The sequence below is a fragment of the Marinomonas algarum genome (assembly GCF_020532605.1).
In the GTDB taxonomy this organism is placed as follows: domain Bacteria; phylum Pseudomonadota; class Gammaproteobacteria; order Pseudomonadales; family Marinomonadaceae; genus Marinomonas; species Marinomonas algarum.
The window spans coordinates 1-57,671 of sequence record NZ_JAJATW010000014.1; the positions used below are offsets into that span (position 1 = coordinate 1).

Annotated in this window: 55 protein-coding genes and 9 tRNA genes (1 of these 64 running past the window's edge); 26 read left to right on the forward strand and 38 right to left on the reverse strand. The window is 45.8% G+C overall.

Features of this window, described 5'->3' with window-relative positions:
- Positions 1 to 275 precede the first annotated feature (275 nt).
- From LG368_RS10025 to LG368_RS10035, 3 genes are read right to left on the reverse strand one after another with little or no spacing between them, the layout of a single operon-like run.
- On the reverse strand, positions 276 to 1,115 hold the full coding sequence (locus LG368_RS10025) for an ABC transporter substrate-binding protein (RefSeq protein ID WP_226754592.1): 840 nt from the start codon (positions 1,113 to 1,115) through the stop codon (positions 276 to 278).
- Positions 1,116 to 1,165: 50 nt separating this feature from the next.
- Positions 1,166 to 2,038 carry a phytanoyl-CoA dioxygenase family protein gene (locus tag LG368_RS10030; protein WP_226754593.1) on the reverse strand — a complete coding sequence of 291 codons (873 nt, stop codon included), beginning with the start codon at positions 2,036 to 2,038 and terminating at the stop codon, positions 1,166 to 1,168.
- A 25-nt stretch (positions 2,039 to 2,063) separates the two neighbouring features.
- Positions 2,064 to 3,563, reverse strand: a complete 1,500-nt coding sequence (locus tag LG368_RS10035) for an amino acid ABC transporter permease/ATP-binding protein (RefSeq protein ID WP_226754594.1) — start codon at positions 3,561 to 3,563, stop codon at positions 2,064 to 2,066.
- Positions 3,564 to 3,960: 397 nt separating this feature from the next.
- On the opposite strand from LG368_RS10035, the gene LG368_RS10040 reads away from it, so the two are divergent.
- The 6 genes from LG368_RS10040 (at position 3,961) to LG368_RS10065 (ending at position 9,637) form a co-directional block, all read left to right on the forward strand.
- A complete protein-coding gene (locus LG368_RS10040; RefSeq protein ID WP_226754595.1) occupies positions 3,961 to 4,887 on the forward strand; it encodes a LysR substrate-binding domain-containing protein in 927 nt (308 codons plus the stop codon).
- Between the two features lie 171 nt (positions 4,888 to 5,058).
- Positions 5,059 to 6,324: a flavin-containing monooxygenase gene (locus LG368_RS10045; RefSeq protein ID WP_226754596.1), complete on the forward strand. Its 1,266-nt coding sequence runs from the start codon at positions 5,059 to 5,061 to the stop codon at positions 6,322 to 6,324.
- 2 nt (positions 6,325 to 6,326) lie between these two features.
- The gene (locus tag LG368_RS10050; protein ID WP_226754597.1) at positions 6,327 to 6,746 is read left to right on the forward strand and encodes a RidA family protein; all 420 of its coding nucleotides are present in this window, start codon (positions 6,327 to 6,329) and stop codon (positions 6,744 to 6,746) included.
- A gap of 8 nt (positions 6,747 to 6,754) precedes the next feature.
- Complete coding sequence (locus tag LG368_RS10055) at positions 6,755 to 7,429, forward strand: DUF1028 domain-containing protein (RefSeq protein ID WP_226754598.1); 675 nt, start codon at positions 6,755 to 6,757, stop codon at positions 7,427 to 7,429.
- A complete protein-coding gene (gene argE / locus LG368_RS10060; protein WP_226754599.1) occupies positions 7,422 to 8,591 on the forward strand; it encodes an acetylornithine deacetylase in 1,170 nt (389 codons plus the stop codon). Before LG368_RS10055 ends, argE begins: the two co-directional genes overlap by 8 nt.
- Before the next feature lie 53 nt (positions 8,592 to 8,644).
- Complete coding sequence (locus LG368_RS10065) at positions 8,645 to 9,637, forward strand: C-terminal binding protein (protein WP_226754600.1); 993 nt, start codon at positions 8,645 to 8,647, stop codon at positions 9,635 to 9,637.
- 22 nt (positions 9,638 to 9,659) lie between these two features.
- On the opposite strand, the gene LG368_RS10070 is transcribed toward LG368_RS10065, so the two are convergent.
- From LG368_RS10070 to dinB, 7 genes are all read right to left on the reverse strand, one after another.
- Entirely contained in the window at positions 9,660 to 10,523 is an 864-nt protein-coding gene (locus tag LG368_RS10070; protein ID WP_226754601.1) for a DUF72 domain-containing protein, read from the reverse strand.
- Positions 10,520 to 11,029, reverse strand: a complete 510-nt coding sequence (gene greB, locus LG368_RS10075) for a transcription elongation factor GreB (protein WP_226754602.1) — start codon at positions 11,027 to 11,029, stop codon at positions 10,520 to 10,522. The genes LG368_RS10070 and greB overlap by 4 nt, the downstream gene beginning before the upstream one ends.
- Positions 11,030 to 11,155: 126 nt before the next feature.
- Positions 11,156 to 11,989: a mechanosensitive ion channel family protein gene (locus LG368_RS10080; RefSeq protein WP_226754603.1), complete on the reverse strand. Its 834-nt coding sequence runs from the start codon at positions 11,987 to 11,989 to the stop codon at positions 11,156 to 11,158.
- A 56-nt stretch (positions 11,990 to 12,045) separates the two neighbouring features.
- Entirely contained in the window at positions 12,046 to 12,315 is a 270-nt protein-coding gene (locus LG368_RS10085) for a hypothetical protein (protein WP_226754604.1), read from the reverse strand.
- Between the two features lie 105 nt (positions 12,316 to 12,420).
- Positions 12,421 to 12,876: a DUF2489 domain-containing protein gene (locus tag LG368_RS10090; RefSeq protein ID WP_226754605.1), complete on the reverse strand. Its 456-nt coding sequence runs from the start codon at positions 12,874 to 12,876 to the stop codon at positions 12,421 to 12,423.
- A 39-nt stretch (positions 12,877 to 12,915) separates the two neighbouring features.
- A complete protein-coding gene (locus tag LG368_RS10095) occupies positions 12,916 to 13,584 on the reverse strand; it encodes an alpha/beta hydrolase (protein ID WP_226754606.1) in 669 nt (222 codons plus the stop codon).
- Positions 13,585 to 13,711: 127 nt separating this feature from the next.
- Positions 13,712 to 14,770 carry a DNA polymerase IV gene (gene dinB / locus LG368_RS10100; protein WP_226754607.1) on the reverse strand — a complete coding sequence of 353 codons (1,059 nt, stop codon included), beginning with the start codon at positions 14,768 to 14,770 and terminating at the stop codon, positions 13,712 to 13,714.
- Between the two features lie 289 nt (positions 14,771 to 15,059).
- Between dinB and LG368_RS10105 the strand changes: the two genes are divergently transcribed.
- From LG368_RS10105 to LG368_RS10130, 6 genes are all read left to right on the forward strand, one after another.
- On the forward strand, positions 15,060 to 15,689 hold the full coding sequence (locus LG368_RS10105) for an LPP20 family lipoprotein (RefSeq protein ID WP_226754608.1): 630 nt from the start codon (positions 15,060 to 15,062) through the stop codon (positions 15,687 to 15,689).
- A gap of 8 nt (positions 15,690 to 15,697) precedes the next feature.
- Entirely contained in the window at positions 15,698 to 16,891 is a 1,194-nt protein-coding gene (locus LG368_RS10110) for a flagellar assembly protein T N-terminal domain-containing protein (protein WP_226754609.1), read from the forward strand.
- A 56-nt stretch (positions 16,892 to 16,947) separates the two neighbouring features.
- Positions 16,948 to 17,175: a cell division protein ZapB gene (locus LG368_RS10115; RefSeq protein ID WP_226754610.1), complete on the forward strand. Its 228-nt coding sequence runs from the start codon at positions 16,948 to 16,950 to the stop codon at positions 17,173 to 17,175.
- Complete coding sequence (locus LG368_RS10120; RefSeq protein ID WP_226754611.1) at positions 17,175 to 17,648, forward strand: hypothetical protein; 474 nt, start codon at positions 17,175 to 17,177, stop codon at positions 17,646 to 17,648. The genes LG368_RS10115 and LG368_RS10120 overlap by 1 nt, the downstream gene beginning before the upstream one ends.
- A 184-nt stretch (positions 17,649 to 17,832) precedes the next feature.
- Positions 17,833 to 18,807, forward strand: a complete 975-nt coding sequence (locus LG368_RS10125) for a ProQ/FINO family protein (protein ID WP_226754612.1) — start codon at positions 17,833 to 17,835, stop codon at positions 18,805 to 18,807.
- Between the two features lie 50 nt (positions 18,808 to 18,857).
- Positions 18,858 to 18,941 (forward strand) — tRNA-Tyr (locus LG368_RS10130).
- A 338-nt stretch (positions 18,942 to 19,279) separates the two neighbouring features.
- Here the strand turns inward: LG368_RS10130 and LG368_RS10135 are convergent.
- The 9 genes from LG368_RS10135 to LG368_RS10175 form a co-directional block, all read right to left on the reverse strand.
- Positions 19,280 to 19,355: transfer RNA gene (locus tag LG368_RS10135), tRNA-Lys, on the reverse strand.
- 37 nt (positions 19,356 to 19,392) lie between these two features.
- Positions 19,393 to 19,469: transfer RNA gene (locus tag LG368_RS10140), tRNA-Pro, on the reverse strand.
- Position 19,470: 1 nt separating this feature from the next.
- Positions 19,471 to 19,546: transfer RNA gene (locus LG368_RS10145), tRNA-Asn, on the reverse strand.
- 37 nt (positions 19,547 to 19,583) lie between these two features.
- Positions 19,584 to 19,659 (reverse strand) — tRNA-Lys (locus tag LG368_RS10150).
- A 13-nt stretch (positions 19,660 to 19,672) separates the two neighbouring features.
- Positions 19,673 to 19,748: transfer RNA gene (locus LG368_RS10155), tRNA-His, on the reverse strand.
- A gap of 26 nt (positions 19,749 to 19,774) precedes the next feature.
- Positions 19,775 to 19,851: transfer RNA gene (locus LG368_RS10160), tRNA-Pro, on the reverse strand.
- 1 nt (position 19,852) lies between these two features.
- Positions 19,853 to 19,928, reverse strand: a tRNA-Asn gene (locus LG368_RS10165).
- Between the two features lie 37 nt (positions 19,929 to 19,965).
- Positions 19,966 to 20,056, reverse strand: a tRNA-Ser gene (locus LG368_RS10170).
- A 63-nt stretch (positions 20,057 to 20,119) separates the two neighbouring features.
- Positions 20,120 to 21,184 (reverse strand): polysaccharide deacetylase family protein, encoded by a 1,065-nt coding sequence (locus tag LG368_RS10175; RefSeq protein WP_226754613.1) that lies wholly within the window; start codon positions 21,182 to 21,184, stop codon positions 20,120 to 20,122.
- A gap of 157 nt (positions 21,185 to 21,341) precedes the next feature.
- Here LG368_RS10175 and LG368_RS15580 point away from each other — a divergent pair, with 157 nt between their 5' ends.
- Complete coding sequence (locus LG368_RS15580; protein WP_226754614.1) at positions 21,342 to 21,983, forward strand: LuxR C-terminal-related transcriptional regulator; 642 nt, start codon at positions 21,342 to 21,344, stop codon at positions 21,981 to 21,983.
- 7 nt (positions 21,984 to 21,990) lie between these two features.
- Here LG368_RS15580 and LG368_RS10185 read toward each other — a convergent pair whose 3' ends face one another.
- Together LG368_RS10185 and LG368_RS10190 are read right to left on the reverse strand one after the other, a co-directional pair.
- Positions 21,991 to 23,058 carry a sensor histidine kinase gene (locus tag LG368_RS10185; RefSeq protein WP_226754615.1) on the reverse strand — a complete coding sequence of 356 codons (1,068 nt, stop codon included), beginning with the start codon at positions 23,056 to 23,058 and terminating at the stop codon, positions 21,991 to 21,993.
- A 374-nt stretch (positions 23,059 to 23,432) separates the two neighbouring features.
- Positions 23,433 to 24,524: a hypothetical protein gene (locus LG368_RS10190; RefSeq protein WP_226754616.1), complete on the reverse strand. Its 1,092-nt coding sequence runs from the start codon at positions 24,522 to 24,524 to the stop codon at positions 23,433 to 23,435.
- Positions 24,525 to 24,748: 224 nt separating this feature from the next.
- Here LG368_RS10190 and nudC point away from each other — a divergent pair, with 224 nt between their 5' ends.
- A complete protein-coding gene (gene nudC / locus LG368_RS10195; protein ID WP_226754617.1) occupies positions 24,749 to 25,570 on the forward strand; it encodes an NAD(+) diphosphatase in 822 nt (273 codons plus the stop codon).
- Positions 25,571 to 25,637: 67 nt separating this feature from the next.
- Here the strand turns inward: nudC and ppnN are convergent, their stop codons facing one another.
- The 3 genes from ppnN to LG368_RS10210 all read right to left on the reverse strand — a co-directional run bounded on the left by ppnN (position 25,638) and on the right by LG368_RS10210 (position 29,226).
- Positions 25,638 to 27,011: a nucleotide 5'-monophosphate nucleosidase PpnN gene (gene ppnN / locus LG368_RS10200; RefSeq protein ID WP_226754618.1), complete on the reverse strand. Its 1,374-nt coding sequence runs from the start codon at positions 27,009 to 27,011 to the stop codon at positions 25,638 to 25,640.
- Positions 27,012 to 27,124: 113 nt separating this feature from the next.
- Positions 27,125 to 28,282 carry a cell division protein ZapE gene (zapE, locus tag LG368_RS10205; protein WP_226754619.1) on the reverse strand — a complete coding sequence of 386 codons (1,158 nt, stop codon included), beginning with the start codon at positions 28,280 to 28,282 and terminating at the stop codon, positions 27,125 to 27,127.
- 44 nt (positions 28,283 to 28,326) lie between these two features.
- Complete coding sequence (locus LG368_RS10210; RefSeq protein WP_226754620.1) at positions 28,327 to 29,226, reverse strand: LysR family transcriptional regulator; 900 nt, start codon at positions 29,224 to 29,226, stop codon at positions 28,327 to 28,329.
- Between the two features lie 165 nt (positions 29,227 to 29,391).
- Between LG368_RS10210 and LG368_RS10215 the strand changes: the two genes are divergently transcribed.
- Positions 29,392 to 30,999, forward strand: coding sequence for an NADH-quinone oxidoreductase subunit L (locus LG368_RS10215; protein ID WP_226754621.1), 1,608 nt, complete (start codon positions 29,392 to 29,394; stop codon positions 30,997 to 30,999).
- Between the two features lie 9 nt (positions 31,000 to 31,008).
- Positions 31,009 to 33,423 carry a YbcC family protein gene (locus LG368_RS10220; protein WP_226754622.1) on the forward strand — a complete coding sequence of 805 codons (2,415 nt, stop codon included), beginning with the start codon at positions 31,009 to 31,011 and terminating at the stop codon, positions 33,421 to 33,423.
- A 100-nt stretch (positions 33,424 to 33,523) separates the two neighbouring features.
- On the opposite strand, the gene metQ is transcribed toward LG368_RS10220, so the two are convergent.
- From metQ to efp, 4 genes are all read right to left on the reverse strand, one after another.
- A complete protein-coding gene (gene metQ / locus LG368_RS10225) occupies positions 33,524 to 34,333 on the reverse strand; it encodes a methionine ABC transporter substrate-binding lipoprotein MetQ (RefSeq protein ID WP_226754623.1) in 810 nt (269 codons plus the stop codon).
- Between the two features lie 104 nt (positions 34,334 to 34,437).
- Positions 34,438 to 35,124: a methionine ABC transporter permease gene (locus LG368_RS10230; RefSeq protein WP_226754624.1), complete on the reverse strand. Its 687-nt coding sequence runs from the start codon at positions 35,122 to 35,124 to the stop codon at positions 34,438 to 34,440.
- Positions 35,114 to 36,148, reverse strand: coding sequence for a methionine ABC transporter ATP-binding protein MetN (gene metN, locus LG368_RS10235; protein ID WP_226754625.1), 1,035 nt, complete (start codon positions 36,146 to 36,148; stop codon positions 35,114 to 35,116). The genes LG368_RS10230 and metN overlap by 11 nt, the downstream gene beginning before the upstream one ends.
- 268 nt (positions 36,149 to 36,416) lie before the next feature.
- Positions 36,417 to 36,992 (reverse strand): elongation factor P, encoded by a 576-nt coding sequence (gene efp, locus LG368_RS10240; protein ID WP_226754626.1) that lies wholly within the window; start codon positions 36,990 to 36,992, stop codon positions 36,417 to 36,419.
- 183 nt (positions 36,993 to 37,175) lie between these two features.
- Between efp and epmB the strand changes: the two genes are divergently transcribed.
- Positions 37,176 to 38,210, forward strand: a complete 1,035-nt coding sequence (epmB, locus tag LG368_RS10245) for an EF-P beta-lysylation protein EpmB (RefSeq protein ID WP_226754672.1) — start codon at positions 37,176 to 37,178, stop codon at positions 38,208 to 38,210.
- Here epmB and LG368_RS10250 read toward each other — a convergent pair.
- Positions 38,207 to 39,490 (reverse strand): ribonuclease J, encoded by a 1,284-nt coding sequence (locus LG368_RS10250; RefSeq protein ID WP_226754627.1) that lies wholly within the window; start codon positions 39,488 to 39,490, stop codon positions 38,207 to 38,209. The genes epmB and LG368_RS10250 overlap by 4 nt on opposite strands.
- A 237-nt stretch (positions 39,491 to 39,727) precedes the next feature.
- On the opposite strand from LG368_RS10250, the gene LG368_RS10255 reads away from it, so the two are divergent.
- Positions 39,728 to 40,666 (forward strand): hypothetical protein, encoded by a 939-nt coding sequence (locus tag LG368_RS10255; RefSeq protein WP_226754628.1) that lies wholly within the window; start codon positions 39,728 to 39,730, stop codon positions 40,664 to 40,666.
- Positions 40,667 to 40,670: 4 nt separating this feature from the next.
- Here LG368_RS10255 and LG368_RS10260 read toward each other — a convergent pair whose 3' ends face one another.
- The gene (locus LG368_RS10260; protein ID WP_226754629.1) at positions 40,671 to 41,042 is read right to left on the reverse strand and encodes a DUF4870 family protein; all 372 of its coding nucleotides are present in this window, start codon (positions 41,040 to 41,042) and stop codon (positions 40,671 to 40,673) included.
- Between the two features lie 112 nt (positions 41,043 to 41,154).
- Between LG368_RS10260 and LG368_RS10265 the strand changes: the two genes are divergently transcribed.
- A complete protein-coding gene (locus LG368_RS10265) occupies positions 41,155 to 41,631 on the forward strand; it encodes an NYN domain-containing protein (protein WP_226754630.1) in 477 nt (158 codons plus the stop codon).
- A 77-nt stretch (positions 41,632 to 41,708) separates the two neighbouring features.
- Entirely contained in the window at positions 41,709 to 42,743 is a 1,035-nt protein-coding gene (locus LG368_RS10270) for a GGDEF domain-containing protein (RefSeq protein ID WP_226754631.1), read from the forward strand.
- Here LG368_RS10270 and LG368_RS10275 read toward each other — a convergent pair.
- Positions 42,740 to 42,958, reverse strand: a complete 219-nt coding sequence (locus LG368_RS10275; protein WP_226754632.1) for a VF530 family protein — start codon at positions 42,956 to 42,958, stop codon at positions 42,740 to 42,742. The two genes, LG368_RS10270 and LG368_RS10275, sit on opposite strands and share 4 nt — an antisense overlap.
- Positions 42,959 to 43,089: 131 nt before the next feature.
- On the opposite strand from LG368_RS10275, the gene LG368_RS10280 reads away from it, so the two are divergent.
- Positions 43,090 to 43,377, forward strand: a complete 288-nt coding sequence (locus LG368_RS10280) for an HlyU family transcriptional regulator (RefSeq protein WP_226754633.1) — start codon at positions 43,090 to 43,092, stop codon at positions 43,375 to 43,377.
- A gap of 59 nt (positions 43,378 to 43,436) precedes the next feature.
- Positions 43,437 to 44,456: an alpha/beta hydrolase gene (locus LG368_RS10285; RefSeq protein ID WP_226754634.1), complete on the forward strand. Its 1,020-nt coding sequence runs from the start codon at positions 43,437 to 43,439 to the stop codon at positions 44,454 to 44,456.
- Between the two features lie 43 nt (positions 44,457 to 44,499).
- Here LG368_RS10285 and LG368_RS10290 read toward each other — a convergent pair whose 3' ends face one another.
- Positions 44,500 to 45,333 carry an SDR family NAD(P)-dependent oxidoreductase gene (locus LG368_RS10290; RefSeq protein ID WP_226754635.1) on the reverse strand — a complete coding sequence of 278 codons (834 nt, stop codon included), beginning with the start codon at positions 45,331 to 45,333 and terminating at the stop codon, positions 44,500 to 44,502.
- A 167-nt stretch (positions 45,334 to 45,500) separates the two neighbouring features.
- Here LG368_RS10290 and LG368_RS10295 point away from each other — a divergent pair, with 167 nt between their 5' ends.
- The 4 genes from LG368_RS10295 to LG368_RS10310 all read left to right on the forward strand — a co-directional run bounded on the left by LG368_RS10295 (position 45,501) and on the right by LG368_RS10310 (position 51,718).
- The gene (locus LG368_RS10295; RefSeq protein WP_226754636.1) at positions 45,501 to 47,123 is read left to right on the forward strand and encodes a methyl-accepting chemotaxis protein; all 1,623 of its coding nucleotides are present in this window, start codon (positions 45,501 to 45,503) and stop codon (positions 47,121 to 47,123) included.
- Between the two features lie 277 nt (positions 47,124 to 47,400).
- Positions 47,401 to 48,282, forward strand: a complete 882-nt coding sequence (locus tag LG368_RS10300) for an MBL fold metallo-hydrolase (protein ID WP_226754637.1) — start codon at positions 47,401 to 47,403, stop codon at positions 48,280 to 48,282.
- 135 nt (positions 48,283 to 48,417) lie between these two features.
- The gene (locus tag LG368_RS10305) at positions 48,418 to 49,995 is read left to right on the forward strand and encodes a bifunctional protein tyrosine phosphatase family protein/NAD(P)/FAD-dependent oxidoreductase (RefSeq protein WP_226754638.1); all 1,578 of its coding nucleotides are present in this window, start codon (positions 48,418 to 48,420) and stop codon (positions 49,993 to 49,995) included.
- Positions 49,996 to 50,008: 13 nt separating this feature from the next.
- Positions 50,009 to 51,718, forward strand: a complete 1,710-nt coding sequence (locus LG368_RS10310) for a SulP family inorganic anion transporter (protein WP_226754639.1) — start codon at positions 50,009 to 50,011, stop codon at positions 51,716 to 51,718.
- A 93-nt stretch (positions 51,719 to 51,811) separates the two neighbouring features.
- Here the strand turns inward: LG368_RS10310 and LG368_RS10315 are convergent, their stop codons facing one another.
- The 6 genes from LG368_RS10315 to LG368_RS10340 all read right to left on the reverse strand — a co-directional run.
- Positions 51,812 to 52,606 carry an SHOCT domain-containing protein gene (locus LG368_RS10315; RefSeq protein WP_226754640.1) on the reverse strand — a complete coding sequence of 265 codons (795 nt, stop codon included), beginning with the start codon at positions 52,604 to 52,606 and terminating at the stop codon, positions 51,812 to 51,814.
- Positions 52,607 to 52,746: 140 nt separating this feature from the next.
- Complete coding sequence (locus LG368_RS10320; RefSeq protein ID WP_226754641.1) at positions 52,747 to 53,133, reverse strand: cupin domain-containing protein; 387 nt, start codon at positions 53,131 to 53,133, stop codon at positions 52,747 to 52,749.
- Between the two features lie 157 nt (positions 53,134 to 53,290).
- A complete protein-coding gene (locus LG368_RS10325) occupies positions 53,291 to 54,517 on the reverse strand; it encodes an allantoate amidohydrolase (RefSeq protein WP_226754642.1) in 1,227 nt (408 codons plus the stop codon).
- Positions 54,517 to 55,737, reverse strand: coding sequence for a pyridoxal-phosphate-dependent aminotransferase family protein (locus tag LG368_RS10330; RefSeq protein WP_226754643.1), 1,221 nt, complete (start codon positions 55,735 to 55,737; stop codon positions 54,517 to 54,519). The genes LG368_RS10325 and LG368_RS10330 overlap by 1 nt, the downstream gene beginning before the upstream one ends.
- Before the next feature lie 9 nt (positions 55,738 to 55,746).
- Positions 55,747 to 56,565 carry a sulfite exporter TauE/SafE family protein gene (locus LG368_RS10335; protein ID WP_226754644.1) on the reverse strand — a complete coding sequence of 273 codons (819 nt, stop codon included), beginning with the start codon at positions 56,563 to 56,565 and terminating at the stop codon, positions 55,747 to 55,749.
- Between the two features lie 48 nt (positions 56,566 to 56,613).
- Positions 56,614 to 57,671, reverse strand: the 3' portion of a protein-coding gene (locus LG368_RS10340; protein WP_226754645.1) for a gamma-glutamyltransferase family protein. The gene runs 565 nt beyond the window's last position; 1,058 of the gene's 1,623 nt are visible here — the last part of the coding sequence; the start codon falls outside the window, past its right edge; its stop codon occupies positions 56,614 to 56,616.

Below are 57,671 nucleotides of genomic sequence, written 5' to 3' on the forward strand. Positions count from 1 at the left end.
GCTTCATAAAACTCACCGATTCTGCAACTTTTTGGGCCTTACACTGTATTTACAGCAAGATTTAGACATAAACTATCTAATAAAAACACAATAAATTCAATAGGTTGAGAGTTATTCAGGGACAACTCTTTAGTTTATTGAATCGTTTTTGAATTAAGTTTCCTGTATTTACATCATGGCGGCATTGGCACTATTCCTGATAGCACCAATTCAACCTAAAAAATTCACCCAAATAAAAATGCACATGAATTACTTCTATGTGCATTTTTCGTCATTTAGATTTTTGGCATTATCGTTTTAATGTCTTCAACAGTAGGTGCTTGGAAATTATATTTTTTTAACAAAGCATCATATTCTGGTGTTTTGCTATATTCCTCTATGCCTTTTACTAAAGCATTTTTCACCTCATCGTTACCTTTTTTAATACCAAATCCATTTAACACTGGGTAAATTAAGGTGTCTGATGAGATAACGACACGACCACGAAGTTTATCAACCACACCACTAGCCACTGCAGCATCCGTCATTTGCGCTTCTACAGAGCCTGATAGCATAGCTTGGGTTGCTTGTGGGTCCGTTGGAAATTCACGAATATGCATTGGCTCTAAACCATTTGCTTCACAATACTCAACCGATACCTTTCGCAGTTCCTGCAACCAACCCGTACCTGCCATGGAGCCAATACTATGACCACAAAGTTCTTCAGGTGTTTTTGGCTGAAAACCGCTGCCTTTCACGGTTAAGATTGAATCACCCGTTTTCAAATAAGGAACCAGATCAATCACTTTCAATCGGTCAGCGGTGATGTACATCGCAGAGGCTAGGATATCAAAACGATTCCCACGTAGGCCTGGAATCAAGTTAGCCCAGCGAGTATCAATGATCTCTGCCTTTCTACCCATCACTTTGCTTAAGCCAGCTAAAAACTCAATATCAAAGCCCGCCGGTTTGTTGTTTTCCATATATTCATATGGAAAAAACGTAACGTCAGACCCGACGATAATTTTACCAGGCTCTTTAAATGCCATGACGCTCATAGAGCTTAGGGAAAACACCGCACCCACAACACCAACAGCCAGAGTACGAGTCATTAATTTCTTTGTATAATTAAACATTTTTACTCTCTTCAGTTTATTGAGTCATTTTTTAATTGAATTGCCTGTATTTACATCATGGCGGCATCGGTGCCGTCTTGCTGTACAAAGAAGGAAGCGCCTTTGGGTTTTGTCGGCAAACGCAATGTATTTGGGGTGATGCGTGTTTCGCCACTCTCTTTACCCCACACAATTTCCCCGGTATGCACACTAGGCAATGGGTTTTCGCCTAGTGGCACAGCATCTTCTGCGGCATAGACGTTGATAAAAATAGTGCGTGGCAGCTCAGTTTCATTAGGACTAGAAGCATGCAGTAAACGAGAATGCATAAAGCACACAGAACCGGCTGGGCCGTAACAAGAAACAGGATTTTGACACAGCGCTTGCTGCACTTCTTCTGTGACAGTGCCTGTAAAGCGATTGTCTTGCCAATGGGAGAAGAGCTCCCCTTTATGACTGCCAGGAACCACTTGAAGTGGTCCGTTTTCTAGTGTCACTTCCCCAACCATTAACAACGCGGTAACAAGGTCATCGTTAGTATGTGGCGTAAATGGGAAATCTTGATGCCATTTCACTTGGGTCGCCGTATGAGGCAATTTAGAGTTCACCTTACTATGATGTAAACGCGCACCATGATGACCGATCAGTTGACCTGCAATCTGCGCCACTCTTGATTTCAATGCTGTCTCTTTATAAATTTCAGAGATCTCAGTAGGTGATGTAATTCGGCGCAACGAAGGATGATCTGCACTGTGATCGCCTTCTATATCAAAGCGGGCTCGACCATCTAATGTCTCACCCCAAGGCGCTTGATGCTGACGACTTTCTTCTACCCAGCCATCAAATTCGTTCTGTAATGCTGAAATTTCCTCTGCTGTGAGTACATTTTCAATCACTAAAAAACCTTGTTCGTGATATTTATCTATTTGCCATTGCTCAATCATTTTGCTCTCCATTCTTATCTTGTCATTAGTGCAAAGTAACGTCTTTTAAGAAGGTCTCAACACGGGTGTTTTTACCCTCTCGTAACTCTTGAGGCGTGTCATCGCAAACCACCCGCCCTTTTTCCATAAATACAATTCGATCGGACACCTTGAAAGCGAAGTTCATTTCATGAGTAACAATCACCATGGTGATGCCTTCACGAGCGAGGTCTTCAATCACTTGCAGTACTTCGTTAACTTTTTCAGGGTCTAGAGCCGATGTTGGCTCATCAAACAACATAATCTGAGGACGCATCATGAGTGCTCGTGCAATCGCAACTCGTTGCTGTTGCCCACCCGATAATTGATGCGGGTATTTCCATACATGATCTAACATGCCGACTTTGTTCAGTAGTTGATAAGCTTGCATTTCTAATTCAGCTTTCGTTCCCATCTTGTGGTAGCGAGGTGCCAGCAATAAGTTTTCAAGCACTGTTAAATGAGGGAAGAGGTTAAAGCTTTGAAACACCATTCCGATCTTAGTTCTATGCTCGACGTGTTCCACTATTTGTGACTTGCTGTTGCTATGTTTCAGTAATTTCAAAAATGGCTGACCATTGATTTTGATTTCACCTTCATTCAACTCTTCAAGACCATTTAATAATCGAATTAATGTTGTTTTTCCTGAGCCGGATGGCCCAATAACAGAGATAACTTCACCGGAATGCACACTCAGATCTACGGCTCCGAGCACTTCTACATTGTTATAAGCCTTGTGTAATTTCGTTGCCTGTAAAGCAGGCCCATCAATTTCAACGGCTGGGGTGACAGGTAATGCTGGCGCAGCATTGACTTCGGCAATGAACTCGTCAGAAGGTTGACGAGTTTTGCTACCTTTAGTGACATCAAGATAGTTTTCCAACCGCTTAAGGATAAAATCAAATATGGTTACAATGGCGACGTAATACACGGCAACGGCAGCCATGGTCTCTAACACCAAAAAGTTCTGTGTATAAAGACGCTGCCCCACCATCAAGATCTCCGTCAAAGAAATAACTGAAACCAGAGAAGTCAGCTTAACAATAGCAACAAACTCATTAGAGAGTGCAGGCAGAGCAACACGTATTGCTTGAGGAATAACAATGAGCCACTGAGCGCCAACGAAACGAATACCTAATGCTTGAGCGGCCTCGCCTTGACCTTTATGTATAGACAATAATCCACCACGATGAATTTCAGCAATATAAGCACTTTCACACATCACCATGGCAATTAAGCCGGCCCAGAATGGGTCAGCCAAAAACGCTCCGGATCCTGGCAATACCACAGGCAAGTTATAAACAAAAATAAGCAATACCAATAATGGCATACTTCGAAACAACCAAATATAGAAGCTAGATGCTCCACGAAATAATACAAATTTAGATTGTTTTCCTATTGCTAAAATAAAACCGAAAATGATGCCAATTATCCAACTTGCTACACTGAGTTTAACAACCATCCAGCTCGCTACCCAAAAGTCAGATAGGCTGAATAAACTTGCCATGTAACTCCAATCAAACACCATATACTGCCACCTTAACGAAAACTAAAATATAAAATAAAAAAGTTGAATATTAAAACGCTTTTGTTCGTAAATTCTGCAATTACTATGTGTCGAGATATAGATCAGAGGCAATTATTATTTTCTTTTCTTCTAGTTTTAAAAAAACTATCTAGTTTGAATTATTAACAACATTTCGCCCCAAAAAAGGTCAGCCCTACCCAAAATGATGCATAACTCTCCTTTACCATGATATTTCTATTAAAAAAATCGAATGGCGTTCACCATAATAGGTCACTCTAAAAAGGTAACGAAAAGAAAATAGTCTATGGCACACACTTTGCTTAGTTAAAAAATAGGTGAAATAGGAAACTGACAATATTTTTTAGATAGGACGAACATGAAAAACTTCACACTCAAACAACTGCATTATTTTTCTACTGTTGTGGAAACACAAAGCATCGCCGAAGCATCAAGGAAACTGCACATCGCGCAACCTTCTATTTCTATTGCCATTAAAAATTTGGAATACACCTTTGGTCAGCAGCTATTAATTCGTCACCACGCCCAAGGCGTTTCCCTGACACCTGATGGCCGACGGTTCTATGATAAAGCGAGAGAGTTACTGCGCTTGTCTCATGAATTTGAACAAAACACCCTAGGTGACGGCGAGCAAGCCAGCGGCAAGATTTCCATTGGCAGCTTTGAATCGGTTGCCCCCTTATACATTCCAAAGCTTATCGCAGGCTTTAAAAAGATCTACCCAGATATAGAGATAGAGCTCCATGATGGGCAGCAGCATGAGATTATGGTGGGATTGCATCGGGGCCAGTTTGACCTAGCCTTTTTATACGATTTAGAGCTCGGCAACTCCATTCGTAAGGAAGCCCTTAACGCGCCTCACAAGCCTTATGCTTTATTACCGGTTGATCACCCACTGGCACAAAAAGGCACCGTCAGTTTAGTGGCGTTAAGCAGAGAGCCCATGATACTGCTGGATGTTATTCCAAGCCGAAATTACTTTTTGAGTTTATTTACAGAAAAAGGCCTGCGTCCGACGGTTGCCTATACTTCTCCCTCTATTGAAATGGTGAGATGTATGGTGGGTCAAGGCCAAGGATTTTCTTTATTAGTCACACGACCCAGCACACATATCACTTATGATGGAAAAGAAATTGCCTATGTTGAAATAGAAGACGATATGGAAGACTCGGCCTTAATTATGGCTTATTTAAAAAACAATGAACCCACTCTACCAGCACGTTTATTTATGGACTTTTGCCGAGAATATGATTTAGACATCTCTAAAAATACCTCTAAAAATTAATATAATGGGAAACAATAAAAAACAGTGGAAAACAACCTTATAAAATATTTTTCCTATTTAGTTCGTATATTTATAATAATTTACTGTGACTATTTGCTGCCATATTCTTAAATCATCTTTTAATGAACATTTTACGTTCGGCATGAACCTAGTATAAAAAGGTGTACTTACATGACAGCAAATATAATTGAAATCGATACGCTCATCGTTGGCGCTGGACAAGCCGGTATCGCCATGAGCGAACACTTAAGTAAGCTGGAAATCCCACATCTTATTCTAGAAAAGAACCGCGTAGCCGAAGCATGGCGCAGCGGTCGTTGGGACTCACTGGTCGCAAATGGCCCAGCGTGGCATGACCGTTTTCCCGGTATGCTTTTCCCAGATGCGGATCAAGACAGTTTTGTCCCCAAAGACAAGGTCGCTGATTACTTTAATGAGTATGTCAACCATTTCAATCTTCCCGTCAAAACAGGCGTTGAAGTACTCAGTGTGGTCAAAAACGATCAAACAAGTGGGTTTACTGTCACTACATCAGAAGGTGTCTACAAAATACAACACCTCGTGTCAGCAACGGGCCCCTTCCAAACACCGATCATTCCGGCTATTGTACCAACGGTAGAAGATCTTCATCAGATTCACTCAGCCGCTTACCGCAACCCTGAATCACTGCCAGAAGGCGGTATCATGGTCGTTGGCGCTGGCTCTTCTGGGGTACAAATTGCTGATGAACTACAACGTGCAGGCAGAGACGTTTACCTTTCCGTAGGGCCACACGATCGTCCACCTCGTAGCTACCGCGGCCGCGACTTCGTATGGTGGTTGGGTGTATTAGGCCTATGGGATGCTGCTGCGACAGAGCCGGGTAAAGAGCATGTTACGATTGCCGTTAGTGGTGCACATGGCGGTAAAACCATTGATTTCCGCGAATTGGCAGCACAAGGACTAAACCTAGTAGGTCGTACTGCATCGTTTGAGGGTCATACTGTGACCTTCTCTAATGACTTAGCAGACAATATTCGCGCTGGTGATGAGAACTACTTATCCCTCTTATCACGCGCTGATGACTATATTCTTGCTAATGGATTGGATTTACCTGAAGAGCCAGAAGCCCACAACCTACTACCAGATCCAGATTGCATGACGCACCCTACTTTTACGTTGGATTTGAAAGAAGCAGGCATCAACACCATCATTTGGGCAACAGGCTACGCTACGGACTACAGCTGGTTAAAAGTCGATGCCTTCGATGAAAACAACCAACCCAAGCATCATCGCGGTGTCTCTAGCGAACAAGGTATCTATTTCTTAGGCCTGCCTTGGTTATCTCGTCGCGGATCGTCGTTTATTTGGGGGGTGTGGCACGATGCAAAATACATCGCTGACCAAATCAACATTCAACGCCAATACCAACAATACGAAACGACACAGGAAGCGTAATCATGCCAACACATACTCGTATCAGAATGTTTAACACCAAAGAGACCTACCCAAATCAGTCTCTCGATAATGACCTATGCCAAGCGGTTGTAGCGGGTAATACAGTGTATGTCCGCGGTCAAATCGGCACCAACTTTGATGGTGAACTGGTCGGTCTTGGTGATCCAAGAGCACAAACTGAACAAGCAATGAAGAACATCAAACAACTGCTTGAAGAAGCGGGCAGTGATATGTCTCACATTGTGAAAACCACAACCTACATTACGGATCCACGTTTTCGTGAAGCGGTTTACCTAGAAGCGGGGCGTTGGCTAAAAGGTGTTTTTCCTATCTCTACAGGCTTGGTTGTATCAGGATTGGCACAACCAGAATGGCTGGTCGAAATCGACGTGATCGCCGTTATTCCAGACGAAAAAGACTAGGAGACGTTATGACTATTTCTATTGCGGCGTATTGCCCAGAAACGGGCCAACTGGGTATCGCTATTAGCTCATCGAGCATTGCTGTGGGCGCACGCTGCCCATGGCTTATGGCGGGCGTCGGCGCTGTATCCAGCCAAAATATTACGCTGCCGGCCTTAGGCCAAAAAGTCCTCGAAAACCTTGAGCAAGGATTGACGCCTGATAAAGCCCTTAAAACTGCGTTGTCTAATGATAAGTTCAGCGCGTATCGCCAGGTCACTGTGATAAACCCTCAAGGGGAAAGCGCTTGTTTCAGTGGTACAGAAACATTAGGCATTCACAACATGGTGCAATCAGCCCATTGTGTTGCAGCGGGTAACATGCTGGCCAAGACCGATGTAATCGACGCTATGGTCGATGCCTTCGAAGCGTCAACAGGCGAGCTCACGAGTCGTTTAATTACTGCTTTGGCCGCTGGTATTGATCATGGCGGGGAAGCGGGTCCTGTTCACTCTGCGGCGGTCAAAGTCGTCGACGATTATACTTGGCCTCTGGTTGACTTAAGAGTAGATTGGGCAGAAGAAGACCCAATCGCACAGTTATCAAGTCTGTGGAAAGATTACGAACCACAAATGCAAGCTTACGTGACTCGCGCTCTTGATCCACGTGAAGCCCCTAGCTACGGTGTGCCTGGCAATGAGTAACACGACACTTTCCACACCACTTCGTTCACTGCTCAGTCAGCTGTTGTCGCTAGACACGACCAGTCGTGAGTCGAACCTTGCACTCATTGAGTTGATTCAAGATTACTTGGGTCAGCTGGGTCTGGAGTCTACCCTCGTATTCAATGACGAACGCACCAAGGCGAATCTTTACGCACGCCTTGGGCCAGACGGTGACGGCGGTGTCATGTTGTCAGGTCATACTGACGTGGTGCCGGTGGACGGCCAAGCTTGGACTCATCCGCCTTTTGAACTCACCGAACAAGACGGAAAATGTTACGGGCGTGGCAGCGCCGACATGAAAGGATTTATTGCCTGCGTATTAGAAGCCGTACCCCAATTTCTAAGCACTGACTTACGTATGCCATTGTATCTCGCTTTTTCATACGATGAAGAAGTTGGATGCTTGGGAGTTCGTAGTTTAATCGATCATATTCGCGCTTCCGCCGAAAAGCCCGCCATGTGCATTATTGGTGAGCCAACGAGCATGAAGCCTGTGTATGGTCATAAAGGCAAGGTCGCTATGCGCTGTAATGTACAAGGTCATGCTTGCCATTCCGCTTATGCGCCGGAAGGCGTCAATGCTATCGAATACGCGGCCAAGTTGATTCACAAGCTCACTGAATTATCTGAGCCATTGAAGCAACACCTAGACAACCGTTTTGATCCGCCTTACAGCACCTTACAAACCGGCCTTATTAAAGGTGGAGCAGCGTTAAATATTGTCCCAGAACATTGCTCGTTTGATATTGAAATGCGCTACTTACCTGAGACAAACGTGACTCATACCTTTAATGAATTACAGCATTATGCAGCAAGTACCTTAGAGCCTGCTATGCAATCTGTTCATGACAAATCCAACATCCAATTTGAGTCCCTCGCGGCCTACCCGCCTCTACTAACAGACCCTCAATCTGAATTTGCACAGTGGTTATCATCATGGAGCAACAGCACAGAGTTTGAGACAGTGGCATTTGGCACCGAAGGCGGCCTCTTCGATGAAGCTGGCGTGGCCACATTAGTATGTGGGCCGGGAAGCATGGAGCAAGGTCACAAACCTGATGAATTTGTTGCCATAGAGCAACTGAATGCTTGCTCCGCGATGCTACATGAATTGTGTGACTGGATGAGTAAAAAAGGCTAAATAGCACTCAATCAATGCAATAACCCCTTAAAATATAAGGGGTTATCTTACCCATGCTGTACAAGAAAGGCTTAAAAATGTCATCGAAAAAGAAAGTTATGTATTACAACATGCCTGGCGATCTCAACTACGAGCATGAGCTTTTAGCACAATGGGGCATAACCGATTTAGAGCTAATACAAACCACGGGGCAGGATCTCGTTGCTGATGTTGAAACCGCTCATTCGCTCACCTTGGAGTATACAGAAGTAGATGAAGCCACACTCAGCCGTTTACCAAATTTAAAGATTATCGCTTTGCAAAGTGTTGGCTATAACGAAATAGACGTGATGGCTGCCAGGAAAAAATCCATCTATGTCACCAACACACCCAACTTTTGTGCCTATGAAGTAGCAAGCCATGCTATGGCACTGCTGTTGAATTTGAGTCGTCATATTCGATTTTATAACCAGCAAGTGACTAATCAAGACTGGCACAGCAAACCAGAAAAACCCATGACTCAATTACAAGGCAAAACATGTGGACTGGTTTCCTTAGGAGCTATTCCTCAAGCGCTTATTCCTATGCTAAAAGGCTTTGGAGTCAACGTTGTTTGCTTTAGCAAAACAAAAGAGCACGCCGAGATACGTTCAATGGGTATCACACCCTGCCATTCATTGGATGAATTATTGTCTGTATCGGACATCGTGTCTTTGCATACACCACTGACTGAGTCCAGCAGACATATGATGAATGCTGACACCTTTGCCAAAATGAAGGAAGGGGCGATACTGTTAAACACGGCTCGTGGAGAGCTAATAGAAGAAAACGCCTTAATCGATTGCCTCAAAACAGGGAAAATATCTGCTGCAGGTCTGGACGTATTAACAGACGAAGTGAACTACAGCAGTGAACTGGTCAATATGAACAATGTCATTGTAACCCCTCATATCGGTTACTTATCAGAAGAGTCGATATTGACCGCAAAAAGAATTTGCCTTGAGCAAATCGTCATGTGTTTATCAAAAAATACGATTCCGACACATACGGTTAACCCTCCCCTTTAACGCCGTAATAAGTGGTCGCTCATTACCACAAACTCACTTGCTCTTGGCTGTTCGGTAAGATCAGTTCAGGCTGATAACCAGGTCGATGTTGTTGTACTTTTTGATCCAGTGAGCGCGCCAAGGTAGGCGCCGCTATGTTATCCGATGAATGTACAAAAACGAACGGTGATAATCCCTGATCCAACCACTGTGCTAATTTTTCCGCCCATTGATCTAACCAAGAGTCATTGCGTGGCAAATCGGGATGGCCAATAAAGCGGACAACAGGATGTTGCGCGGTTGCAACAGGGTGACAAGGTACGCGGGGCTTTTTAGCCTGAGCATCAACCAAACTGTCACAATAAGCCTCTGTAGAAAAAACAGGGCGTGAATCCATGATGACTCGATTAACGCCCTTCCCTGCCAACCCCGTTAGCAGTGTTTTTTCCACCTCGGCTTTGTCAAAATAAGAGAGGTGGCGAACTTCAACCGATAAGGATGTCGGTAAGCACCATCGATCACAAAGCGCAAACACAAAATCTAGGCTCTTCTCATCCAACTGAGCAGGGAATTGCAGCATGGTCGGACCGAGCTTACTGGAGAGTGGCTCGAGTGACGCCATAAAAACCAGCCAGTCTTGTTCAATGTCTCTCCAAGATCGATCAAGTAATCGATGAGTGACCGTCTGCGGTGCTTTGAAGCAAAACTGAAAATCATCCGTAACCACGTCAAACCAACGTCGTAATTGTGCTGACTCGACTTGAGTATAAAAGGTACTGCCGACTTCAACACTGGAGAAAAATTCAGAATATCGACCAATACGCTGAGAAGAGGAAAGCGAACTCGGATACAACCAATTTACCCAAGCAGGATGCTGCCATTGCGCCATACCATAGCGAATGGTCATACCGCCACATTTCGATAAACCACCGCCTCAATGTAATACACCTTCTCACCCTCCGCACGGCGAATCACAACGTCTTCCCCTTCTTGCTTTTTTAGCAAAGCCCGCGCGACGGGTGAATCAATACTAATATAGCTTGCATGATGATCTAACTCATCCGGCCCAACTATACGGTATTCCTTGGTATCACCCTCTTCGTCTTCTAGCGTCACCCAAGCACCAAAGAATACGCGGGACTGGTCACTTGGAAAGCGGTCCACCACGGTACAAGCCTCTAGACGCTTTTCAAGATAACGAACACGGCGATCAATTTCCCGCAATTGGCGCTTACCATATTGATATTCTGCATTTTCAGAGCGATCGCCTTGCGCGGCGGCCTCGCGAACGGTCTCAGTGACAGCGGGACGTTTTTCTTTCCAGAGATATTTTAACTCTGCCAACAGACGCTGCGCTCCTTCCTCGGTGATATAGGCAGATTTGGGTGGAGACGGAGGACGATATCGACTCATAACACATCACTTTTTAAATTAACGACAGTGAAACAAAAATGCCGCCAGATTCACCTCCGGCGGCATTCACTTTCAAAAGCTATTATAAAAAGCTTTTGACTAGAAACACGCGATCAACACTCGCCCTTAAGACTCTTGCTTATGAACGTGCACATCCATTTGTGGGTAAGGAATACCCACACCTTGCTCATCAAAGGTGTATTTGATTTTTTCTAGCAAATCGGCTCGTACTGTCCAGTAATCAGCAGACGCGACCCAAGGACGTAAGAAGAAATTCACCGAACTGTCTGCCAATTCAGACACCGCAATCAAACATTTTGGGTCTTTCAGAATACGCTCATCCGCGTTCACAATGTCTTCCATCAGTTTTTTCGCCAGACGAATATCAGCGTCGTAACTGATACCAATAACAAGATCTAAACGGCGCGTCGACTCACGAGAAAAGTTTACGATAGACCCGTCCATGACTGACGAATTTGGTACGATAATCACTCGATTGTCCGGTGTTTTCAAGTAAGTATGAAATAACTCGATACGATTCACCGTGCCCATTTGACCGCCAGCATCAATGAAATCACCTGAACGGAACGGGCGTAATAAAATGATCAACACGCCTGATGCGAAATTTGACAATGAGCCTTGTAACGCAAGACCAACAGCCAAACCCGCTGCACCCAAAATAGCAATAAAAGAAGTGGTCTCAACACCAATTTGCCCTAAAGCCATTAGTGCAATACCCGCGAACATCAAGGCATATAGGATACTAGACGCAAAGCCTGCAACCGCTTTGTCCACAGAAGCTTTTAATAACCGTTTTTCACACCACTGAGCAACTTTACCTGCAATGTATTTGCCGATAAAAAACACTACCAAGCCAATGCCTAGATTGATAGCGCTGTCCACAAGTACAGGAAGCCATTCTACCCCCTGGTCGAACAACGCTGTTATTTCTTCATTCATAATATTCAAGCCTTATGCTTAGTTAGTGGTTAAAAATGTTTGTGGTTAAAAACTCATCAGATCAAATAGTCTGTTTTATGCTGCCATTCATCAAGCAGTACGCTTAGTTGCACTCTTCCTTGTTGATTAAACAACAAGCAGGCCTGCCCCTTAACCTTATGCGTTCCTTTAATGCCTTCCTCGTCAATTGCAATGCACTGCATTCTTAACGTTTCTAGGGCAGGATTACCCCGAATACTCATGCCGATAAAGGCATGCCATTCATATTCTGGCAAAATCTCTTCAGTGGCTCTCTCTAATAGCGACACACACTGATCTTGTGTCATTCTATAGTAAGGCACTTTTGATTGGTGGCGAATAAAAAATACCATCAACGACAGTAACAACACAAAGCAGACGGTAACAGAAACAAACAGTGCCAACACAAGCGATTAAAAACGATGCGCAAGCAATGCAGATTGCGCGCGCTTTAGGTGCTCGACATGTTCCGTCTCATACCGATCCATTTCGAGACGAAATTTAATTCGCGCCGGTTTTGGCAACTCGCTCCACTGTTCATGGGTCGGGATGTGCAACGTTTTCTCAGTTAAAATGTAGAATGCTGAAATGTCTTCATGGTCAGACAAATCCACACTCAATTGATCTAATAAGTGTTTGATACGAATGCTGGCCTCAATCCATCCTAACTCATCCGTTCCAACGACTTTTAACAAGACTTGAATACTGTCGATCCTCTTTTGACGCTCTTCATGAAAACGCGCCTCACCGGCTTTAATACGTTCTTCTCGCACTTTATTTTGCTTCAACTGGCGCACAATAAACCACACCGACACAGCCATCACGGCAACAGAACTCAATAAAAGTATTAAAATTGCTGTAGTAGACATATCACATCCCATTTATAACCAATAAAAATGACAAAAACATTATGCCAACACGGTGTTCAACCATTGAGAAATATCGTCCACCTGCTCAGGGCAAACAGAATGAGGAATAGGGTACGTCTTGTACTCCACTAAAAAGCCTTTTTCGCTCAACATATCCTTTGCCTTCACCGCTAACGTTGGCATCACCACAGGATCTTGTGTGCCATGGTGGATCAAAAAAGGGGTATGACCGTTAACACAATCTTTCGCAGAAGGTATCTGTTCACCCGCAACAAGGTAAGTCGACAAGGCCATCACACCGGCCAAAATATGCTGCGTTCTTAACGCGACCTGGTAAGCAATCACGCCCCCCTGAGAAAAACCTGCCAGCACGATACGATTTGCTGGAATCCCTTGATCGAGTTGCACTTGAATAAGCTGTTCGATCTGCTGACAAGATTCATCAATATTCGCCATGTCCACTTTACGATCTAAAGTCATTTCATAAATATCATACCAAGCCCGCATCGCCATTCCCCCATTCACTGTTACTGGGCGGCGTGGCGCATGAGGAAAAACAAAACGAATCGCAGCGTTCGGTGACAAAGACAAAGCGGGCACCAAAGATTCGAAATCGTGTCCGTCCGATCCCAAACCATGTAACCATATTACCGCGGCATCAGGCTGATCGCTGGTCTCAACGGACACAAAAGGGAGTAAATCAGTCATTTTTGCTCTCCAATATATAAAATCTAAAAATAGTTATTAGCCTAGCACATTGGCATTACTTGCTCGACATATGGGCCAATATAAAAAAAGACAAACAGCAGGCAGGTTATGATTCGAAAAACAAGCGCTAAAAGGGCAATGGAATTTGCTGAGTAGACACAGGGGTAAGGCGAAAACCCACTCCAATCAGTCGGACAGGACGGTCCCCTCTCATAAAAGCCTCTCTTAATAATTCGCCAAACACATCGTCGGATAGTTTGCTCTTAATCGGCCTCTCAACCGTTGTCTGCTTAAAATCGTTAAATTTTACCTTTAAATAGTACTTACTCAATTGAGCTTCGTACGATTTGCCCGCCATGCGCTTTTTCAACTCGACCAACAACAGGGGTAATACCGAATGGCAAGCCGTTAAGTTCGGTAGATCTTGGGGGTAGGTATGCTCAACCGATACACTTTTACGCTCTCTAGACACACTAACAGGACGATCATCTATCCCCAATGCAAACTGAGACAACCGAAAAGCCATACTCCCGAATTGTTTTTGCAAAACATGGAAATCAACTGACTGTAGATCTCTACAGGTAAAAACATGCAGCTTAGCTAGCTTTTCTTGTGCCACCTGGCCTATCCCTGAAATACACTTCACCGGCACATCCAATACAAACTCCGCCTGTTTTTCTGGTGGAATCACCGTTAAACCATCAGGTTTATCCCAATCGCTGGCCACTTTTGCCAAGAACTTATTGGTCGCCACACCGGCCGACACCGTAATACCAACCTCTTGCTGTATACGAAGACGAATTTCTTTCGCAATACGCGTTGCACTGCCTTGAAAGTGGCTTGAGTTTGTAACGTCTAGGTACGCCTCATCCAAAGACAAAGGCTCAATCCATTCCGTAAAATCACGAAAAATGGCCTGCATCTGTTCGGACGCCAAACGGTATTTCGCCATATTACCTGGAATGACCAATAAATCGGGACATAACCTTTTTGCTGTCGCAGTTGGCATAGCCGAACGTACGCCAAACTCACGAGCGCAATAATTCGCCGTCGCCAGCACGCCCCTATTGGTTGATGAGCCACCGATCGCGATAGGAATTGTACGGAGGTCTGAGTTATCACGCATTTCTATCGACGCGTAAAAGCAATCTGCATCAATATGAATGATTTTTCTATGACTCAACATACGCGTTATAAAACCGTAACAAACACATCAGCAACACTCTATTGAAAAATACACACCGAAGAATAAGAAAAAGCCTTTTTTATATCGCCAATCATGGACGTCTAGGCGTCAAATAGTTTACATTTTGTACATTAAGACATCACATTAAACACACAAGATCAAAACATGACAAAAAGCCATGGCACAATGATATTATCCACGATAAAAGGCGCTTGAGTCACTCGGCTTACTCCGTTTAAACATGCATACTGTGATTTCCAACGACTGGATCTCCAAGATTAAGGGCACAATGATGACATCATCACTTCACATTTTTCTTATTGCCATTGGCGCACTCATTCTAAGTGGCTGTCAGAATTTGGCTCAGTATAACGAGAACGGAGAGCCTTGTACGTCTGTTGCGCCCTGTAATGGTAATGTTGTTGGCGGCAATACAGCAACAAACTACGCACAGCCAACCACAGCTAAAGTCAATACGGTTGCAGTGATCAAACAAGAGCCTATCATCGTCACAGCAACCGGATACGCTGCGCTTATTACCAGTAAACGCCTTTCTCAATCACAGGCACGCATCATGACACTTCGTAGCTCCATGTTGGACGCTTACCGAAACCTGTCAGAACGAGTATATGGTTTGAAAATTGATGGCTCCAGTTCATTGAGCAACATGGTGTTGCAAAACGATGAATTAAGAACCTACGTTGATGCGTATTTAATCGGCGCAAAAGTGGTATCACAAAGAGAACACGAAGACGGCACTTTTGAAACCGTTGTGGAAATGGCACTGCAAGAAAACTTTCGACAGTGTTTAAATTCCTCTAGCCTACAAAATGACCCAAATTGTCAGGTATCGCCAGCGTATAGAACGGTTAACGCTCAAAGTTCCACACCCACCACTAATTTTTATAGCATTGAATAAAAATAACCATGTTGATGCCTTTTCACGCGTTATTTCTGACCCTACTTTTGCTGTTCCCCGTTACCACTTTTGCAAAAAGTGTTGATGCGGAAGGTCAAGCCATTATTTATGATGGTGACCTAGTGGATGCACGTTACCGGGCAACACAGCAAGCAATAAAGCAAGCCGTGCTTGAATCTGGCTCCAGAGTCAATGTAAAAGATGAAATCCTTAATGGCGAACTCGAATCCAGCCTCGACATTCGCAGTTCTGGGTATGTTCAAAAAGCCCGCATTCTCTCTGAAGAGCAAGAAGGGGATTTTTTACGTGTATTAGCCCGCGTTGAAGTCACCCCCGACTCTCAATGCAGCACCGGACCGACCAGCTATTATAAAAAAACCGTTGGTGTCACTGGCTTTGAATTACAGTCACCACAACAGGCAAGGCTAGGTGGACTCAACAACATCTCCCGCGAACTTCCCAAAAAATTGGCTGAGGCCATTAATCGACAGGGCTATTTAAGAGCTCTGACCGCCACTAATATTGCGATTTACCCTGACCTTATTAACGCACCTTCTTCAACCAACATTAATGGCTCTTTGACCAATGTAACCCGTATTAGTGAACAGCTTGGCGTACAGTATATTGTCAGTGGGGTTATTCGTGATATCGGCGAGCTGTACTTACGTTTCCCAGACGATAAATACAATGCTCTCGACAGTGATACGGAAATAGATAAAGAACGTAACTTTGTTGTTGATATTTATATTTACGACGGATTCAGTGGTGCATTGCTCTTTGAGCACCGCTACAGTGAAATCGGCAATTGGGATATTTCTGACCATGCTAGAGTTGGCTTTGGCAGCGCAAAGTTCTGGACTGTTCACTATGGTAAAGTGGTTGCTCAAGCCTTAAAAGAAAGTGCTCTCGACACCAGTGACCAGTTACGCTGCCAACCTTTTATCGCCAATATCTTTCGCACTGAAGGTAATCGTATTCATATTTCAGCGGGATCTTTGGCTGGCGTCAAACAAGGCGATAAATTTAATGTTTATCGTCGATATGAGGTCTTTAATCAACTTCAATCGGCGCAAACTCAGCTGAATAATGCCAATATCAGTGTTACAATCAAGCAAGTTCAACCAAACTTTTCAGTGGGTGAACTGGTTGTTGATTCACATATATTAAATGTTCAGCAACAAGATGTCGTAATCGCTTGGTAACTTAACATAAGACGTCGACTTATTAACGGCCATTTTTATTTTTTAGGATTAATACAATGAACAATGAATTATTACATCACCTAGAACAACGCATCAACGAAGCCGTTGACGAAATCAGCTCCCTTCGCACTCGTATTTCTGAATTAGAAATGCAAAACTACGAGCTAAGTGAAGAGAAAAACGACATGCAAACTAGCTTAAATCAAACAAAAGAGCAGCAATCAAATTGGGAATCTTCTCTTTCTCAAATGCTGAACCGCTTAAACGAGATGGATAATAAATAATGAAACCACTTTTACTTGCAGCTTTAGTTTTACTCAGTGCGAATGCGTCTGCTGAAGGACAAATTGCGAGTTTAGTGAGCTTTCAGTCCGCTGCTGCTCGTCCTGATACGGCAGACGGACAAAAAAATGTCACCTCGATTCTTGATGCCTCAATGGAATATACCCTACCAGAAAATATCTCATTTTATGGTGGGTTTTCTTTTGTTATCGGTGAAACATTCGAAAGCTCTGTTTCTTTAGGGTCTCGCTTTTACAGTGCTACACCGGCCTTTCAAATATTCCCAGGCATCCCTATGTGGTCTTTTCTCGGCGGTGGCGTTTCATTTTTAGACGATACTGTCTTCTATCCAGAAGCGGGCTTTCGTGTAGCCACCTCTGATGCATCACGTTTAGATGTCTTCGTAAGAATATTAAACAGCAGCAGTGAAACCTACGATAGACACGTTATGATTGGCGCCGGACTGACTTTTTAAAAAATGAACTTTTTTCCTATTTTTGTTGCCAGCACTCTAATCACAATAACCTTTGTTTGGTGGCCAAACGGTAATGCTATCTCCGTCACTCTGCCAAATGATGATCAGCGCAGAGAAATGCTTGGTACCAGCAACACACCCAGTATTCCGCTGACACCATTAAAAAATTGAGCTTTGTGTTTTTATGGAACAACTTATTGCCAAACTCGAAGCAAAGATTGACTGGCTAACCCAGCAGCTAAGAGATGCCCACGAGGAAATACAAGAATTAAAGGGCTCTGCCCCCTCTACCATTGAAAGCAGCACCTCAATGGACTTATTGCAACAAATGGCCGATCAGTCCAATCAAGATCAATTGCAGCTTTATATAGAAGACTCTCTTGATCTACTGGACATCACGTCGACCACTGAGCAAGCAGTACCATCAGACACCGTTGAACAACACCGTCATGATGTATTGCACGAGCATGCTGATAGCAGCACCACTACCACGACAACAGAACAGATTGATTACATGACTACACAACAACCTGAGCTTAACGGCTTGCAAGAAGACGGCAAACTTGTCGAGACCCAAGACACTAGTGCGCAGGAGCCAAGTGATACAGCAGTAGCGACAGAGACGGCAACGGTGACTTTGACACCAGAACAAAGAAAACGTCAAAAGAACCAGAAGAACAACCGTCGTCTTATTAAAATGCTTGAAGACCGTTATCCGAAAGCGTTTGATTGGAATCAACCTAAGCCGCTGAAGGTAGGCATTGATAAGGACATGGTGCTCGATGATGATTTCAATGCCAGCAAGCAAAAACGTGCACTAGCAGCTTACACACGCTCAGATCGTTATAAAAAATGCCTTTTGACTGGGCAACCACGAGTCGATCTAGAGGGAGTTGCTGTTAACAACGAACCGGCCTTACCTGAATCCATGTTGCCTAAAAAAGCGAAGACTACAATGTCTCGTCCATGGAAAGATAAGCCCACTCAACAACGCTCAGCAAAACCTAAGCAACGCACTTCAGAGCAGTCGAATGACAAAGCCAAAGCGAGCAAACCAAAAGTCGCTAAGCAAGCGCCTCAGCAAGACACTCAATATGACAACCTTTCACCAGAAGAGCGTATGAAAGCGAAGCTAGAAAAATTATTAAATAAATCATAAAAACTATTTACATAGTCATACGCGACGTATACTATACGTCGCGTTGCTGTGGAGGGGTTCCCGAGTGGCCAAAGGGAGCAGATTGTAAATCTGCCACGAAAGTTTCGGTGGTTCGAATCCACCTCCCTCCACCATTAATTTTTATCTAAAATTAATGTTAAACATCTTCTAATATATTGTTAAAACCTCACCCATAAAATATTTCAAAAGATATAAACGCTGTATTTTTTGGATAAAACCACACCTTAAGCACAGACTTATCCACATTTTCTAAATCTAATCCCATCACAACACCTCGCTCACCTCCACACCACTCAATCCAGCCACTATCACCTCAAATATCGTAGGTAATCAAATCAATAGCAGATAGCAGATAGCAGATAGCAGATAGCAGATAGCAGATAGCAGATAGCAGATTTTATTAATAAGAGAAAATCAAATAAAAAGGAAGGAAATAACAGGGAGGATAAGATGGTGGGTCGTACTGGATTCGAACCAGTGACCAATTGATTAAAAGTCAACTGCTCTACCAACTGAGCTAACGACCCGCTCATGAATTGCTTAAATTTTTATACTCTAAACTAATGGTCGGAGTAGAGGGATTCGAACCCCCGACATCCTGCTCCCAAAGCAGGCGCGCTACCAGACTGCGCTATACTCCGATGGCTCCTCGAACTGGACTCGAACCAGTGACCCAATGATTAACAGTCATTTGCTCTACCAACTGAGCTATCGAGGAATTAATCAGGTTAGTGCAGGATATAACAAGAGATAGTTGGTGGGTCGTACTGGATTCGAACCAGTGACCAATTGATTAAAAGTCAACTGCTCTACCAACTGAGCTAACGACCCAACTATCTAGTAATGGGGTGGACGATGGGGCTTGAACCCACGACCGCCGGAATCACAATCCGGAGCTCTACCAACTGAGCTACGCCCACCATTACTAATGGTGATGATAAAATAATGGTCGGAGTAGAGGGATTCGAACCCCCGACATCCTGCTCCCAAAGCAGGCGCGCTACCAGACTGCGCTATACTCCGATGGCTCCTCGAACTGGACTCGAACCAGTGACCCAATGATTAACAGTCATTTGCTCTACCAACTGAGCTATCGAGGAACTAATTTTATCTTACTTACAACAACCATTTAATAAATGGCGGAGGAGGAGAGATTCGAACTCTCGGTAGGCTATTAACCTACGCCAGTTTTCAAGACTGGTGCATTAAACCGCTCTGCCACCCCTCCGTTGCGAGCGAGATGTATAATACTGATTTGAAATTTCAGTGCAACATTTTTTTCAAAAAAAGCTTAACTTTTTTCGCTCATATAGACCTGTTCTGCACCTGGACGGATCCAGACATTTGAATACCAATAATACTGGCGTCCTGTTTGATCAGGCATGGTACAGTTAATACGCCCACGACCTACATTAAACGCTTCACTGGCCGTTGCAACAACCTCTTTATCAGAGACCCAATCCAGCGTCGCTTTACCCTGTCCAGAGACATAACACGCCAGGTCTTTTAGACGATACTGTCCGTCTTTAAACGCCAACCGAATAGAAACAGGCTGACTTGTTGCATAGTCACCACCCGCCTCTTCGGCTAACAAAGGCATTGGCTTTGAGTTTAGCTTCGTTTTTAACGTGGACAAGCGAGCATAGGGGCCTGAAGCAGGGAATCTAGGCAGGTTCTGAAAGTCTGACTCTGCACTGATTACTCCCGATTGTTGGCCGAATGCTATTAACCCTTTGCCTTTCACCATATCACGAATCTGCTGGATGGATTCACCATAAGGATAAGCCAACATCTTCGGTGATTCGCCAAGTTGCTTGATCAGCGCCGTTTCGACTACATCTAACTCTTCAGACATACGCACCAACCACGCATCATCGCTCTCATCAGCCGCTTTACGAAGCATATAGGGGTGGTTCTCCGTATGATTAGCAAACACTCCGCCGACGGCTTGCATTTCTCTCATCTGCTCCCAGCTCAAAAAGCTACGACTGTTACGTTCCACAGGACCTGAATTAACAAACACCGTAAATGGAAAGTTATTGGCCTTTAGCACAGGAAAACCTGATTGATAAATGTTTCTATAAGCATCATCAAACGTAATCGCAACCGCTTTGCTGGGTAATGGTGTATTGGCTTTCAGGTCATCTAACGCTTTTCGCAAATCAACCACCTGAAAGCCTGCACTTTGTAGGTAATTCATGTGCTCGGCAAACTCCTCCGGTGTCACAGAGGTAGACCTCGGTGTGGTATCACTCACATGGTGATATTGCAGAACTGGCAGGTAGTCTTGCGCTTGTGTAGATGCGCTTAACATCACGCCTCCTATGAGGGCTGCAAGATAAGATTTAGACGACATGTTACTTCCTTGAGTATTGTGTTGGTTAATATTCTACGCGATGCATTTAAAGGATGCACAGTGACATTTGAAAAGACAAACTGGCGTCTCACTCTAATTACCGCTAATATCTTATTTTTCGCTGCAATGATTAACTTCCGTAAAGGTCTATGAAAAAGTGAACGCTCTTCATTCTGAACGTATCAGATGGCTTTTAATAGACGATCACGCTATGTTTGCTGACGCTCTATCCATCGTATTATCTCTTCTACGCCCTTCACTCAAAATAGACACAGCAACAACAACCGACCAAGCGATAAAACGCCTACAGCACACTCACTACTCTCTTATTATTCTTGATTTACAGATGCCTGAATGCATCAACGAAGAGTTGTACATGCAGATAAAGCAAGCAGAAATAGATAACGTGATGATATGCTCAGCCACTTTTCAACCCCAAAAAGCATTAGCTTTGCGTAAGCTCGGTCTTCGGGGCTACATAACCAAAGACGCTGACGCAGCCGACATTCTCGCATTCGCTGATCGCATTACCGATGGTGAGTCTTGGGTATGCTCTCCACATCATCAACAACAGCTTGAGCATTACGAAAGCAGCCGAACCTTATTGACCGAGCGCCAGATTCACATTCTGCAACTGCTTGAATCAGGCGCTACCACTAAGCAAGTTGCCCATCAGCTTTGCTTAAGTGAAAACACCATAAAAACCCATGTTCGCCTCATGCTTGACAAGCTCAATGTGAGTAATCGCTCCCAATGCATTACCCGCGCTCGTGGACTGAATCTGCTGTCCAGACACTAAACTCTCGTCAGTTAGATTCATGCAGAGGTAAGGATAAAGTAAATACTGTGCCCCATGAATCGTCTGCTTCATTGCCACCATTTTTTTCACAACAAGATGAAACCGACAGTGCGATGCCTTGCAATGCACACAAACGCTTTACAATTGATAACCCAAGCCCCTGACCTTCCCCTTCTGTCTGTACTTGAAAGAACTCATCAAAAATACGCTTTTGATCTGTATTAGAAATACCAATTCCTGTGTCTTTTATGGACACTATAAGGTGCTGCTCAATTTGCTCTGCATAAATAGAAATACCACCTTGCTCTGTGTATTTAATGGCATTAGACACAAGATTTTGCAAAATTTGTTGCAAAAACAACTCGTCAAAATACGCACTCACCTCCATATTTTCTACGTTTAACAACAGCCCTTTTTGCTGGGCAAATGGTAGACACTGATCCACCACTTTTTCTATTACAGGCCGTAACGGTGAAAGGCTCATACTTGCTGTCATCCCCTTTCCATCTAAGGCAGACAGATTTAATAGTTTATCAAGCAAATGATTAGTATCGACTGAGGCTAATTTGGCTTTCTTAATTAAGGCTTCCGCTTGAGCCGACAATGGCAAAGTCAATACCCCTTGTAAATACATCTGAGTGGCTTGTAAAGGCTGGCGTAAATCATGGCTCGCTGCAGCCAAAAAACGCGTTTTATCAAGGGTCGCTTCCACTGCTTTTAGCTCTGCTTCTTTATAGAGAATACGCAATACCGTATGCTCCATCTGCTCTTTATGTGTCATCACACTAAACACAATCAAGCAAACACAAGCGACTGGCAGCATAATAGTAAGCAGCCAATATTGCTCTATTTCCAAATAGTCAATTTGCCAGGTAAAGCAAGCAAAAACAGGCGCAACAAAAAGGATGTATATCCAAGGGTCGTTGCCCTTGGTTAAAGAAGGAATAGACGCATTCAAGATTAAAACAATCACCACCGTAATAATTTCAATCTCATTTGCGTTAGGGAAAAACACCAGCGCGACAGAACTGTATAACCCCCCCAAAGCAAAGCAATAAAGTAAACCACTAAGCACCAGCGTTGATATTGAGCATACGAATAATCGTCACTGCGCTTTAATACCTGACGATGAAGACTCAACACAAAGAATGAAAAAAGACCGGTGATAGCAGCAGCGCTATACCAGCACCACATCAATGTCAACGAGTTAGCCTTGCTAAAGAAAAACGCGATTGCTACCAGAACGACTAGAGAAAAGGGCATCCGCGAGGTCATCTCCTTTATAAAGGTTTGATGAAGCTCGCGGCGCAAAGACTCAGCTAGTGGGTGCTCTCGAAGAAAGTGGGAAGATGGTGTCATCAAATAAGCAGCTCTTAAGGCATGATAAAATTGACATTCTTTTTTATCAGCTACCCTTTATCGAGACAAGCCTCTCACTGAAAACAATGTTTAGAAAAGTCCTGTCTGCTGAAAAAGTGGAACACAGCTTTTTGTATCCGCTTGTATCATTGCTGCGTCTTGCTGGCTGGCAATCTGATTCAAATGATATTCGGCTAAGTTGTAAAGTCGAGTCGCTTGATCAATGCCCTCATCACCTGGAATGAGCACACCTTTGGTCGCGCTCCATTGGCTTATTCGAGCCGTGGTTATATTGAGTACCTCTTCAATTTCATCCACTGTCGCCTCTGTTCCCCTCATCAAACCAAACATAGCAGACGTACAACGCATGCTAGTCGCTAGAATCTCTTCCGAATTACCTGACACCATGTCCCCTAAAGGCGTTTCCTGCATAAAGAGCGCCTCACTGGCTGCTAGATTACTGGTGTCAATGCTCACTTCTTTTGGTCGATAAGAAACATAAGTACCGTCGAGCTTTTTCAGCGGCTGGGCATGTGAATACTCCATCGGAATAATCACCTTGTACAGCGCCTCACCCTGTTGATTGGTCAGGGCACACATTGCTCTATCTCCTACTTTACCACCGGTAAAGTAGCGTGGTTCACGAATATAGCCAGCACAAACTGACTCCATTTCTAGATTATTTGCCTTTAACACTTGCGCGCGAAAATCATTGCCTCGTTTGCTATTCGAGTCATTACTGCATTCAGAAATATCCGTACCGTGTGGACAACGCATTTTGATCATGCGCTCTTGCACGCCATTTTGATACGCCAAGTCTCCCGCAGGAATGGCCTCTCCTGTACGCAAATTCACACAACTAAACGTACCTGAGTTTGTGCCGAACTTATCTTCCCAATTTTCATCCATAAGCATGGTCAAACACTGATGCTGACTAAGCTCTACCTGACAGGCATTACGACCACTTGGAGACAAGGTTTCTACATTAAAGAACCCCGTGCTTTGAGATATTTGCGCTAAGCCTTTCTTCCATTCATAGTTGCCTTTCTCGCCTATATACATTTTTTTAAAGTCACTCGCCTCTAAGGCACAAGACACGCTAGCAGGGTCAAACACCTCATCGGCGGCATACAAGCAGGAAGAAGACAGACCCAAAGACACAATAAATAAAGAACGCAGCATCGTATAAATCCTTTAATAATTCACAAAGAGCACAAATAAGAACAGATTGAGCAAAGATTAAAGCGCTTTCTTTTTGAAGACTTCACCTTAAAGGGTGAAATTCTCTAGCAACTGCCTAATAATTCTATCTGTCGACGATTGTCTTCCAGTTACCACTTTTCAGTTATTGCGTATTACAGGCGATCGCGTTAGCGTAATTCTTTTCGTTGTAACCGAGCAGTAACATGTTAAACATTGGCACGCAGACGCACCCTCTTCCTCACCAAGACGCACTCTACATCCTTTTACATCGCAATCAGGTACTGGTCGAAGCAGAAGATCAATTCTTGATTCCTTTTACACACTTTCAACCTAATGCCAAGATGAACGCCGTTTATTGCGGTGAATGGCAAACACAGGAAGATGAGATAAAAGATATATTTGTTTGTCGTTTTGAGTCGGTGCCAAAAGGATTTACTGAAACGAGTTTACGCGAGTTGCTGTTCGAACAAGATCAAGCTCATTACCTGCTGCTAAGCCGTGCTCATCAATTGTCAACGTGGGACAGAGACCATCAATTCTGCGGTCGATGCGGCACGGCTATGCCAGAAAAGCACCCTAAAGAACACGCTAAGATCTGCCCATCGTGTCAATTAAGACATTACCCAAGGATTTCCCCTTGCATCATTGTGTCTATTCGCAAGGACAATCAGATACTGCTGGCACGGGGCATCAACGCTCCAAAAGGCAAATTCAGTAACATTGCGGGGTTTGTTGAAGCCGGCGAAACACTGGAGCAAGCCGTTGCCCGTGAAATTCGTGAAGAGGTCGGATTAGAAGTCTCTAACATTCGTTATGTGGACAGCCAGCCTTGGTCTTTCCCTCATCAGCTCATGGTCGGCTTCTTTGCGGATTACGACAGCGGAGAAATCACCCCCGCGCCGGGTGAAATCGATGAAGCAGACTGGTATCCGATAGACGATCTACCCCATACACCCAATCTGGCCACTATTTCAGGGCAACTGATTCATCGTCATGTGGAGCATATGAAAACCAACGATGTCTAAAAAAGCGCTACACAGTACAAAAAAGGGCTTCAGATGAAGCCCTTTTCAATGTTTATTACCACACTTTCTATTCACTAATGACCTTATAACAAGGCACATAGGCACTGCCTGGCAGCTTCATTCGTTGCTGATCAACAAACGCTTGCAAAAGTGCGTCTAATTTCGCCAGTAACGCCTTATCACCGTGAATTTCAAACGGGCCAAATTCTTTGATATGCGCCACGCCTTGTACTTTTACATTCCCTGCCACGATGGACGAAAACGCACGTCGTAAATCCGCTGCTAACAAATGGGTATCTTGATCAAAATTCAGATTTAACTTACGCACATTGTCATGGGTTGGCTCGAATGGGTGTTGGAACTCTTCGGGAATATACAATTTCCAATTGTAATAAAACGCATCTTGGTGCGCTTTACGGTATTGTCGAACGTCTTCCATGCCTTGCTTCATGACCCGAGCCACTTCCACTTCGTCTTCAATAATAATGCGATATTTACTTTGTGCCTCCGTACCCAGCACATCACCAATAAAGGCATGTATTTGCTCGAAGTAGGCCGCGCTCTCTTTGGGGCCGGTGAACACCAGAGGAAACGGCAAATCCGTATTTTTAGGGTGCAGTAAAATCCCTAAAATATAGAGGATTTCTTCCGCTGTGCCCGCGCCACCAGGGAAAACCACAATACCATGACCAGCACGCACAAAGGCTTCAAGGCGCTTCTCTATGTCTGGCATGATCACCAGTTGATTCACAATTGGATTAGGTGATTCCGCCGCGATAATGCCAGGCTCTGTTAAGCCAAGGTAAACACCGTCTTTGGTGCGCTGTTTCGCATGGGCGATTGTCGCACCCTTCATTGGCCCTTTCATTGCACCGGGACCACAGCCGGTACAAATATTCAATTCACGCAACCCAAGCTCATGGCCAACACGCTTGGTGTAATCGTATTCATAACGAGCAATGGAATGGCCGCCCCAACAAACAATCATGTCTGGCGATTGAATACGACGAAACACATCGGCGTTACGCAACAGTTCAAACACCAAGTTGGTCAACTTCGCTGAGCTCGCACCTTGTAAACCACTGTCTAAACTGTATTCGTGCTGGGTAAAAATGATGTCTCGCAGCACACTGAACAGCATTTCTCGTACACTGCTAATCATCTTACCGTCGACAAATGCACTGCCTGGGGCGTTTTTCAGCTGCAATTTCACACCGCGCTCTTGTTGCACAATGCGTATTTCAAAATCGTTGAACTCATCTGCTACGGCTTGTGGGTCATCAGAGTCACTGCCACAATTTAAAATAGCCAACGCACAACGGTGAAATAAGTCATGAAATGGGCCGGACTCTTCTGACAAGCGCGCCATTTCATCTTGCGATAACATTTCTAAAGCACCTCTAGGTGCAACTAACGCATCTACGCGATCTTCATTCTGCATGATCGCCCTCCTCTTTTTATTGGGGCTGTTGTTAATGTTCTATTATCAATAGGTTTTGCCGTTATGGCCCTTCACTTCATAGTGATCGTACCTTGTTGTTTTATCAAGCATTCTTAATACTTTTCACGCTGACGACGCTTTGCTCTCAAACCTTGATAATAGTGCGACGTCATTTCAATTAGACGACTGTAGGTTCGGCGAAACTCAAACAACAAGATGCCATTTGTATAAAGCTGCTCTAATTCAACGTCCGCTTCTAACACCAGCACAACCTGATGGTCGTAACACTCGTCCACCAAGCTGATAAAACGCCGCACGGCATCATCATTTACACTTAACATTACCGCACGCTCACCTGTTTCTCCTGAGCCGACCGCACCATCTTCTGTTCCCCGCGCTTTAATGTGCTCATAAGGCTCACTGCTGAGTTCAGGGATATTGCTGATCATTATCATGGGGTATTGTTGCGCTAACTCTATGTAATCCAAAGAAGATCTTGGACCATAGCACAACGCAGAAAAATCAAACCAAGCCATGTTTTCTGCCACTCGAATCACGTCAATCGAGCGACGGCAAACACGCAAGGGCTCAGTGGAAAACACTCCCTCAGCGTATTCTGTGAAGCGTTTTAAACATCCTGATTCATCTGCTTTACACTTAATAAAGTAAATGGGCGAGGTGTCAGTATGGCGTAATCGATGATCCGCTTCGCCTGTCAGGTGAAGGCACTCAAGGTGAGACGTTAACAAGGCAATCGTAGGGGTAAAGCGAGCCTTTTGCAGCTGTGTCTGAAACAAGTTTTCTACAGCGATATTTGACGTCGCCACCAGCACCACTCCCTCCTCAAATAAGGCGTCAACTAGCCCACTTAGCAGCATAGCGTCACCAATATCAGAGACAAAAAATTCATCAAAACACAATACTCGACACTCTGATGCTAGACGCTTTGCAATGCTTTTCAACGGGTTTTTCTGACCAAATGCCAAGTTTAGCTCACGGTGTAATCGCGCCATAAAGTGATGAAAGTGCAAACGTAAGGCAACACCATCAGGAAGACCGCTGTAAAAAGCATCCATCAGAAAGGTTTTACCACGTCCTACGTCTCCCCATAAATACACACCTTTGATTGGCTCATGGTCATGACGGTTTTTCTCCGTCACAATATCTTGATAAAGACGATTGAGCGCTTGTAAAGCAGGCTGTTGAGACGGGTCGTAGGTTACCTCATGACGGGCTAAACACGCTTGATAATATGCTAATGGTGATGACATCAGTGCCTCTTAGATTCATTACTTTGTGGGTCTTTATCGTGATTTTATGGCTCAACCGAGTAGGTTGTCATGGCCGTATTGATAAGGTCTAACACGGACTGAGCGGCAAATTTACGAGGGACGGTAATGGCATAAAAACTTTCAAACGCCTGGGGTATAGGTTCATAGTCTTCTAGCTGTTTGGATTCAATTTCATCTTTAACCACAACGGCCGGAAGCACTGACAAATAGCCGCTGTCCCGCGCCAAAAGACGCAACATCGCCATATCATCCACTTCCGCTTTAATATCTGGATAGTACTGATGCGTGGCGCAAAAAGACTCAAACGCCGAACGAATGTCGGTATTTTTCCCTGGTACAATCCATTTTTTATCCGAATACCCTTGGGGAAACGGTAACGGCGGCTTTTCACCATAGGGACCAATGATTGCCACGGCTTGACGCGCCACCAGTTGATTCTGCCAAGTGGTTTCTTTGCTTTCACTTAAAATAGGGCGATTTGTTAACGCTAAGTCTAACTCATGATTCACCAGTCCATTAAGTAAGTCAGTGATCCCTCGTGATGAAAGGGAAAAGCTGACATTATCACTTTGCAATAAAGGGGCAATAAAGCTTTCAATAAAATTTCTCGACAAATTACTCTGCACGCCCAGCGTAATATGTTGATTGGTGCTTGCCGTCCCTTTTTGTAGAAAGTTTTCCAGTTCTTCCCCTGTATTAAAGATGTCTTGCGCATAGGCTAGGACTCGACGTCCCACATCGGTTAAAACAAGCTTTCTCCCCTGACGAATAAACAGAGCCACACCAAGATTGTGTTCTAGCTGCTTAATTTGCGCCGACAAGGCGGATTGGGAAATATGCAACTTTTCAGCGGCTTCCGTCAGGCTTGGACTTTTTGACACCTGCCAAAAATAATACAAATGATGGTAATTTAATCGACTCACTGCGCACCTTATACAAGCCTAAACCGAACTTTTCCGTTACGGATTATTAAAACAAATTTTTACATAAATAAAACAGAACAATAACTTTCAATATATGTATTTTTATTAACAAAATACAAGGGTCATAATGCTTTTTTCTTTTATCCCTCTTCTTGGAGACAATGCGTGCCTCTCGTTGCTTTGAGTTTTTTGCCTATTTTTATCCCTATCATGTTCTTTTTAGGAGGATGGTATGCGGGCCGAACGAACACCGCATCGGTGCCCCAAAAAGCCGTTTGGTTAAGCCGTTCTCTGCTGATGATTTTTTTACTGATGTTTCCCATTAGTTACGTGTTTGCTGATGCTTGGCAAGCCTCACATTGGATTCGTCACACCTCCCTTAGCCAAATCATGCTTGGATTAGTCACCATCATGGGTTGGGTACTGATCACATTTTCTCGTCACTATATGGCAGGGCAAACACGCAGCAAACGCTATTATCGCTGGTTAATGTTCACTCTGGCCTCGGTGTCGGTGACCGTCACATCCAATCATCTGGTGGTTTTTTGGCTGGGCTGGCTCGGCATCAGCCTGTCATTGCATAATCTGCTGACCTTTTACCCAGACCGCCCACGCGCCATTCTTGCTGCCCATAAAAAATTCATCGTGGCCCGCCTCGCCGAGCTGGCTTTACTGGTCGCCTTTGTTCTCTTGTATCAAACACACGGTAGCTTATACATCAGCGACATTTTAAATACGCTTACCCTACAAGCCGATGCCAATATCGAACTTTCAAACACGGACCACATCGCTGCAACGCTTATTGCACTTGCTGCTTTAATTAAGTGCGCACAACTGCCCTTCCATGGTTGGTTGATTCAGGTCGTCGAATCCCCTACGCCAATCAGTGCGCTGCTGCACGCGGGTGTGATCAACTTAGGCGGCTATCTGGTATTACTGTTTGCCCCCTTAGTCGCACAAAGTTCCTACGCGATTTGGTTGCTGTTATTGATCTCCGGGCTGTCAACGCTGGCCAGTGCGCTTGTTATGACCACCCGCATTAGCGTCAAGGTTCGACTCGCCTGGTCAACCAGCGCTCAAATGGGGTTGATGCTGATGGAGTTCGCCTTGGGCTTGTATGAACTGGTTTTGTTGCATTTATTAGCTCACTCATTTTACAAAGCTTACTCTTTCTTAAACTCAGGCAACGCCATTAACGACACGCTTCGCCTTACACTGTCCGGCGCGTCCGCTAACGGTCGACTGTCTGAAAACAAACCCACTTTAACTGCTTGGTTTTCTGTTATTGCGCTTAGTACCGCTGGCGTTTTCTTGGTACGTACACTGTTTGGTTTTGACGGCGCACTCAGTACTTGGTGGTTGCTGGCCCTAGCCATCAGCCTGCTTGTGCTTCAATGGCGCGCCTCAGAACACGCCCCGTCATTATTGTCTATCTGTGTTGTGAGTATTTTTCTATGCGTCATTTACGCCACACTAAAAGATACTGTGAGAGTGATGTTTCCTATTACCCACATTGGCCACACCGATGCGTTTTCCCTAGCGGATCTATGGGCAATACTGCTGTTTAGCCTGTTATTTATCATCAATGCTTTACTGCATTACCAAGTACATTTGTCTTGGGTAAGACGGCTTTCCATCACGTTGTTTGCTGGCTTATACCTAGATGAATGGTTAACACGCCTTGTCTTAAGAATCTGGCCTGTCACCTTACCAGCACGGGCCAAAGACCAACACAATGCCCCCCATTATTCTCACTCAGCCAACGACCGTTAAGGAGCCTATATGACACTTTCATCTTCTGCTCCATTGTCTGCGCAACATAAAGCGTGCTTGTCCGATGCCGCCGCGAAAATAGCACCAAATTGGCCATTGGATAAGCTCATTGCAGTCAACCCACTTTGGTCACACATTGCTAGGCCTTTCGATCAGGTGTGTGATGAGTTGTCCGCGCTGGCGGGCATCAAAACTCACTTACCGCTTACTACCTATGCCTCCTACTTTGAACAAGGGCGTATTCAACTGAATGCTCTTGCTCAAGCGGCTCGACATTATCAGTTCGATACCGAAACGGATGCACTCGTTCAACGTCTGTCTCAGCCGATTAACCTGACCCGTCAGTGGTATAACATTGCCGATATTGCCGACCAATATCGCCCTACGAATAAGATGTCTTGGCATGACGAAATCACCCATCAAGTGAGTCAGTTTTGCGCTGCACACTATCAAGAACAAAGTCCAACATTACGACAAAAAAGCGCAAACCTAGACGTAGACCTCTATGCGCACTGGCTAGAAATCACCACAGAAGACAAGGGTTTAAGCATCCTGATGGGGGAATCCAATCTTAAGGACTACTTTCGTTCTTTACCGACCAATAAGGATGAGCTTTTTGCCCTGATGATCAAAGAATTGGCTCTGCAAACCGAGTCATTGGCCATCTATGCTCATTCACTATTATTAGACATTAATGGCTGGGGAAGCTATCTCGCTTATTTAGATGGCTTTGCGCCTAAAAGCACACAAGAAACAGAGGCCAAAGACCCTCAGGTCGAGTCTCTATTAGCCATTAAAATGGCATGGGATTGGGTGATATGGCGTTACCTAAAAGACACATCCAATGCCAATTTCAGAGCCGTAGAGCGACATTGGCAACAACAATGTCTGCAAATAGATGAACTCATTAATGAGCATCATGTCGCTAATCAGTCACTGAAAATATGGGCGATGGCGCTGGAGTTAAGCGAACAAAACACGCTCCACCAAACCTTGTTGTCCGCGCCACCACACACAATTACTCCTCCTGTTCTACAGGCTATTTTCTGTATTGATGTTCGCTCAGAAATTTTCCGTCGAGCCTTAGAAAAGCAATCGGATAGGATCCAAACCTTTGGTTTTGCTGGGTTCTTTGGCTTACCCATTGAGTATCACGCCAAAGGCAGTCAGTTTTCTCGCCCTCAGTTACCCGGCTTGCTGATACCAAGCATCCAGGTCACAGAACAACACAGTAATGACAAACACGTTCACCACCAGCAACAAGAAGCCCGCTGGCACCGTTGGGGACACGCCGCACCCGCTTCTTTTTCTATGGTGGAATCCATGGGATGGTGGTACGCCTTCAAAATGTTTAAACAAACCTTATTTCCAAAGAGGCAAGATAATCCTGTTGACCGCCTCGCGCCTCACACTCAATGGCATTTAAGCAAGCAAGGCGTGACGCTCACCCATCAAGATAAGGCCGATTTGGCGATGGGGATCTTAACCACTATGGGGATTCAACATTACGCCGAGACGGTGTTGCTGGTCGGCCATGGTAGCCAAACCAGTAATAATCTTCACGCGACAGGGCTGGAATGCGGCGCCTGCGGTGGGCAAAGTGGCGAGGTCAATGTAAAAGTTCTAGCCAGTCTGTTAAATGATCCATCAGTGCGTACATTGCTCAGTCAAATGGGAACAAACATTCCACCTCAGACGCAATTTATCGCGGCAATGCATAACACCACCACGGATCAGTTGACCTGCTACGATCATCAACCCAATGCCGCCTTTTCTGGATGGTTCACACACGCCATGTACGCTGCCCAAAAAGAACGCGCCGCTACCCTAGACCCAGCTCTAACCCATCTTTCTGCTGCCGCTAGAAACAAGGCCTTTATTCAACGCGCCAATGACTGGTCACAAGTTCGCCCAGAATGGGGGCTAGCGAATAATCACAGTTTTATCATTGCACCACGTTATAAAACGCGCAAAGTTAATCTGAAAGGACGCAGTTTTCTACACGATTACGATGACCGTTTCGATCACGACTTCACCACTTTGGAAAAAATAATCACTGCTCCCATGTTGGTAAGTCACTGGATCAATATGCAATACAATCTATCAGTGACGGACAACTTCAAATTTGGCAGCGGCGATAAGGTGCTCCACAATGCCGTCGGAGGAAGCATAGGTGTCTTCGAAGGCAACGGTGGCGACCTGCGTATCGGCCTGTCAAAGCAATCCATTCATGATGGACAACACTGGATGCATACGCCGGTCAGACTGGCGGTGTATATAGACGCGCCACAGGAGGCCATCGCGGATATCATCGCCAAGCACGAGTTAGTAAGGCATCTGGTCGATAACGACTGGCTCTATCTTTACCAATGGCAGGATAACAAGATCACGCGCTTTTATCAGAGAAAGTGGCGGGCTTTGTGATCGTGAGATAAAAAAATACCCAATCGATCAGAATAATCGATTGGGTATCTGTGTTTCAGATCCGTGTTTTAGATTCGTGGTTTAGAAAGAGATGAGAGCGTTACCAGCCTTTTACAACGCCATCTTTAAACTCGGTCATAGCGGCTTGGTAAACCGCTTCCGTCTGATACGCCTGAACAAACTTCTTCACATTTTCCGCTTGCACATTGTCTTTACGCGCCACAATTAAGTTCACGTAAGGCGAGTTCTTATCTTCGACAAACACACCGTCTTTTTCTGGCGACAAGTTAATGTTGCTGGCATAGGTTGTGTTAATGATCGCAAGCGCGACGTCGTCCATAGAGCGAACCAATTGCGCCGCTTCAAGTTCAACAATATCGAGATTTTTTGGGCTATCCACAATATCCAATACAGTGGCTTTAAGGCCAACCCCTTCTTTTAAAGTAATCAGGCCTTGCTGCTCTAACAAGATCAAAGAACGCGCTAAGTTCGTTGGGTCATTAGGAACCGCAATTTTATCGCCGTCTTTTAACTCATTTGTAGATTGAATGCTATTGGAGTAAGCCGCAATCGGGTAAACAAACGAGTTGCCTGCAATAGCAAAGTCGTAGCCACGATCTTGCATTTGCTGGTCAAGGTATGGCTTGTGCTGGAAAGCATTGGCATCGATAGAGCCTTCTTCTAACGCGGCATTAGGCGTCACATAGTCCGAAAAAATCACCAGTTCCACGTCTAAATTGTATGTGTCTTTGGCTACTTTCGCCGCCGCTTCCGCCACTTGTGCTTCCGAACCTGCGATGACGCCTACGGTGATTTTGTTCATGTCTGCTTCTTTCTCGCCACATGCCGCCAGCAACAAAGACACCGCCAGACCCGTTACCGCAAAAAGCCCTTTAAGATTAACACGCATTACTTTTCTCCTTGATCAAGGGTCGCCCTTGATATGTTGTTTAAAGACCGTTATTCACAAGATACATTCGTAGTAAAAATACCCTGCTGATTTATTTTGGCCGATCAACGATGGTCAACGCGTTTGACCAAGTAATCACCAATGGATTGAATAATTTGAACCAGTACCACCAAAATCACGATCGTAATCATCATGACCACCGCATCGAACCGCTGGTAACCATAACGAATGCCGACGTCACCCAGTCCACCGCCACCCACAGTACCGGCCATCGCTGAGTACCCCACTAGCGTGACCAGGGTAATCGTGACGGCATTGATAATGCCGGGTAAGGCTTCAGGCAGCAGCACTTTTAAGATAATTTGCTTTGGCTTTGCGCCCATCGCTTGAGCCGCTTCTACCAATCCCGCTGGCACTTCCAATAACGCCCCTTCGATAAGGCGGGCAATGAAGGGAGTAGCGGCAATCGCCAGAGGCACAATCGCCGCGGCGGTGCCAATCGAGCTCCCCACCAGCATGCGTGTAAAAGGAATGATCGCGACCAGCAAAATGATAAAAGGAATAGAGCGTCCAATGTTGACCACTATGCCCAAGGCTTTATTCACCACTTTATTGCTCAACAAACCCGATTCCTTCGTCAGATGCAGCAACACACCTAAGGGAATACCAAACAAAAAGCCAATCAGACCCGCCATAAACACCATGGCAACGGTTTCACCAAGGGACGACACCAGTAAATCAATTAGGCGGTCATTGTTTACCCACCAGTCGAGAACAGAATCAAGCGACATAGCCTAATACCTCCACATCAATTTTGTTTTCTTTCAAGAAGGCAATGGCTTGCTCAGTGGCGCTCGGCGTACCAAAGAACTCCGCCAACATGAGACCAAACTTGATGCCACCCACATAATCCATATTGGAGCTCAAAATACTGATGTCTAAATGAAATTCACGGGCCACCTGACTGATAATCGGTGCATCCACCGACGCTCCCGTAAACTCAAGACGCACCAGAGGGTGCGTCGTGGCGGTTTTAGCATGACTCAAACGCGCTTGGTAATCGGCTGGAATCGACAGGTCGAGGGTTGAGCGAATAAACTCGCGTGCTAATGCCGTTTTGGGATGGGCAAAGATATCGCCCACTGCGCCCTGCTCCACCAGCTTACCGTCGCCAATAATCGCCACATCACTACAGATGCTTTTCACCACCGCCATTTCATGGGTAATCAGCAGAATCGTCAGGTTAAACTCTTGGTTTATTTTACGCAGTAAATCGAGGATGGATTGTGTTGTGGCGGGGTCTAACGCACTGGTCGCTTCATCGCATAATAAGACCTTAGGGTCGGACGCCAACGCACGAGCAATCGCCACACGCTGCTTTTGCCCACCACTTAAATTGGCCGGATACGTGTCTTTTTTATCCCCTAACCCTACCAATTCCAGCAAACTATCGACTTTGGCTTTAATGGCTTTTTTATCCGTACCCGCCAACTCAAGTGGCAATCCGACGTTGTCAAAGACCGTTCGAGAAGACAGCAAATTAAAATGCTGGAAGATCATGCCGATTTTACGTCGCGCCAGAGTCAAATCGTGATTAGAAAGTGTGTTGAGATCCGTCCCGTCTACCACTACCTGACCATTAGTGGGACGCTCCAATAAATTTACACAGCGAATCAGTGTGCTTTTGCCCGCACCCGATGACCCAATCACACCGTATATCGCCCCCTCAGCAATACTGAGATTAATGTCGCTGAGCGCGTTAATCGCACGCTTCCCTTGGTAAAAGACTTTATTTACCTGTTTTATTTCTATCATCAAAATTCCTGAGGATTACATTCGCATGTGGCGGCTTATTACGCGGTGAGCAGACTCAGTCTGGCAATGGAGGCGACATTAAATAGTCTTGTCTATTTAGTCAATTGCATGACCATACCGAATAGAAGATTGGTTAGATTGATTCGTTATATTACGCGAAAATCGCAAAAAATAAGGAGAAAACACCAAGTATCGACAAAAAAATAGCACCATTTCGGCTCCCCAAAATGACGCTATTATTTAACACTTAAACAGGTTGAACCGTGATTTACTTACCTGTTGCGCGGGACACGTAATCGCCCGTACGCGTATCAACACGTAGTATTTCACCAATATTGATAAACAAAGGCACACGAACCATGGCGCCCGTCACCAAATAAGCGGGTTTTGAACCGCCGTTTGCAGTATCGCCTTTTACACCTGGGTCGGTGTCTTTTACTTCAAGCTCAATGAAATTGGGTGGTGTCACGTCAAGCGGTGCACCATTGTAGAGTGTCACAACGTACTTCTCTTGCTCTTTCAACCATTTCACCGTGTCACCAATCGCATTTTCATCGGCTGCATGTTGTTCAAAAGAACCGTCTACCGCCATGAAGTGCCAGAACTCACCATCGGTGTACAAGTACTCCATGTCGGTTTCCATAACGTCTGCCGCTTCTAGAGATTCGCCAGACTTAAAAGTACGTTCCCATACACGACCTGTTTTCAGGTTGCGTAATTTAAGACGGTTAAACGCCTGACCTTTACCCGGTCTAACGTGTTCGTTTTCTAAGACAGAACATGGGTCGCCATCAACAAGTACTTTTGCGCCGGTGCGCATATCGCTGGTAGAAATATTAGCCATATATCCTCACAGTATATTTTTAGAGAAAAGGCCCCGACTGGCGTATTATGTCAGTCTTATATTTTTAAGAGCCGCTGGCCTTACGGCCAAAAAGTTGGCGCTATCATAACCCAATTGAAGACAATTTTGCAGATATTTGACGTGAACCCTATTCAAACACTCGAAACACCTTCGACAATCAAGATTGTCGACAACGCCACTCAGAGCTCCTTGAGCTGGCAACAACACCTGGCTCAAGCTATTACCACGCTGCCTGAGTTAATCACCCACCTTGATTTGCCTGACTCTCTGATTCCAGAAGGTCACCAGGCTCACGAACATTTTAAGTTGCTAGCGCCTCGACCCTATTTGTCGCGTATAGAGCACGGCAATGTCAACGACCCCCTCCTGTTACAAATTCTGCCTCAAAATACAGAAATGCTGCCCGTCATGGGCTACACTAAAGACCCCTTAGAAGAAGCCGATCATAATCCACAAAAGGCCATTGTACACAAATACAAACGTCGTCTTTTAGTCATCACCACAGGCACCTGTGCGATCAACTGTCGCTATTGCTTTCGTCGACACTTTCCCTACGGCGACAACCAGTTAGCGCAAGCTGAATGGCAATCGGTCATCGAGTATTTACAGGCCCATTCAGACGTGAACGAAGTCATTCTCAGTGGCGGCGACCCTCTTATGATGAAAGATGCCCTGATGATAAAAAAGGTCAGACAATTGGAAGCCTTGCCGCAATTAAAGCGTCTGCGCATTCACTCACGGCTACCGGTGGTCATACCGGCTCGCATTACCGATGAGATGATCCATTGGATGCAAGCCAGTCGCCTCGATATCATCATGGTTTGGCACATCAATCATGCCAACGAAATGGATACAGAATTAAAAAATGCGGCCAGAAAACTGACCGACGCTGGCGTGACACTGTTGAATCAAGGGGTTATTTTGAAAGGCGTCAACGACACCGTCGAAGCACAAGTGGCTTTAAGCGAAGCGGTATTTTCGGCCGGCATTCTGCCCTATTACATGTTCACCCTTGACCCGGTAGAAGGCGCAGCCCATTTTGATCTCTCTGTCGAAGAGGCTCAACGGTTAATGGGCAAAGTCGCCGCCGAATTACCCGGCTACCTAGTGCCAAAACTGGCAAAAGAGATTCCGGGGCAAACCTCAAAAACCGTCTTCGCACCACACTTTGAGGGCATGTCATTAACAACAGGTTAACGTAACAACGCGATACGCCCTGTTTTAACCGCTTGACGACGAATACTGACGGTCGGTGCCAGTTGATACAGGTCGCCGTTGCGCCCTACTAACTGGTCAGGTACATGGCTTGACTTGGCCACATCTGCGTTGGCGTCTAAATGCTGAGGCTCGCCATGAACCGGAATGGCCAATTGAGGCTGAACCCAAGTATAGAGTTGCTTAAGTTCCTCTTGGCAAGGATGCCCACTCACGTGAATGGTTAACTCAGTATCATGAGCTTGCAGGGTGCGAATCTTCCGGCCCTTAAACTGTGACACCAAACGGTCAATCGCTTGTTCGTTGCCAGGTATGCGCATGGCACTGAACACCACCAAATCATCTGCATCAAGGCTCAGATCAAAGCAATTATCCACCGCCAGTCGGTTCAATGTGGCTCTGGGCTCTCCTTGGCTGCCAGTCACCACAGCCAATACTTCTTCACGGGGTAAATAGCCAAGATGCGATGCCTCTATGATAGGGATATCCTCCGGCCAATGCCCTGTTACACGCGCTGCACCGACCATGTTGATCAAGGAGCGACCGATTAAAGCAAGATAGCGCCCTGTCTCTTTGGCAATCCGCCCCAAAGCCACCAAGCGTGCCACGTTACTGCTAAAACAGCCGACAACCACACGATTTTTTTCTGCCGCGATGGTTTGCAGCAGCCCTTGGTAGCAATCTCGCTCAGAGGGTGAAAAACCCGCTTTTAACGCATTTGTTGAATCGCATACCATGGCCAGTACATTTTCTTTCGCGAGCGCTTTGAACGCCGTCGATGAAAAACTTTTACCCAACATAGGGTGACGGTCGATTTTCCAATCACCGGTATGAAAGAGTCGTCCTGCTGGCGTCTCAATGGTCATGGCATAAGGCTCTGGCACAGAATGGGTTAGGCCAAACCATTTCACCGTAAACACGCCAATCTTTTTGGTCTCTTTATCGTCTACTTCAATGATAGGCACCTGATCCAATAAGCCGACTTGTGCCAACTTGCGACGCAACACTTCTGCAGTAAACGCGGTGGTGTAAATAGGGCATTTAAAACGTCGCCATAAAAACGGCAAAGCGCCCACATGATCCTCATGGGCGTGGGTAATCACAATGCCTGCTAGACGCTCTTTCTGTTCACTAATAAAGCGTGGATCAGCACACACTACTTCAGATGTACTGATGTCACCACTCACGAGTGGTTCATTAAACGACACACCACAATCCACCATAAGCCATTGGCCGTCATGACCATAAAGGTTCATGTTCATACCGATTTCGCCTGTGCCACCGAGGGGCAAAAACCATAAGTCCTCTCGCGAGGGAATCAAAGATGAAATAGTACACTCCTTGTTAAAAAGCCCTATAAAAGGTCAATTCAATGTAAAACGTGAGGGGTTATTGAAGGTAAAGGGTAAACCTTTGCTCAAAGCGCCTATTATCCGCTAAAATCGCGCTCAACTGATTGGTTTCTTTACTTTAATATACTTATTTACCGGACTATTCGCTTGAATACAACGTCTCGACTGCAAACCTGGCTGGGTAATGTCTTTATTTACTGTCTTCTGACCGCCAGTGTGGTCGTATTTGCACTTTTTGGTATTCAATATATTGGCAAAAAATACGCCGAAGACGCTTTTCAACAACAATTACAACGCGCTGGCTTAACCTCACTAGTGCATTACGACAGTGTGCATTTTGACCCTTTTACACTCACGCCGTCCTTTGAGAATGTCCGCGTAGGAAGTGTTGTCACACCTTGGTTGCATTTTGCGAGGATTTCATTCAACCACTATCCTCTTACGCACCCTAATCTAGATATAGACTTCTGGGTCAAGGAAAGTTCCATTGCAGATCTATCCCGTGACACCGGACACCTCATGCGAGCGGCTGGCGTAGACACATTATTAGGCAAAGGCTCTTTATCTTCACACACCGACGCCAATGAACTCATCACCCAGCTTCATGTAAACATCAAAGACATGGGCAAGGTGACACTAGAATCGCATATTAATGTACTCAGTTCGTCGCTGTCTTTAACGGAATTACGTTCAGATCTGTTGGCGTCTTTTGCTCTTGGTCAGCCAGAAGCCATGTTGAGCCTGTACGGTGAAACCATCGAGCTTCATCGCCTGATGCTCAAATACGAAGAAGCTGGACTTATCCGTCACCTTTTTCCTTCTTCGTCGCAATCGCCACAATCAGCCGATTATTCACAGGAGACGCAAAAAAGATTCCGATTAGTCAGTCAAGCAATGGGGCTGGCGCCAAAAGAGTCCAAAGAAGCCAACGAAATAGCAAACGCACTAACGCGCTTTTTACGTCAACCCGAAACATTAACCCTGTTCATTGAGCCAGAAACACCCACCAGCATCAAACAACTGATGCACTTTTCAGAACAAGAGCAACTTTATCGCCGCAGCAAAATGACCCTCACAGCGGAATAAACAGTTAAGTAAAAGGATTAAACATAGGGCGATAAGATTGATTTGACGTTGCCCGCGCCACGCCTTTCACCATACGAAAGATGGACCAGATCCACACCCCCAATAAAACAAAGTAGCCAATAAAAAACAGCGTTAAAAACAAGCCAACGACACTGAGAAAGATCCCCCACCAAAACGTACTGATAATGTTTACATAATGGTCTTCGTACAAGGTGCCCCGTGCATCACTGATTTTGACCATCGCCCAAATCGCGCCAATCAACCAAAATACGCCGGTAAAAATACCCAGTAACATACACACATAAGACACAATCACATTGCTCTTTGCGTTATCTTCACGCATGGTATTACGAGGATCAGGTTCAAATCCGGACATACACAGTCACTCCATTTTTATTTAGACAATGATTTTAAATTGCATGCGCATCGTAGCGCCTCTGTTTATTCTTTTGCCGCGTCTCACATGTTGAGGCTTTATTAGGAACCGCATGAAAACTGTGACGATTTTAGTCGACGTACAAAATGTTTATTACACCACAAGACAAGCCTTTCGGCGCTCTTTTGATTACAACATATTCTGGCGACAGGTCACACAAGAGCGTCAAGTGGTCAAAGCCATTGCCTACGCCACCGATCGTGGCGATGAAAAACAACGACAATTTCAAAACATTCTTCGAGCCATCGGTTTTGAGGTCAAACTTAAGCCTTTTATTCAACGCTCTGACGGCTCCGCCAAAGGCGATTGGGACGTGGGCATTGCCATTGATGGCATCGAATACGGCAAAGACAGCGACACACTGGTACTGGTTTCCGGTGACGGTGACTTTGATCTGTTGGCTAAAACACTGCGTAAAAAGTACCACACAGAGGTCGAAGTGTATGGGGTTGAACCGCTTAGTGCGCAATCCTTAATAGGTGCCGCCAGCAAATTTATTGCTATTGATGACACATTATTACTAAAATGAGGTCTATCATGTTGCCCTAAGCCGATGATACATCACGATAAACATCATTCATTTCTTGACCTATAGACACACATTTAATGCACGCTAAATACACACCAAGCCTTATCGAAACCAAAGCCATGCTGCATAAGTGGCTAAGCCTTATCAGTGGTTTGTTTATGTGGTGTTTTGCTGCAGTTAATTTTTTGATTTTGCATCAGCCATTACTAGGTGTTGTTGAAATCGTCTGTGGAGGATTTAATCTTTTTTGTTTTTATCATGTCTATCGAGACAGCGTAAAAACATGGCACAGTGTTGCCTTGTTGCTGTCGATCACCACCGTGATATTTTGTGTATTTTTCTTTGCCGATTTAAGGGCTGGGTCCGTTTTCTGGCTGCTGTTCCTACCGCCCCTGTATTGTTTATTGACCAGCACAAAGTCCGCCCTTATTTACAGCATTGCCTTTGCGATTCCTGCCGCAGTCATTTTATTCTTCAAATCTGACACCGATGCGTACATCGCCTGGCGTGCGGTGACCAATTTTTTAATCACTTACTTTTTATCGTACTTAATCTGCTACCTCTACCAAAAACAATACCTTGTTAGAGACCTCTCCTTACAAAAGATGGCCTTTCAAGACCCACTTACTGGTGCGAGAAATCGTCATGCTCTCAAGCTGTTTTTTTATGATTTCAATAAAGCGTTCACCAAACAACAGCAAGAAGATACCCACTTATTAATCATCGATATCGATTTTTTCAAACGAGTCAACGACGCATTCGGCCATGATGTAGGCGATGCGGTCTTAGCACAAATGACGGAATTACTGCACCTTTACGCTGACAGCGATGTTGTTTATCGAATTGGCGGAGAAGAGTTTTTAATCGTTTTAAAAGAACACACCGCTCAGCAAGCGCTGAATTTTGCAGAGGCCATACGCAAACACGTTGAAGACGCGGTTTTCCACAGCAAAGAGCAAGAAATAAAAGTAACGGTCAGTATTGGTGTTGCTCCGCTGCATCGCGACCAAACGTTTCGGGATTTTCTGCGAGCCGCCGACAAAAACCTTTATTCAGCCAAGCACAAGGGCCGCAATATGGTGCACTGCGACGACACCTCAAAGGCACACTAACAAAAAGTGTTGATATACAAGGCTTCTACTTTTTCTCTTGCCCACGGGGTCTTACGTAAAAATTTTAAGCTGGACTTCACCGAAGGATCACTCTTAAAACAGTTAATATTGATACGAAAAGACAATTCTTCCCAACCATAATGTGCCGCCAACTCAGTGACAATCTGCTCCAGTTTAACGCCGTGCAAAGGGTTGTTTACCTGCATGTTACTCATGTTTATCAGCTCTTCTTATTGATAAAAAAACGAATCATACGATGTTATTTGACTATTACAACAAATCCCCGAAAAATAGCCCGATTAGCATTGTTTGCAAACCACTTACCTGATTAAACGAGGAGACACACATGGGAATTTTATCTGGCCTTAAAGGGCTGTTTTCCGGTTCAGAAACAACACCCGAACCCGCTGAAGAAGCGGTTGAATACAAAGGTTTTTCCATTGTGCCTGCGCCCATCAAAGATGCGGGACAATTTCGTGTTGCCGCCACCATCACCAAAGGCCAAGACGACACCCTTCAGACACATAACTTTATTCGTTCTGACCTGATCGGTAGCCACAGTCAATGCGTCGAAATTACCTTACGCAAAGCCAAACTCACCATTGATCAACTGGGTGAGGCTATTTTTCAATAGGCACCGCTATGACAACGCCTTTAGACCATGCCTGCTGACCAGACCGTTAAGTCGCCTTTATGAGCTTACCCATAGGACAACACTGGACACTCGTCGGCGACGAGGAAGATCTGCTGGGCCCAGACTTTCGAACTCGGACATTTGCCTTTTCTGATACACACAGCCAAGACCCTAAAAAGCGTGTCCACACCACACTGATCCATCACCTTGGCAATGTTAAGGCCAATAAGAGTATTCTGTATATCCACGGCTATACGGACTATTTTTTTCAGACCGGTTTCGCTGAGCATTTTATTGCCTTGGGGTATCGGTTTTACGCCTTAGATTTACAAGGCTATGGTCGCTCCATTCGCCCTTTTACACCGCCCAACTGGTGTGATTCGATCGATCAGTATGGACAAGACATCGACATTGCATTAGCAACAATGAAAGAAGACGGTGTCGATGACGTCACGCTAGTAGCACATTCAACGGGAGGTTTAGTCGCAGCAACCTATTTGGCTCAACCTTACGCTTTACCAGAACGGGCCAGTTACTACCGCAAAGCGTTTCCACATGTTAGCGGTTTGATTTTAAACAGCCCTTTTTTGGCCTTACCTTTTCCCCCTGCGGTGCTTAACCGTATTAGTTGGCCGATTCGTATGCTGGTTTCGTTATTGCCATTTTCGTCGTTGCGCGCTAACAAGGTCACGTTATACGCCAAGACCTTACACACAAAGTTTGGTGGGGAATGGGATTATCGCTTGGACTGGAAACCCGCTGAAGGGTTTGATTTGTCCTTTCATTGGTTACGCGAGGTCATTCGCGCCCAGCGCCACTTAGCACAACAGAGCCTCTCAATCCCCACGTTACTCTGTCGCTCAGAGGTCAGCACCATAGGAAAAAACACGCCAGAGGAAACGCGTCAAGGAGATGGCGTGTTGGATGTCGACAGCATGCAAGACGCCGCTCAACAGTCGTTTCAGAACCTAGATGTCGCTGTTATTCAAGGCGGCTTTCACGATCTGTACCTATCACCAAAGCCTGCCCGTGACGCCTACTTATCCCACATTACTCATTGGCTAAATAAGCAAGACTAAACGATCAAAAACAGAGGTAATCGACGCCTCTATCGCTTATGCATTAGCCACCTTGACTGCGCATAACCCGATCGAGCAAACAGCTTGGTAGAAAACGTCTCATGAGCACGGCCGCATAAGTTGGCACGGTCACATAATAATGTGCCTTAGGGCGATTGGACTCCAAAGCATGCAGCAGTTTCTTCACCACAGCGCTCGCTGGCAAAGTATGGGACGATGCCGGCCCCTCTTTACTCAATCTTGCCATAGCCTCAACATACCCCGCCTGATGGCGACTCTTTGAGACATCAATATGACGCTTCAAGGCCAACAGAGCATTAGCACGAAAGCGGCTTTCAATCGGGCCTGGCTCGATTAAACTCACTTTAATGGGGGTATCGGCTAACTCTAAACGCAGGGTGTCTGTTAAGCCTTCCAAAGCAAACTTACTGGCGTTGTAAGCACCACGAAACGGTGCGGCCACTAAACCAAGCACAGAACTGTTGTTGACGATGCGACCGAACCCCTGCGCCAACATTAATTTTAGTACCTGAGTGGTTAACTCATGGGTACCAAAGACATTACTGTCGAACTGCTCTCTCAACGCCTCAACTGGCAAATCTTCAACAGCACCCGGTTGCCCATAGGCACCATTATTAAACAAGGCAAATAGCTCGCCATTAGTTATCGCTAACGTTTCTTCTAACCCTTTGGCAATAGAGGCCGAATCAGACAAGTCTAATTGCACAACGTGATGAAGCCCCTGCGCCTTTAACGCCTCAACATCGTCGGCTTTACGACAACTGGCCACCACTAAAAAGTCCCGGTCTTGAAGCATTTTCGCCGCCTCTAAACCAATACCACTCGAACAACCCGTTATCAAAATCGAATATTGCATTGTGACTCCCCACCAGGAAATTTATGACCGTCTTGAGATACTAACAAAATAGCAAGATGCCTGTCTTTTTATTGATATATATCAAATTTCAAACGCCATTACCCCTTCATACTAGCCACCTATAAATGCACCTAATAATTTGCCCAAATAATAAAAAAGGACGTTACATGTCGCTGAGTTCCATCAAAATCCGTTATAAGCTTTGGGGGTTAATTGCGACTCTCGTCACCTTACTGCTCGTTTTTACTATTACAACCTACAGCGAACTCTACAATCAATTACTAGACGCACGCCAGCAACAAGTAAAAGAGCAAGTGGATAACGCGTATTCTCTGGTTAATCATTATGGCCAACAGGCGCAATATATTGGAGAAGAAAAGGCGAAAAAATCCGCACTGGAAGCCATCGCTGCCTTACGGTTTGGTGATAACGGCTACTTCTGGATCAATGACATGCAAGCCACTTTGCTTATGCATCCCTTAAAGCCAAGCATCATTGGGAAAAATATGGCAAAAACCACCGACGCTGAAGGCCAATTTCATTGGCAGAAAATGGTCGATACGGTAAAAAAACAAGGTGAAGGGTATGTTAACTACGCTTATCAAGGCCCGCAAGTAAACAAACCAGAGGACAAAGTCTCCTATGTGAAAGGCTATAAACCATGGGGATGGGTGATTGGCAGTGGCGTCTTTTACAGCTCGGTAACCGACCTTTTCTGGCGAGCCGTCGCACAGTCTGCCGTTATTGAATTATTGCTGATTGTGTTTGCAACGGTTGCTAGCATCGTTGTTGTACACAACATTACCCGCCCTTTGAAGATAGTAACAAACCACCTTCAACACATTGCCAGTGGTGACTTAACAGAGCAGTTAGACATGAAACGAGGCGATGAAATCGGCGTGCTTGTTGACGCTGCCAACTCAGCCTCTCAATCGCTCAACGATACGCTCCTTGAAGTCGATCATGCTATCAGTGAACTGCAAGCCGTCTGTGTGCAAATGCAGGGCAACAGCGAAAACACCAAACAAGGTATGGACAAACAATTTCAGGATGTGGAATTGCTTGCCACTGCAATGAACCAAATGTCTTACTCTATCCGCGATGTGGCACAGCACGCCAAGGACACCGCCAGCGCCACACAAACAGTACAAACCATCACTCGTCAAAGTAGCGAAGACCTCAACACGACCGACAGCGATATTCAAAAACTGACGCACTATATTGCTGGCGCCAATGATGTGATTGTCAAACTGCTCGCTCAAACCACTGACATTGACTCAGTGCTGGGGGTCATTGAAGGCATTTCCGAACAAACAAACCTGTTGGCATTGAATGCCGCCATTGAAGCCGCCCGAGCAGGCGAGCTCGGCCGTGGGTTTGCTGTCGTTGCGGATGAGGTTCGCTCTCTCGCCAGTCGTACTCAAACCTCTACCGTGGAAATCAGCGCTATTATTGAGAAATTGCAGCAACAATCTAAAGCAGCTTCTTCTTCCATGGCCTCCAGCACCCTGCAAGCAGAAAGCAGTGCCGAGCGTATGCGCCTTGCCGCCCAGAAGTTAAGAGACATGCTGATACAGGTGGACGATGCCTCCGCTCGTAGCAATCAAATCGCCCTTGCCGCCGAACAGCAAGGCTCTGTCGCAGAGGAAATCAATCAAAACATCGTTGGTATTCGTACGGTTTCCGAAAAAGTACTGATCGATGCTCAACAAGTGTCCGATGGCAGTACCATGATTGCCAATATGAGCCACGCACTGAGCAATAAAATCCGACAGTTTAAATTCCGTTAATACTTTGTAAATAATGGGGGGCTGCAAGGAAACCGGCAGCCCATTTTGCCTTCCCCACTTAGTGCCATATATGTCAAAAACCACGCCATATATGGCAATAAACCGCGCTATTAGTCAGTTCTAATTTAAACAAAATCCCTTTAAACACCAAACTAGTTTTTAAAAATCAATTACTTACTTTATTTTCAACACCTTTGGCACGCTTTCTGCTCTAAGTACAGTATTGAAATCTCAGATAGATGCCCTATCTGGGAAAAATTAATTAATGAGGTGACATATGACAACCCATCCTATCGCCCAACCTAACGTCGCGGCGTTTTTTGACAAAGATTCCAATACCTTTTCCTATGTTGTAAAAGATCCAGCATCGTCCAGCTGTGCCATCGTCGACAGTGTATTAGATTTTGACTACGCGTCTGGTGGTACTTTTAACACGAGCGCTGATGAAATTATTGCTTATGTAACCGACCACAAACTTAAAGTGGAATGGTTGATTGAAACCCACGTTCATGCCGATCACCTTTCTGCAGCGCCTTATATCCAGAAAAAACTGGGCGGCAAAATTGGCATTGGCTCTGACATTAAGACCGTACAAAAAACATTCGGCACTATTTTTAATGAAGGGGCCGACTTCTTAATTGATGGTTCACAGTTTGATCACCTGTTCACAGACGGCGAGCAATTCAAAATTGGCGAAATGACCTGTACCGCCATGCACACACCAGGCCACACACCAGCGTGTTTCACTCATGTGTTAGGCGATGCGGTGTTTGTTGGGGATACCTTGTTTATGCCAGATGCAGGCTCTGCACGTGCTGACTTCCCAGGTGGTGATGCCGGTATCTTGTATGACTCTGTGCAGAAAATCCTCGCGCTACCTGATGATTTTCGTATTTTCATGTGTCACGACTACTGCCCAAATGGCCGTGAGCTTGAGTATCAAACAACCGTTAAGAAGCAGCGTGAAGAAAACATCCACGTTAAGAAAGACATCAGCAAAGCGGCCTTCATTGAGCTTCGCGAGAAGCGTGACAGCACCTTGGCTATGCCGCGTTTGATTCTACCTTCCCTTCAAATTAACATGCGCGCAGGTCACATGCCTGAGCCAGAAGAGAACGGTATGTCTTACTTAAAAGTCCCACTTAATGCTTTCAAATAATCCCTTAAACGCGATTTAAAGCAATTTAAATCGCGTTACTTAAGGTCTCAAAACCACATGGCCCCATCATGTGGCTCAATAAAAAAATAGCCTAATGAGCCCTCATTAGGCTAACTATAAAATGAGAGAACAAGCATGCTACGTAAACAAATCACCGAAAAATACTCCGTGTCCGAGCAAATTACGTTAGACGATGTCAACACACTGGCTGACGCAGGGGTGACGCTCATTATCTGTAACCGTCCAGACCAAGAAGAAGAGGGTCAGCTTGCCTTCGCTGACGTGGCGGCTCTGGCTAAAACGAAACATATCGACGCCATTCATATCCCCTTTTCTGGCGGAAAAATGACCGATGAACACGTTAACCAATTCGCACAGGCCATTGAAAATGCAGACAATGCCCACGCGTTTTGTCGTACGGGTAATCGCTCTAGCTTGATTTGGCAAGCAGTACAAGATGCCAAAGCCGCTAAACAAGAGCCAGCAACGCATTACGATGTTGTAATTGTTGGTGCCGGTACAGCGGGCATTTCAACCGCGGCGAGCCTACTCAAACGTCAAGCGAGTTTGAATATTTGTCTTGTTGACCCAGCAGACAACCATTTTTATCAGCCAGGTTGGACCTTGGTTGGGGGAGGTGTTTTTAACATCGCCAGCACACGTCGTACCATGGCAAACGTTATCCCCAAAGGCACAACTTGGATTAAAGAGTCTGTCAGCACATTTGCGCCAGAAAAAAACACACTCAGCCTAGAAGGTGGCAAACAACTCTCCTACGATCACCTTGTCGTTGCCGCTGGCATTAAGCTGAACTGGGACTCTGTTGAAGGATTAAAAGAGACGCTAGGGAAAAATGGGGTCACTTCTAACTACCTTTACGACTTGGCGCCTTATACTTGGGAGTTAGTGCAAAAACTTGATAAAGGGAAAGCCGTCTTTACTCAGCCACCGATGCCAATTAAATGCGCTGGTGCACCGCAGAAAGCCATGTATTTGTCGTGTGACCACTGGTTCAAAAAGGACAAACTGAACAACCTAGATGTGTCTTTTTACAACGCCGGCGCAGTACTATTTGGGGTAAAAGACTATGTCGCTTCCCTAGAAGAATACATCAAGAAATACCAGGTCAACACCAACTTCGGACACAACCTAGTGAAGGTTGATGGCCCCAATAAAAAAGCCTACTTTGCCACCACAGACCAAGACGGTGAAGCCACTGTTGTTGAAACCGAGTTTGATATGTTGCACGTGTGTCCGGCACAGACAGCGCCTGACTTTATTCGTAACAGTCCTTTGGTCGACAGCACAGGCTGGGTGGACATCGACAAAGAAACCTTACAACACACGACCTTTAAAAACGTCTGGTCATTGGGCGATGTGACGAACAGTCCGAATGCAAAAACCATGGCGGCAGTACGTAAACAGGCTCCTGTGGCAGCCCACAACATTGTAGAAGCCATGAAGGGCCGCACAGTAAACGCAGTATACGATGGTTATGGCTCCTGCCCACTGACCGTAGAGCGTGGCAAAATTGTATTGGCGGAATTTGGTTTTGGTGGAAAATTACTGCCAACTTTTCCAAAGTGGCTTAACGATGGCACCAAACCTACCTATCTCGCTTGGGTGTTAAAAGAAGACCTTTTGCCTCCCTTCTACTGGCGTGGCATGTTAAAAGGTCACGAATGGTTTGTTAAACCCCAATTGCGTAAATAATGAGAGTCACACCATGATCATGGAACGTTTCATCCCCGCTTTGTCTTGGCTAAAAGGCTATAACCGCGGACAATTTAGCCAAGACGCTACCGCGGCTTTCATCGTCACCATGTTGCTGATTCCTCAGTCGCTTGGTTACGCTATGTTGGCCGGTGTACCACCGGAAGTTGGCTTATATTCGAGTATTTTGCCTTTAGTATTGTATGCCTTGTTTGGCACCAGTACTTCTTTGTCAGTCGGGCCAGTTGCGGTGGCGTCTTTGATGACGGCCACTTCATTGGGCGTGATTGCTGAGCAAGGTACAGCGAGCTACCTTACCGGTGCCATCACGCTTGCCATGTTGTCAGGCGCTATGCTGATCATCATGGGGGCGATGAAACTGGGCATGGTCACTAACCTGCTATCGCACTCTGTTATCTCAGGGTTTATCTCTGCATCCGGTATCATCATTGCACTAAGCCAGCTTAAACACATCTTGGGAGTCTCTGCTCACGGTGACAATGTGGTTGAACTATTGGCCACCATGGTGGAAAGCATAGGGGAATTTAATGGCGTTACGTTTGCCATTGGTGCCTCTGTAGTGACCTTCCTCTTGCTTGCACGTCGTTATGCGAAGCGTGTCTTTCTTATGTTGAAGGCATCACCGTCTGCGGCGGGTTCGCTGGCGAAAACAGCGCCTATTTTGGGTGTTGCAGGCAGTTTGGCGATAGTGTACTTCTACAATTTACAATCCCATGGCGTGGCGATAACGGGGCATATTCCTGCTGGCTTGCCGACCTTGGGTCTAACATTGCCCTCTTTAGACTTGATCAAAGCCTTGGCATTGCCTGCTCTGATGATTTCTATTATCGGTTATGTGGAGTCCATCTCCGTTGGGAAAACATTAGGGGCGAAACGTCGTGAGAAGGTCAAACCGAACCAAGAATTGATTGGCTTAGGTGCCGCAAACATCGCCTCTGGTGTATCAGGCGGTTTTCCGGTAACGGGCGGATTTTCACGTTCTGTTGTCAACTTTGATGCCGGTGCGGTTACTCAGCTGGCCAGTGTGATGACAGCCATAGGCATCATGATCGCCTCCTTGTTGCTAACGCCTTTATTGTACTTTTTGCCAAAGGCCACCTTGGCAGCCACCATTATTGTTGCTGTGATGACGCTTGTGGATTTCTCTATTCTGAAGAAAACATGGCAGTTCTCTCGTAGCGATTTTTATGCTGTTTTTGCCACCATCAGTATCACCTTGTTGATGGGCGTGGAAGTGGGTGTGGCCTCTGGGGTGATCCTGTCCATTGCTTTGCACTTGTACCGTACTTCGAAGCCACACGTAGCAGAAGTTGGCCTTATCGATGGCACCGAGCATTTCCGTAATGTGAAGCGCTATGAAGTCAAAACATCACCGAACTTACTGTGTTTACGCCCTGATGAAAGCTTGTTTTTCGCCAATGCGACCTTCCTCGAAGATTACGTGGTCGATGCCATCAGTCAACGCAAAGACATTACCCATGTGGTTATTCAATGCAGTGCGGTCAATGAAATTGATTACAGTGCGTTGGAGATGTTAGAAGCGCTGAATGTGCAACTTGAAACCTTGAATATAAAACTGTCTTTCTCTGAAGTGAAAGGCCCTGTTATGGACAACCTTGAACGCAGTGGCTTCTTGAAGCACCTCACCGGTAAAGTCTATTTGTCTCAGTATCAGGCCTTTAACGATATCGCTAAAGCCTAATATTCAGCCTGTCACAAAAAGCAAAAAGCAGAATAAGACCTCCTTATTCTGCTTTTTTGTTTCTTACCGTGTCTCTTCTGTTGCAAAAAAGATTTAAATACGGCTTAACAGATCGGTTTTCTTCGTGTTGTATTCTGCCTCAGAGATTGCCCCCATATCTCGCAATTTCGCCAGTTTTTCAATCAGCTGAATTACCTCATCAACAGACGATGCCGCACTCATTGGCGAAGCACCCTGAAAAGAAACAATCTCTTGCGGTGCTATCGGGGGCGTTTCCATAAAGTTGTTCTGTGACGATTGGGTAAAGCTCGTTTGCGTTGTGGTATTGGGCGCTTGTGTCGGCATTGCACCGGACACCACAGGCAGACTATTCACCGCGATGGTGCCGTATTGGCTTGAAAACGTCAGGGAATCATTACCCCCTTGTTGCTGACCAATACCACTTATATTGTTGTCTAATGTATCGTACACCGTCACCTGACCGTTCAGGTCAATCGCCAAGCGATTTGGGAAGATCGCGTAACGCGTACTGTTTTGCGCACCACTGCTAAATGGCTGACCAAGCTCACTCGGCCACCACTGGTTACTCGATAAACTGCCTTGTGGGGCGGGCACAAACACTTGCATCGTCGCCAATCCGTTAGACAGTTCATTACACAGGTTGTCCACTGTCGACTTTAAACCATAGTTAAACATATCGCCTACCATGGTCATGCCGCCACGCATCCATTGACCGCCTCCCCCCAGCTCAGGGCAATAAAATTGCGCCATTGACCCTCCGCCATTATTCACCGCAATAAGCATGCTCATAACGGCATCCTGACTAAGGTTATAACGACTGGAAAGGGAATTGACGAGCTGTTGTCCATCTTGCGTTAGGTTTTGCATGGTTAGACTCTCTTAATAGGGGGCATGAGACTGTGTCATCGATTACAGCAAACTGAACCAGTAGGCTATGTAGTCGCCACTCTAACACATCCCTCTCTGACAAAATGGAGACAAGGTTAAGAAAAGAGCAAATAAGGTGTTTATTTACTGATCAATGCAGCATTGAAAATAACGTCCTTTGGAACGGTCACAAAGATGGAGTGCCTTACCTCGTTAAACAACGCTTTACTGCAGTGACCCTCGCCTTCGGTGTCTTCTAGCAAGATCACATCGCCGGCACCAAACTGGCACGTTTCACCGGACGATACGGTAAATTCACAACGGCCTTTTATAATGAACAGAAGCTGACGCTGCGGCGCTGGATGCCATTTAAAGTCGTAATCGCTCGGGGTTTCACGGAAAATCATCTCGCCTGCAGGAAACCGCTCTGATAGGAAACCAATCGGACCACCATCACGAACATCAATCGCTAACTCACCGAAGTGACTCTTACCCTGATCGTCGTTAAAAATACGCGTGAACTTCATCGAATATCCTTCTATTTTTCGTGGTCAAAAGGTGCTCATGTTATCGCTTCTGCTATAAGCGTATAAGCGTCCATGTCGTTCCTTGCCTTGCGTATTGTCTCGTTCCTCGGCACGTCAGCGCCAATGTAACAAAAGCTCAAGGAACAAAAACGAACCGTTATGCCAAGTTCTGTAGCGTATGATTCAATACAGCCAAGGCCACCGCTACATCGTCTGTCATCACCGCTTCCGCCGGATTATGGCTAATGCCTCTGTCACACCGCATAAACAACATAGCAACAGGGCAAATGTCGGCAATCGCCATAGCGTCGTGTCCTGCACCAGAAGGTAAGGTCAGTACTCGATGACCGGCGTGTTCAATGCCGCTCCTGAGGGCACCTTGCAATGTGGCGTCGCAATGCACTGCGGTCGCGGAGTGGGTTGGCTCTATCTCAAGTATCACGTTACGACGGCCTGCAATCGCATGAATTTCCGTCATGATTTGCTCAAGACCAGCGTCGCGTTGTTCATCAAATTCACTGCGAATATCCAGGGAAAACTGAGTATTACCTGAAATCACGTTGACGCCATTGGGTCGATTATTAATCTGTCCCACCGTTGCCACAATGCCATATTGTTGGGCAACACGTTCGACGACCAAAATCATTTCGCTGACCGCACACAAAGTATCTTGACGCAAATTCATAGGCACCGTACCCGCATGACCTGCCATGCCTCTTACCGACAAATCAAAGCGTTTTGCACCGGCAATGGCACTGACCACGCCAACGGGTAAATTTTCGTCTTCTAGCACCGGGCCTTGCTCAATATGAAGCTCTAAGTAACCCAACAAATTCTGATGGTCAATAGCGGCATTTTTGACCTTATCGAAGTCCAAACCAAAGGCTTTTAGCGCATCGGGTAAACGAATCCCATCACTGTCTTGCACCTGACGCCACTCGGCTGGCCACTTACCCGTCAGAGCGCGACTGCCCAACAAGGTAGAACGAAAGCGTGTGCCTTCTTCATCACCAAAACCCACCACATCAAGGTGGAATGGCAGTTCAATGGCTTGCTCTGTGAGCGCCTGAATCAAGGAGATCGGCGCTAATACTCCCAACATACCGTCGTATTTTCCACCATTTGGCACGGTGTCTAAATGACTGCCAATCAAGTAACGGGGTGCATTAGGCACCTTGCTTTCCAAGCGTCCGCACAAGTTTCCCGCTTCGTCTTGCCAGGTGATCATGCCCGCTTGCATCATCCACTCGCCCACTAATTGATTAGCGCGTTGATGCTCTGGGGTAAGGTAACGTCGATCCAAATAGGCATCGGATTGACTGATTCTGCCAAGCTCGTCACAACGAGACATTACTTGCTGAGCGAGTTTGCCGTAATCTGTCATTATCTTTCTCCTGCATAAACCAACATGGCCGCGTCTACCGCTTCGCCTGCTGGCAATACAAAACCGGCACGGCGCAAAACAGTTTCAAGGGACTGCAAGGTATGCAATACCGCATCTTGACGGGCGTTATAGCCCATGGTGCCAATGCGCCAGACTTTGCCTTTCAACGGGCCAAAACTGGTGCCGATTTCAATGTTGAATAAGTGAAGCAAATCATGTCGAACCTTTTCACCGTCAACGTTATCCGGTATGTGAATGCCCACTACGTTGCTCATCTTGTGCTTCAAATCACCAAACGGCTTCAAGCCCATCGCCTGAATCCCTTTTAGCATGGCATCGCCGGCTAATTGGTGGCGCAACAACACGGCATCTTGCCCTTCGCTAAGCAATTGCACCGCGCATTCACGGGAGCCAAATAACATGGTGGCGGCTTCTGTGTGGTGATTTAACCGCTCTTCGCCCCAGTAATCCATGATCATTGGCAAGTCAAAATAGTTGGAACGGATGCGCAAGCCAGACGCACTTTCATGATGAGCGTCACGAATGCCTGCTTCCACATGGGCGCGTTTGCGTACCACCTCCACAAAGCGATCGCTGAGTGTAATCGGTGCGCTGCCGGACGGCCCACCCAGACATTTCTGCAAACCCACCGTCACCGCATCAATTTGCCATTCGTCTACGTTCAACGGATTACCACCAATCGATGCTGTCGCGTCGGTGTAAAACAGCACATCGTGAGCGCGACAAATGGTCCCCAGTTCTTCTAATGGCTGAAACATGGTGGTCGAGGTATCACCCTGCACCACAGCCAACAATTTAGGCTGTACTTTTTTAATCGCGTCTTCAATCTGCTGCGGATCAAACACCTCACCCCACGGTACTTCGATGGTATGTACTTCTGCATCAGCACGTTCTGCAATCTCTGCCAATAAGTGACCAAAACGACCAAAAATCGGAATCAATACCTTGTCGCCCGGCTCTAAGCAAGACACCAAGGCCGCTTCAATGCCCGCACGGGATGTACCGTCTATTAAGAAGGTTTGCTGGTTTTGCGTGTTAAACACACGACGATACAGCGCCATGGTGTCGTTCATGTAGTCCGTCATTGCCGGATCATATTGACCAACCAACTGGGTCGACATGGCCGTCAATACACGCGGATAGCAATTGATTGGACCGGGGCCCATTAACAATCGTGGGGGCAGTGAGATGGGTTGCATACTGGTCTCCTAACTTAACACTTGATAAAGCATTTTGACGCCTGTGAATATAAGCACCACTGCGAACACTTTTTTCAATTTGGCGGCGTCCAAACGATGGGCCAAACCCGCGCCAACAGGGGCAAATAAAACGGTTAATGGGATAATACAAGCCGCACCAATCAAATTAACCAAGCCAACCGTACCGAACGGCGAATCGATCGGGCTTTGGCCAAAGATCAACATCATCAGTGCCGCAGGTAACGAAATAATCAGGCCGACTGCAGCGGCGGTGCCAACAGCACGATGGGCAGGGTAATTACAAAACGTCAGCATAGGTACGGTCAGCGTGCCACCGCCAATGCCCACCATGGAACTGAAAAAGCCCACGCAGGTCGCCATCACACCTTGACCCGCTTTGCCCGGTAAAGACTGAAACACACTGTCTTTTTTGCCCAGTAACATGTTGATCGCCGACAAGGTAGCAATCACACCGAACAATAACGTCAGCCATTCGCCATCAACGCGCGTCACCATGAAACTACCAATCATCACGCCTAAAAAGATAAACAAGCCCCAGCGCTTCAGTAGATCAAAGTCCACATTGCCTTTCGCATTATGAGCACGGATCGAACTGATCGAAGTCGGAATAATGGTCGCCAACGAGGTCGCTGTGGCCACCAGCATCGCCGTATCGGCGCTCACCCCTAGACCTTGGTACAAGAAAAACAACACGGGAACGATCACAATGCCACCGCCAACGCCTAGTAAACCCGCTAAAATACCCCCTACAACCCCCGTCGCCATCATGGCGAGAATCATGCTGTAGTTTTCCATTATAAATGACATCTTCTATGTGCTCCTAAACTCAGTAAAACGCTAATAATAGCCGATTTATCACGCTTGGCCGACTAAAGCGGCGCCATCGCTACGGGGATCGGTGGCTGCATCCGCATGACCGTCCTGATGCAACACGATCGCACCGGCGTGACCCATTAGCTCATTGCGGGACTCAATCACCACTAAGTCATGACCACGGGCAACTAATTCGTCCGCTGCTACGTCAGCAAAATCCTGTTCTACTTTTAGGTTGTGGCTCACATCCCCCCATGTTCGACCCAACAACCAACGGCCTTCACTGATGGCTTGGTCCAGTGGCATCTTGTGATACACATAACGACTGAACAGCGCAGCTTGGGTTTGTGGCTGGCCTTCACCGCCCATGGTGCCGTAACTCATACGACGACCGTCAGCCAATTCAGCAAACGCCGGGGTTAGGGTATGAAACGGTTTTAAATTCGGACCCAGTTCTTGCAAAGACCCTTTTTCCAATGAAAACGATGAACCGCGATTATTCCACACGATGCCCGTCGATGGGCTAACCACACCGCTGCCAAATTCCCAATACAGACTCTGGATATAACTAACCATGCGGCCTTGATTGTCGCAGGCGCCCATCCAAATGGTGTCGCCATGTTTGGCTTGGTGAGGCCAAGGTTGCGCTCGTTCTAACGCAATGTCATGACACATTTTTTCCAGTTGCTCGTCGTCCAATAAAGAGGACAGTTCCAGCGCCAAACGAGATTCATCGGTCAAATACTGGTTACGCTTGATAAACGCCTGCTTGGTACATTCAATTAACAAATGCGCCATGTCAGTGGCGGTTTTTCCCTGAGTGTAGAGTTTGTCGTACAAAGCAAGGATCAATAAGGACGCAATGCCTTGCGTTGGGGCGGGCAAGTTATACAAGGTACCCGCGCCCGTTGTCACTTGCAGTGGTTCGACCCGCTTGGCTTGATAAGAGTGAAAATCAGCAAGACGAATAGGTGACTCTGCGCTGGCTAAGTCTTTTGCCAATCGTGCCGCAATATCACCATGATAAAAATCGTCTAAGCCTTTTTCAGCCAACTGTTGAAGAGTATCCCCCAACGTCGGCAATCTCAGCGTGTCACCTT

Bases quoted from the DNA above. Each gene is read 5' to 3' on its own strand.
- LG368_RS10025 (WP_226754592.1), bottom strand. From the start codon at position 1,115: ATGTTTAATTATACAAAGAAATTAATGACTCGTACTCTGGCTGTTGGT.
- LG368_RS10030 (WP_226754593.1), bottom strand. From the start codon at position 2,038: ATGATTGAGCAATGGCAAATAGATAAATATCACGAACAAGGTTTTTTA.
- LG368_RS10035 (WP_226754594.1), bottom strand. From the start codon at position 3,563: ATGGCAAGTTTATTCAGCCTATCTGACTTTTGGGTAGCGAGCTGGATG.
- LG368_RS10040 (WP_226754595.1), top strand. From the start codon at position 3,961: ATGAAAAACTTCACACTCAAACAACTGCATTATTTTTCTACTGTTGTG.
- LG368_RS10045 (WP_226754596.1), top strand. From the start codon at position 5,059: ATGACAGCAAATATAATTGAAATCGATACGCTCATCGTTGGCGCTGGA.
- LG368_RS10050 (WP_226754597.1), top strand. From the start codon at position 6,327: ATGCCAACACATACTCGTATCAGAATGTTTAACACCAAAGAGACCTAC.
- LG368_RS10055 (WP_226754598.1), top strand. From the start codon at position 6,755: ATGACTATTTCTATTGCGGCGTATTGCCCAGAAACGGGCCAACTGGGT.
- argE (WP_226754599.1), top strand. From the start codon at position 7,422: ATGAGTAACACGACACTTTCCACACCACTTCGTTCACTGCTCAGTCAG.
- LG368_RS10065 (WP_226754600.1), top strand. From the start codon at position 8,645: ATGCTGTACAAGAAAGGCTTAAAAATGTCATCGAAAAAGAAAGTTATG.
- LG368_RS10070 (WP_226754601.1), bottom strand. From the start codon at position 10,523: ATGACCATTCGCTATGGTATGGCGCAATGGCAGCATCCTGCTTGGGTA.
- greB (WP_226754602.1), bottom strand. From the start codon at position 11,029: ATGAGTCGATATCGTCCTCCGTCTCCACCCAAATCTGCCTATATCACC.
- LG368_RS10080 (WP_226754603.1), bottom strand. From the start codon at position 11,989: ATGAATGAAGAAATAACAGCGTTGTTCGACCAGGGGGTAGAATGGCTT.
- LG368_RS10085 (WP_226754604.1), bottom strand. From the start codon at position 12,315: ATGACACAAGATCAGTGTGTGTCGCTATTAGAGAGAGCCACTGAAGAG.
- LG368_RS10090 (WP_226754605.1), bottom strand. From the start codon at position 12,876: ATGTCTACTACAGCAATTTTAATACTTTTATTGAGTTCTGTTGCCGTG.
- LG368_RS10095 (WP_226754606.1), bottom strand. From the start codon at position 13,584: ATGACTGATTTACTCCCTTTTGTGTCCGTTGAGACCAGCGATCAGCCT.
- dinB (WP_226754607.1), bottom strand. From the start codon at position 14,770: ATGTTGAGTCATAGAAAAATCATTCATATTGATGCAGATTGCTTTTAC.
- LG368_RS10105 (WP_226754608.1), top strand. From the start codon at position 15,060: ATGATGACATCATCACTTCACATTTTTCTTATTGCCATTGGCGCACTC.
- LG368_RS10110 (WP_226754609.1), top strand. From the start codon at position 15,698: ATGTTGATGCCTTTTCACGCGTTATTTCTGACCCTACTTTTGCTGTTC.
- LG368_RS10115 (WP_226754610.1), top strand. From the start codon at position 16,948: ATGAACAATGAATTATTACATCACCTAGAACAACGCATCAACGAAGCC.
- LG368_RS10120 (WP_226754611.1), top strand. From the start codon at position 17,175: ATGAAACCACTTTTACTTGCAGCTTTAGTTTTACTCAGTGCGAATGCG.
- LG368_RS10125 (WP_226754612.1), top strand. From the start codon at position 17,833: ATGGAACAACTTATTGCCAAACTCGAAGCAAAGATTGACTGGCTAACC.
- LG368_RS10175 (WP_226754613.1), bottom strand. From the start codon at position 21,184: ATGTCGTCTAAATCTTATCTTGCAGCCCTCATAGGAGGCGTGATGTTA.
- LG368_RS10190 (WP_226754616.1), bottom strand. From the start codon at position 24,524: ATGCTGCGTTCTTTATTTATTGTGTCTTTGGGTCTGTCTTCTTCCTGC.
- nudC (WP_226754617.1), top strand. From the start codon at position 24,749: ATGTTAAACATTGGCACGCAGACGCACCCTCTTCCTCACCAAGACGCA.
- ppnN (WP_226754618.1), bottom strand. From the start codon at position 27,011: ATGCAGAATGAAGATCGCGTAGATGCGTTAGTTGCACCTAGAGGTGCT.
- zapE (WP_226754619.1), bottom strand. From the start codon at position 28,282: ATGTCATCACCATTAGCATATTATCAAGCGTGTTTAGCCCGTCATGAG.
- LG368_RS10220 (WP_226754622.1), top strand. From the start codon at position 31,009: ATGACACTTTCATCTTCTGCTCCATTGTCTGCGCAACATAAAGCGTGC.
- metQ (WP_226754623.1), bottom strand. From the start codon at position 34,333: ATGCGTGTTAATCTTAAAGGGCTTTTTGCGGTAACGGGTCTGGCGGTG.
- LG368_RS10230 (WP_226754624.1), bottom strand. From the start codon at position 35,124: ATGTCGCTTGATTCTGTTCTCGACTGGTGGGTAAACAATGACCGCCTA.
- metN (WP_226754625.1), bottom strand. From the start codon at position 36,148: ATGATAGAAATAAAACAGGTAAATAAAGTCTTTTACCAAGGGAAGCGT.
- efp (WP_226754626.1), bottom strand. From the start codon at position 36,992: ATGGCTAATATTTCTACCAGCGATATGCGCACCGGCGCAAAAGTACTT.
- LG368_RS10250 (WP_226754627.1), bottom strand. From the start codon at position 39,490: ATGAACATGAACCTTTATGGTCATGACGGCCAATGGCTTATGGTGGAT.
- LG368_RS10260 (WP_226754629.1), bottom strand. From the start codon at position 41,042: ATGTCCGGATTTGAACCTGATCCTCGTAATACCATGCGTGAAGATAAC.
- LG368_RS10265 (WP_226754630.1), top strand. From the start codon at position 41,155: ATGAAAACTGTGACGATTTTAGTCGACGTACAAAATGTTTATTACACC.
- LG368_RS10270 (WP_226754631.1), top strand. From the start codon at position 41,709: ATGCACGCTAAATACACACCAAGCCTTATCGAAACCAAAGCCATGCTG.
- LG368_RS10275 (WP_226754632.1), bottom strand. From the start codon at position 42,958: ATGAGTAACATGCAGGTAAACAACCCTTTGCACGGCGTTAAACTGGAG.
- LG368_RS10280 (WP_226754633.1), top strand. From the start codon at position 43,090: ATGGGAATTTTATCTGGCCTTAAAGGGCTGTTTTCCGGTTCAGAAACA.
- LG368_RS10285 (WP_226754634.1), top strand. From the start codon at position 43,437: ATGAGCTTACCCATAGGACAACACTGGACACTCGTCGGCGACGAGGAA.
- LG368_RS10290 (WP_226754635.1), bottom strand. From the start codon at position 45,333: ATGCAATATTCGATTTTGATAACGGGTTGTTCGAGTGGTATTGGTTTA.
- LG368_RS10295 (WP_226754636.1), top strand. From the start codon at position 45,501: ATGTCGCTGAGTTCCATCAAAATCCGTTATAAGCTTTGGGGGTTAATT.
- LG368_RS10300 (WP_226754637.1), top strand. From the start codon at position 47,401: ATGACAACCCATCCTATCGCCCAACCTAACGTCGCGGCGTTTTTTGAC.
- LG368_RS10305 (WP_226754638.1), top strand. From the start codon at position 48,418: ATGCTACGTAAACAAATCACCGAAAAATACTCCGTGTCCGAGCAAATT.
- LG368_RS10310 (WP_226754639.1), top strand. From the start codon at position 50,009: ATGATCATGGAACGTTTCATCCCCGCTTTGTCTTGGCTAAAAGGCTAT.
- LG368_RS10315 (WP_226754640.1), bottom strand. From the start codon at position 52,606: ATGCAAAACCTAACGCAAGATGGACAACAGCTCGTCAATTCCCTTTCC.
- LG368_RS10320 (WP_226754641.1), bottom strand. From the start codon at position 53,133: ATGAAGTTCACGCGTATTTTTAACGACGATCAGGGTAAGAGTCACTTC.
- LG368_RS10325 (WP_226754642.1), bottom strand. From the start codon at position 54,517: ATGACAGATTACGGCAAACTCGCTCAGCAAGTAATGTCTCGTTGTGAC.
- LG368_RS10330 (WP_226754643.1), bottom strand. From the start codon at position 55,737: ATGCAACCCATCTCACTGCCCCCACGATTGTTAATGGGCCCCGGTCCA.
- LG368_RS10335 (WP_226754644.1), bottom strand. From the start codon at position 56,565: ATGTCATTTATAATGGAAAACTACAGCATGATTCTCGCCATGATGGCG.